The organism is Streptomyces sp. DSM 116795, assembly GCF_055792905.1.
In genome coordinates this window covers 171,924-228,829 of record NZ_CM147707.1, presented here as the reverse complement: position 1 = coordinate 228,829, position 56,906 = coordinate 171,924, and the positions used below count along the sequence as shown (strand labels likewise).

General features: G+C 71.1%; 46 protein-coding genes (2 of these 46 cut by a window edge). 22 read left to right on the top strand and 24 right to left on the bottom strand.

What is annotated here, in order from left to right; genetic code table 11:
- Positions 1-551, bottom strand: partial view of a class I SAM-dependent methyltransferase gene (locus ACSMXX_RS00900; protein WP_473182092.1) — the 5' portion only. 61 nt of this gene lie to the left of the window's left edge; the window shows 551 of its 612 coding nt (coding positions 1-551); it begins with the start codon at positions 549-551; its stop codon lies beyond the left edge, outside the window.
- Positions 552-596: 45 nt separating this feature from the next.
- The gene (locus tag ACSMXX_RS00895) at positions 597-1,025 is read right to left on the bottom strand and encodes a PPOX class F420-dependent oxidoreductase (protein ID WP_473182091.1); all 429 of its coding nucleotides are present in this window, start codon (positions 1,023-1,025) and stop codon (positions 597-599) included.
- Between the two features lie 128 nt (positions 1,026-1,153).
- On the opposite strand from ACSMXX_RS00895, the gene ACSMXX_RS00890 reads away from it, so the two are divergent.
- Positions 1,154-1,546, top strand: a complete 393-nt coding sequence (locus tag ACSMXX_RS00890; protein WP_473182090.1) for a roadblock/LC7 domain-containing protein — start codon at positions 1,154-1,156, stop codon at positions 1,544-1,546.
- 265 nt (positions 1,547-1,811) lie between these two features.
- Positions 1,812-2,921 carry a DUF6397 family protein gene (locus ACSMXX_RS00885; RefSeq protein WP_473182089.1) on the top strand — a complete coding sequence of 370 codons (1,110 nt, stop codon included), beginning with the start codon at positions 1,812-1,814 and terminating at the stop codon, positions 2,919-2,921.
- On the opposite strand, the gene tesB is transcribed toward ACSMXX_RS00885, so the two are convergent.
- Positions 2,902-3,768 (bottom strand): acyl-CoA thioesterase II, encoded by an 867-nt coding sequence (tesB, locus tag ACSMXX_RS00880; protein WP_473182088.1) that lies wholly within the window; start codon positions 3,766-3,768, stop codon positions 2,902-2,904. The genes ACSMXX_RS00885 and tesB overlap by 20 nt on opposite strands.
- Before the next feature lie 79 nt (positions 3,769-3,847).
- On the bottom strand, positions 3,848-6,376 hold the full coding sequence (locus tag ACSMXX_RS00875) for a DEAD/DEAH box helicase (RefSeq protein ID WP_473182087.1): 2,529 nt from the start codon (positions 6,374-6,376) through the stop codon (positions 3,848-3,850).
- Between the two features lie 179 nt (positions 6,377-6,555).
- On the opposite strand from ACSMXX_RS00875, the gene ACSMXX_RS00870 reads away from it, so the two are divergent.
- Positions 6,556-7,350: a metal-dependent hydrolase gene (locus ACSMXX_RS00870; protein ID WP_473182086.1), complete on the top strand. Its 795-nt coding sequence runs from the start codon at positions 6,556-6,558 to the stop codon at positions 7,348-7,350.
- Between the two features lie 82 nt (positions 7,351-7,432).
- Here the strand turns inward: ACSMXX_RS00870 and ACSMXX_RS00865 are convergent, their stop codons facing one another.
- Together ACSMXX_RS00865 and ACSMXX_RS00860 are read right to left on the bottom strand one after the other, a co-directional pair.
- Positions 7,433-9,247, bottom strand: a complete 1,815-nt coding sequence (locus ACSMXX_RS00865) for an ABC transporter ATP-binding protein (protein ID WP_473182085.1) — start codon at positions 9,245-9,247, stop codon at positions 7,433-7,435.
- Positions 9,244-11,223 (bottom strand): ABC transporter transmembrane domain-containing protein, encoded by a 1,980-nt coding sequence (locus tag ACSMXX_RS00860; RefSeq protein ID WP_473182084.1) that lies wholly within the window; start codon positions 11,221-11,223, stop codon positions 9,244-9,246. The genes ACSMXX_RS00865 and ACSMXX_RS00860 overlap by 4 nt, the downstream gene beginning before the upstream one ends.
- Positions 11,224-11,485: 262 nt before the next feature.
- On the opposite strand from ACSMXX_RS00860, the gene ACSMXX_RS00855 reads away from it, so the two are divergent.
- Together ACSMXX_RS00855 and ACSMXX_RS00850 are read left to right on the top strand one after the other, a co-directional pair.
- On the top strand, positions 11,486-12,307 hold the full coding sequence (locus ACSMXX_RS00855; protein WP_473182083.1) for a L,D-transpeptidase family protein: 822 nt from the start codon (positions 11,486-11,488) through the stop codon (positions 12,305-12,307).
- A 280-nt stretch (positions 12,308-12,587) separates the two neighbouring features.
- On the top strand, positions 12,588-13,955 hold the full coding sequence (locus ACSMXX_RS00850; protein ID WP_473182082.1) for an alpha-amylase: 1,368 nt from the start codon (positions 12,588-12,590) through the stop codon (positions 13,953-13,955).
- Positions 13,956-13,998: 43 nt separating this feature from the next.
- Here ACSMXX_RS00850 and ACSMXX_RS00845 read toward each other — a convergent pair whose 3' ends face one another.
- Positions 13,999-16,962 carry an FAD-binding and (Fe-S)-binding domain-containing protein gene (locus ACSMXX_RS00845; RefSeq protein WP_473182081.1) on the bottom strand — a complete coding sequence of 988 codons (2,964 nt, stop codon included), beginning with the start codon at positions 16,960-16,962 and terminating at the stop codon, positions 13,999-14,001.
- Between the two features lie 283 nt (positions 16,963-17,245).
- Between ACSMXX_RS00845 and ACSMXX_RS00840 the strand changes: the two genes are divergently transcribed.
- Complete coding sequence (locus tag ACSMXX_RS00840) at positions 17,246-19,195, top strand: ABC transporter ATP-binding protein (RefSeq protein ID WP_473182080.1); 1,950 nt, start codon at positions 17,246-17,248, stop codon at positions 19,193-19,195.
- Between the two features lie 65 nt (positions 19,196-19,260).
- Here the strand turns inward: ACSMXX_RS00840 and ACSMXX_RS00835 are convergent, their stop codons facing one another.
- Entirely contained in the window at positions 19,261-21,417 is a 2,157-nt protein-coding gene (locus ACSMXX_RS00835) for a bifunctional polysaccharide deacetylase/glycosyltransferase family 2 protein (protein WP_473182079.1), read from the bottom strand.
- Complete coding sequence (locus ACSMXX_RS00830) at positions 21,414-21,878, bottom strand: hypothetical protein (RefSeq protein WP_473182078.1); 465 nt, start codon at positions 21,876-21,878, stop codon at positions 21,414-21,416. Before ACSMXX_RS00830 ends, ACSMXX_RS00835 begins: the two co-directional genes overlap by 4 nt.
- 148 nt (positions 21,879-22,026) lie before the next feature.
- Between ACSMXX_RS00830 and ACSMXX_RS00825 the strand changes: the two genes are divergently transcribed.
- Positions 22,027-23,010, top strand: a complete 984-nt coding sequence (locus ACSMXX_RS00825) for a chitinase (protein WP_473182077.1) — start codon at positions 22,027-22,029, stop codon at positions 23,008-23,010.
- 74 nt (positions 23,011-23,084) lie between these two features.
- On the top strand, positions 23,085-24,392 hold the full coding sequence (locus tag ACSMXX_RS00820) for an MFS transporter (RefSeq protein WP_473182076.1): 1,308 nt from the start codon (positions 23,085-23,087) through the stop codon (positions 24,390-24,392).
- Between the two features lie 354 nt (positions 24,393-24,746).
- Here the strand turns inward: ACSMXX_RS00820 and ACSMXX_RS00815 are convergent, their stop codons facing one another.
- Positions 24,747-26,039, bottom strand: a complete 1,293-nt coding sequence (locus ACSMXX_RS00815; protein WP_473182075.1) for an exo-beta-N-acetylmuramidase NamZ family protein — start codon at positions 26,037-26,039, stop codon at positions 24,747-24,749.
- A gap of 159 nt (positions 26,040-26,198) precedes the next feature.
- On the opposite strand from ACSMXX_RS00815, the gene ACSMXX_RS00810 reads away from it, so the two are divergent.
- Positions 26,199-26,729 carry an O-acetyl-ADP-ribose deacetylase gene (locus ACSMXX_RS00810; RefSeq protein ID WP_473182074.1) on the top strand — a complete coding sequence of 177 codons (531 nt, stop codon included), beginning with the start codon at positions 26,199-26,201 and terminating at the stop codon, positions 26,727-26,729.
- A 30-nt stretch (positions 26,730-26,759) separates the two neighbouring features.
- Here ACSMXX_RS00810 and ACSMXX_RS00805 read toward each other — a convergent pair whose 3' ends face one another.
- The 9 genes from ACSMXX_RS00805 to ACSMXX_RS00765 form a co-directional block, all read right to left on the bottom strand.
- Positions 26,760-27,863 (bottom strand): questin oxidase family protein, encoded by a 1,104-nt coding sequence (locus ACSMXX_RS00805; protein WP_473182073.1) that lies wholly within the window; start codon positions 27,861-27,863, stop codon positions 26,760-26,762.
- Between the two features lie 169 nt (positions 27,864-28,032).
- Positions 28,033-28,428 (bottom strand): VOC family protein, encoded by a 396-nt coding sequence (locus tag ACSMXX_RS00800; protein ID WP_473182072.1) that lies wholly within the window; start codon positions 28,426-28,428, stop codon positions 28,033-28,035.
- Between the two features lie 107 nt (positions 28,429-28,535).
- The gene (locus ACSMXX_RS00795) at positions 28,536-29,183 is read right to left on the bottom strand and encodes a LutC/YkgG family protein (RefSeq protein ID WP_473182071.1); all 648 of its coding nucleotides are present in this window, start codon (positions 29,181-29,183) and stop codon (positions 28,536-28,538) included.
- Positions 29,180-30,715: a lactate utilization protein B gene (locus tag ACSMXX_RS00790; RefSeq protein ID WP_473182070.1), complete on the bottom strand. Its 1,536-nt coding sequence runs from the start codon at positions 30,713-30,715 to the stop codon at positions 29,180-29,182. The genes ACSMXX_RS00795 and ACSMXX_RS00790 overlap by 4 nt, the downstream gene beginning before the upstream one ends.
- Positions 30,712-31,428 carry a (Fe-S)-binding protein gene (locus ACSMXX_RS00785; RefSeq protein ID WP_473182069.1) on the bottom strand — a complete coding sequence of 239 codons (717 nt, stop codon included), beginning with the start codon at positions 31,426-31,428 and terminating at the stop codon, positions 30,712-30,714. The genes ACSMXX_RS00790 and ACSMXX_RS00785 overlap by 4 nt, the downstream gene beginning before the upstream one ends.
- Before the next feature lie 50 nt (positions 31,429-31,478).
- The gene (locus ACSMXX_RS00780) at positions 31,479-32,894 is read right to left on the bottom strand and encodes a rhamnulokinase (RefSeq protein ID WP_473184581.1); all 1,416 of its coding nucleotides are present in this window, start codon (positions 32,892-32,894) and stop codon (positions 31,479-31,481) included.
- Positions 32,895-33,062: 168 nt separating this feature from the next.
- Entirely contained in the window at positions 33,063-35,108 is a 2,046-nt protein-coding gene (locus ACSMXX_RS00775; RefSeq protein WP_473182068.1) for a bifunctional aldolase/short-chain dehydrogenase, read from the bottom strand.
- Between the two features lie 6 nt (positions 35,109-35,114).
- Entirely contained in the window at positions 35,115-36,287 is a 1,173-nt protein-coding gene (gene rhaI, locus ACSMXX_RS00770) for an L-rhamnose isomerase (RefSeq protein WP_473182067.1), read from the bottom strand.
- Positions 36,288-36,427: 140 nt separating this feature from the next.
- Positions 36,428-39,700 (bottom strand): alpha-L-rhamnosidase, encoded by a 3,273-nt coding sequence (locus tag ACSMXX_RS00765; RefSeq protein WP_473182066.1) that lies wholly within the window; start codon positions 39,698-39,700, stop codon positions 36,428-36,430.
- A 354-nt stretch (positions 39,701-40,054) separates the two neighbouring features.
- Between ACSMXX_RS00765 and ACSMXX_RS00760 the strand changes: the two genes are divergently transcribed.
- From ACSMXX_RS00760 to ACSMXX_RS00735, 6 genes are all read left to right on the top strand, one after another.
- Positions 40,055-41,584, top strand: coding sequence for a sugar ABC transporter ATP-binding protein (locus tag ACSMXX_RS00760; protein ID WP_473182065.1), 1,530 nt, complete (start codon positions 40,055-40,057; stop codon positions 41,582-41,584).
- Positions 41,581-42,642 carry an ABC transporter permease gene (locus ACSMXX_RS00755; protein WP_473182064.1) on the top strand — a complete coding sequence of 354 codons (1,062 nt, stop codon included), beginning with the start codon at positions 41,581-41,583 and terminating at the stop codon, positions 42,640-42,642. Before ACSMXX_RS00760 ends, ACSMXX_RS00755 begins: the two co-directional genes overlap by 4 nt.
- A gap of 206 nt (positions 42,643-42,848) precedes the next feature.
- Complete coding sequence (locus ACSMXX_RS00750; RefSeq protein ID WP_473184580.1) at positions 42,849-43,766, top strand: ABC transporter permease; 918 nt, start codon at positions 42,849-42,851, stop codon at positions 43,764-43,766.
- A gap of 62 nt (positions 43,767-43,828) precedes the next feature.
- Positions 43,829-44,914: a rhamnose ABC transporter substrate-binding protein gene (rhaS, locus tag ACSMXX_RS00745; protein WP_473182063.1), complete on the top strand. Its 1,086-nt coding sequence runs from the start codon at positions 43,829-43,831 to the stop codon at positions 44,912-44,914.
- Between the two features lie 48 nt (positions 44,915-44,962).
- The gene (locus ACSMXX_RS00740) at positions 44,963-45,292 is read left to right on the top strand and encodes an L-rhamnose mutarotase (protein WP_473182062.1); all 330 of its coding nucleotides are present in this window, start codon (positions 44,963-44,965) and stop codon (positions 45,290-45,292) included.
- 139 nt (positions 45,293-45,431) lie between these two features.
- Complete coding sequence (locus ACSMXX_RS00735) at positions 45,432-46,448, top strand: LacI family DNA-binding transcriptional regulator (protein WP_473184579.1); 1,017 nt, start codon at positions 45,432-45,434, stop codon at positions 46,446-46,448.
- A gap of 340 nt (positions 46,449-46,788) precedes the next feature.
- Here ACSMXX_RS00735 and ACSMXX_RS00730 read toward each other — a convergent pair whose 3' ends face one another.
- Positions 46,789-48,000, bottom strand: coding sequence for an NAD(P)-binding domain-containing protein (locus ACSMXX_RS00730; protein WP_473182061.1), 1,212 nt, complete (start codon positions 47,998-48,000; stop codon positions 46,789-46,791).
- A gap of 62 nt (positions 48,001-48,062) precedes the next feature.
- Between ACSMXX_RS00730 and ACSMXX_RS00725 the strand changes: the two genes are divergently transcribed.
- Positions 48,063-48,485: a YjbQ family protein gene (locus tag ACSMXX_RS00725; protein WP_473182060.1), complete on the top strand. Its 423-nt coding sequence runs from the start codon at positions 48,063-48,065 to the stop codon at positions 48,483-48,485.
- A gap of 31 nt (positions 48,486-48,516) precedes the next feature.
- On the opposite strand, the gene ACSMXX_RS00720 is transcribed toward ACSMXX_RS00725, so the two are convergent.
- From ACSMXX_RS00720 to ACSMXX_RS00705, 4 genes are all read right to left on the bottom strand, one after another.
- The gene (locus ACSMXX_RS00720) at positions 48,517-48,990 is read right to left on the bottom strand and encodes a hypothetical protein (RefSeq protein WP_473182059.1); all 474 of its coding nucleotides are present in this window, start codon (positions 48,988-48,990) and stop codon (positions 48,517-48,519) included.
- 155 nt (positions 48,991-49,145) lie between these two features.
- The gene (locus ACSMXX_RS00715) at positions 49,146-50,117 is read right to left on the bottom strand and encodes a WXG100 family type VII secretion target (protein ID WP_473182058.1); all 972 of its coding nucleotides are present in this window, start codon (positions 50,115-50,117) and stop codon (positions 49,146-49,148) included.
- A complete protein-coding gene (locus ACSMXX_RS00710) occupies positions 50,117-50,425 on the bottom strand; it encodes a type VII secretion target (RefSeq protein WP_473182057.1) in 309 nt (102 codons plus the stop codon). The genes ACSMXX_RS00715 and ACSMXX_RS00710 overlap by 1 nt, the downstream gene beginning before the upstream one ends.
- A 178-nt stretch (positions 50,426-50,603) precedes the next feature.
- The gene (locus ACSMXX_RS00705; protein ID WP_473182056.1) at positions 50,604-51,371 is read right to left on the bottom strand and encodes an IclR family transcriptional regulator; all 768 of its coding nucleotides are present in this window, start codon (positions 51,369-51,371) and stop codon (positions 50,604-50,606) included.
- A 197-nt stretch (positions 51,372-51,568) separates the two neighbouring features.
- Here ACSMXX_RS00705 and ACSMXX_RS00700 point away from each other — a divergent pair, with 197 nt between their 5' ends.
- The 6 genes from ACSMXX_RS00700 to ACSMXX_RS00675 form a co-directional block, all read left to right on the top strand.
- Positions 51,569-52,534: an HpcH/HpaI aldolase/citrate lyase family protein gene (locus ACSMXX_RS00700; RefSeq protein ID WP_473182055.1), complete on the top strand. Its 966-nt coding sequence runs from the start codon at positions 51,569-51,571 to the stop codon at positions 52,532-52,534.
- Positions 52,531-53,721, top strand: a complete 1,191-nt coding sequence (locus ACSMXX_RS00695; protein ID WP_473182054.1) for a CaiB/BaiF CoA transferase family protein — start codon at positions 52,531-52,533, stop codon at positions 53,719-53,721. The genes ACSMXX_RS00700 and ACSMXX_RS00695 overlap by 4 nt, the downstream gene beginning before the upstream one ends.
- Positions 53,718-54,230 carry a MaoC family dehydratase gene (locus tag ACSMXX_RS00690; protein ID WP_473182053.1) on the top strand — a complete coding sequence of 171 codons (513 nt, stop codon included), beginning with the start codon at positions 53,718-53,720 and terminating at the stop codon, positions 54,228-54,230. Before ACSMXX_RS00695 ends, ACSMXX_RS00690 begins: the two co-directional genes overlap by 4 nt.
- The gene (locus tag ACSMXX_RS00685) at positions 54,227-55,375 is read left to right on the top strand and encodes an acyl-CoA dehydrogenase family protein (RefSeq protein WP_473182052.1); all 1,149 of its coding nucleotides are present in this window, start codon (positions 54,227-54,229) and stop codon (positions 55,373-55,375) included. Before ACSMXX_RS00690 ends, ACSMXX_RS00685 begins: the two co-directional genes overlap by 4 nt.
- Before the next feature lie 119 nt (positions 55,376-55,494).
- Positions 55,495-56,502 carry an LLM class flavin-dependent oxidoreductase gene (locus ACSMXX_RS00680; protein WP_473182051.1) on the top strand — a complete coding sequence of 336 codons (1,008 nt, stop codon included), beginning with the start codon at positions 55,495-55,497 and terminating at the stop codon, positions 56,500-56,502.
- Positions 56,499-56,906: the start of a TRAP transporter substrate-binding protein gene (locus ACSMXX_RS00675; protein WP_473182050.1), read on the top strand. It continues 624 nt past the right edge of the window; 408 of the gene's 1,032 nt are visible here — the first part of the coding sequence; its start codon is at positions 56,499-56,501; its stop codon lies beyond the right edge, outside the window. Before ACSMXX_RS00680 ends, ACSMXX_RS00675 begins: the two co-directional genes overlap by 4 nt.

The window sequence follows — 56,906 nt, the reverse complement described above, 5'->3', positions numbered from 1 at the left end:
TGCCAGCCCGAACCGGCGAGCAGCGTACGGAGGTTGGGCTCGGCGCGGACGTCGTCCGCAGTCAGGGTGCGGCCCTGCCGCGCGGCGAGCACCGCGCGGCCGACGGGATGGAAGAGGGCGAGAGTGCCGCCCGGACGCACGACACGGGCCAGCTCGCGCAGGCCCGAATCCGGCCCGGCCAGATGGGAGATGAGACCGGCGGCGAACACCGCGTCGAGGCAGGCGTCGCGCAGCGGAAGCCGGCGGACGTCGGCGAGCAGCAGCCTCGCACAGGAATCCCGCCCCGCGCGCACGGCTTCGGAGATCATCTCCGGGGTGACGTCCGCACCGAGCACGGTGCCGCTGCGGCCTGCGGCGGCACGGAGCGGCGGCAGGGCCCGCCCCGTACCGCAGCCCGCGTCGAGCACCGAATCGCCCTCATGGAGGCCGAGTTCGCCGACCGCTGACTCGTAGGCGGGGCCGTCGTCCGGGAAGCGTGCGTCCCAGCGGGCCGCGCGGACGGAGAAGAACTCACGTACGCGGGCGGTCTCCTCACTCGACTCGTGCGGCATGGGCCTCATGATGACAGACGGCGGAGCTGGGATGAGGTGCGCCGGTCAGTCCGCGAGGCCCGAGAGCGCCACGACCTTTCCGATGCGTACCCGTACGAGCAACTCGCCCGGCACCGCGTTGCGTGCGCCGAACTCCGCCCCTGCCTCATCGCCCATGTAACGGGCGCCGATGCGGGTGGCCCAGTGCAGCATTTCGTCCATGTCGCGGCTCAACTCGGCGCGGCCGTCCAGGACCACGAAAGAGAACGGCGGCCGTTCGTCGTCCACACAGAGGGAGACGCGGCCGTCGCGGGCGAGATTGCGCCCCTTGACCGTGTCCTCACCTGTGTTGAAGAGCAGATCGTCACCGTCGAGCACGAACCACACGGGGGCGACGTGGGGCCGTCCGTCCGCGCGGACCGTGGAGAGTTTGCCCGTACGTGTGCCCTCGGAGATGAAGCCGCGCCACTCGTCTTCCGTCATCTTCACAGCCATGAGTCCATACTGCGCCATGCGTACACGGTTCGTGGCGCTGAGTGCGGCACGTGAGCGTGTGGTTGCTCGCCGCGTTGTGGTGGGTAAGGGTGGCACGGCAGCAGCTGAGGAGAAGGGGGAACGCCGCGATGGCGCTGAACACAGGGCTCGACTGGCTGCTCGATGACCTGACGGAGCGGATCTCGTCCGTACGGCACGCGATGGTGCTCTCGACCGACGGCCTGGTCACCGCGAACAGTCAGACCCTGGAGAAGGCCGACGCCGAGCATCTCGCCGCAGTGGCGTCCGGTCTGCAGTCCCTGGCGAAGGGGTCGGGGATGCAGTTCGGTTCGGGACGGGTGCGGCAGACGATGATCGAGTTCGAGGAGGGATTGCTCTTCGTGACCTCCGCGGGCGAGGGAAGCTGCCTGTGCGTGCTGACAGGCGACGACACCGACGTCGGCGCCGTCGCCTACGAGATGACTCTGCTGGTGAACCGCGTCGGCGAGCATCTCGGACTGGCGGCGCGCAACGGCACCTAGCGCGGACACGTCCTGGTGCAGGACGGTACGCGGCACGGGTCCCGCCGGACTGGACCGGACCGGCGGATTCGCCGACGCCCGGCCCGTCGGCCGAGTTATCCACAGGGCCGGGCGGGATGCCGCTCCGTGGTCTACCGTCGTCACTGTGAGTAGCCGGATGGCTGCTTTTGAACGGGACCGGGTCTGGACCGCGTCAGAACCGGCTCTGGACCGGATCAGGGCGGGATCACGCCTCAGACGACGACCGTACGACGGGGGAGAGACCATGCGTGACGATGTCGCGATGAGCACGGCGGCGAGGGAACTGGGCCTGGGTCGCGGGGCGATGGAGCTGGCCGTGCAGCTGGGAGAGGTGCGCACCGTGCGCGCGGTGCGCGCGGTGCATGCCGGGGCGGTGCATGCCGCTGGAGCGGCTCACGCCGTCCGCGCGGCGGCTGCCTGGGGGCGGACGCCCCGCAGGGTGGCCCGGGCGGAACTGGCCCGGCTGCGGGCCGCCGAGGACTTCCCGGACGGGCTGCGGGAGCGGCTGCGCGTGGTGGACGGGGGCGGCGGCGCGCGGCTGCTCGGAGTCACCACGGCGCGGTTCGCGCGCCTGGCGCGGGGCGGCTGCTTCAGTCCGGTGCGCTTCTATGTGAACCGCTACGGAACCGTGGTGTGGCTGTATCCGGAGACGGAACTGCGTGCCTTCGCCGAGAGCCGGCCCGAGCTGCTTGCCGGAAGACTGCCGCGCGGACTGCGCATGCTGCTGGCGGAGGGGGTGGACCTGCGAGCCGGGCACTGGCGCGGCCGCCGGGTCGGCACGCTGTGCCGGGAGGCGGACGGGCCATGGGAAGCGGCCGCGGCGCGGGCGGCGCTGCTCAGCGAGGAGGCCCTGGAGGAAGCCGTCCCCGATGCGGGTGAACGGGCCCGACTGAGCGCCCTCAGGCCTGAGTTGGCGCCGTTCCGGGCAAGGTCGGCCGCCGTACGGGAGGTGGTGGAAGCCCTGTGCAAGGCGGCCGGTGAGGACGAGGTCTTCTGGCAACGGCTCATGCTCGCCGCCGACTTGGAGAGCGCACGCGCGTCCGGCGAGTCCGCGGCGACATCGGTGGCCGCCGGTCCCGCGCGTCCGTCCGCTCCGGCCGGCGGCGCAGTCGTGACAGGGGAGCCGTACGGCGGCCGGGGTGCCGCGAAGGCACAGGCCTCATCGCCGGTGCGGCACCCCGCCGGGCGGGGGTCGCCGTGCCCGGGCGCCGGCGCGGGCCGCGCGAGGACGCGTGCCGTCGAGCGGAGGGCCCGGGCACTGACGGGGCTGCACGCAAGGCGGCAGCGCCCCGTCCCGTCGCGCCCCGACGTATTGCGTGCACGGAGGCGAGGGCTCAGCCGCCCAGCTTTCTGAACAGACCCTCCTGCATCACCGAGACGATCAACTGGCCGTCGCGGTCGAAGATCTGGCCGCGTGCCAGTCCGCGGCCGCCGGTCGCGATGGGTGACTCCTGCTGGTACAGGAACCACTCGTCCGCGCGGAACGGCCGGTGGAACCACATCGCGTGATCCAGGGAGGCCATGTCGAAGCCCCGCGGACCCCACAGCGGTTCGACGGGGATACGTACGGCGTCGAGGAGCGTCATGTCGCTGGCGTAGGTGAGGGCGCAGGTGTGCACGAGCGGGTCGTCGCTGAGCGAGCCGCTTGCCCGCATCCACACTCCGCTGCGCGGCTCCGCGTCGCGCAGTGACCCGGAGTCCCAGCGCAGCCGCTCCACATAGCGGATGTCGAAGGCCATGCGGCGTTCCATGCGCTCCAGGGACTCGGGGAGTTCGCCGAGGTGGTCGCGGATCTCGTCGGCCAGTCTCGGAAGGCTCTCCGGGTCCGGCACGTCGGGCATCGGGACCTGGTGGTCGATGCCGGGCTCCGGCTGATGGAAGGAGGCGGTGAGGTTGAAGATGGTCCGGCCCTGCTGCACGGCCACGACGCGCCGGGTGGTGAACGAGCGGCCGTCCCGCACCCGTTCGACCTGGTACACGATGGGCACCCCGGGGACGCCCGGCCGCAGGAAGTACGCGTGCAGGGAGTGCACCGGCCGGTGGCCGTCCGTGGTGCGCCCCGCGGCGACGAGGGCCTGCCCGGCGACCTGGCCGCCGAACACGCGCTGGAGGTTCTCCTGCGGGCTGCGCCCGCGGAAGATGTCGATCTCGATCCGTTCCAGGTCGAGAAGCCCGGCGAGCTGTTCGGCGGGGCTGGTCATGGTGCGTGCTCCTCTTTCGCGTGCCGGTGACCGGCTCTCGCGTGCCGGTGGCCGGGTTTCACATGCCGCGGACCGGGGCTCAGAGCCGGCCCACGTCGGTCACCTCGATCACGGCGCGGCCCTCCTCGTCGGAGGCTGTCAGATCGACCTCGGCGGAGATGCCCCAGTCGTGGTCGCCCACGGGGTCGGCGAAGGTCTGCCGGACGCGCCACAGTGCGTCCTCGGGCACCTCTTCGATCCGCAGCAGTCCCGGGCCGCGGGCGTCGGGACCGGTGCCCAGGTCGTCGTACTCCTCCCAGTAGCCGTCCATGGCCCTCGCCCAGGCGTCCTCGTCCCAGCCGGACTCGGCGTCCAGCTCGCCCAGTTCACCGGTCTTGTCCAGCGCGGCGAGCTCCACCCGGCGGAACATGGCGTTGCGCACCAGTACGCGGAAGGCGCGGGAGTTGGCGGTGACGGGCCTGACGTGGTCGGCGCGCTCCTGCGCCTCCTCGGCGCTCTCTTCCTCGGGGTTGGCAAGCTGCTCCCACTCGTCCAGCAGGCTGGAGTCGACCTGCCGGACCATCTCGCCGAGCCACTCGATGATGTCCTGGAAGTCCTCGGACTTCTTCTCGTCGGGGACGGTGTGCTCCAGGGCCTTGTAGGCACTGGCGAGGTAGCGCAGCACGATGCCCTCGGTGCGGGCCAGTTCGTAGAAGGAGACGAACTCCGCGAAGGTCATGGCCCGTTCGTACATGTCACGGATGACCGACTTCGGGGAGAGAGGGTGGTCGCCGACCCACGGGTGGGACTTGCGGTAGAGGCCGTAGGCGTGGAAGAGCAGTTCGTCGAGCGGCTGAGGATGGCTGACGTCCATCAGCCGTTCCATACGCTCCTCGTACTCGATTCCGTCGGCCTTCATCTGTGCGACGGCCTCGCCCTTGGCCTTGTTGGTCTGGGCCGCCAGGATCTGGCGGGGGTCGTCGAGCGTGGACTCCACGACGGAGACCATGTCCAGGGCGTAGGACGGGGATTCGGGGTCGAGCAGTTCGAAGGCCGCCAGGGCGAAGGTGGACAGCGGCTGGTTGAGCGCGAAGTCGTGCTGCAGGTCGACGGTGAGCCGCACGGTGCGGCCCTGTGCATCGGGCTCGTCCAGCCGCTCGACGACCCCTCCGTCCAGCAGCGAGCGGTAGATGGCGATCGCTCGGCGGATGTGCCGCAGCTGCGAGCGGCGGTCCTCGTGGTTGTCCTCCAGCAGCTTGCGCATCTGGGCGAAGGCGTCGCCGGGACGTGCGATCACCGACAGCAGCATCGCGTGGGTGACGCGGAAGCGGGAGTTGAGCGGCTCGGGGTCGGAGGCGATCAGCTTCTCGAAAGTCTGCTGCCCCCAGTTGACGAAGCCCTCGGGGGCCTTCTTGCGTACGACCTTCCGGCGTTTCTTGGGATCGTCCCCGGCCTTGGCGAGGGCCTTCTCGTTCTCGATGACGTGCTCGGGGGCCTGGGCGACGACGAAGCCCGAGGTGTCGAAGCCGGCCCGCCCCGCGCGGCCGGCGATCTGGTGGAACTCCCGGGCGCGCAGCGTACGGACACGGGTGCCGTCGTACTTGCTGAGCGCGGTGAACAGCACTGTCCGGATGGGGACGTTGACGCCGACACCGAGCGTGTCGGTGCCGCAGATGACTTTCAGCAGACCCGCCTGCGCGAGCCGTTCCACGAGTCTGCGGTACTTGGGCAGCATGCCTGCGTGGTGCACGCCGACGCCGTGCCGCACGTAGCGCGAGAGATTGCGGCCGAAGCGGGTGGTGAAGCGGAAATTGCCGATGATCTTGGCGATCTCGTCCTTCTCCGCGCGGGTGCACATGTTGATGCTCATCAGCGCCTGAGCCCGCTCCACCGCCTGCGCCTGCGTGAAGTGGACGATGTAGACGGGCGATTGACGGGTCTCCAGAAGTTCCGTGACCGTCTCTGTGAGCCCGGTGGTGCGGTATTCGTACGACAGCGGCACGGGCCGGGTGGCGGAGCGTACGACCGCGGTGTCGCGGCCGGTGCGGCGCGCCAGGTCGTCCTCGAAGCGTGTGACGTCGCCGAGCGTCGCCGACATCAGTACGAACTGCGCCTGGGGGAGCTCCAGAAGCGGGATCTGCCAGGCCCAGCCGCGGTCCGGTTCGGCGTAGAAGTGGAATTCGTCCATCACCACCTGGCCGATGTCGGCCTGAGGGCCGTCCCGCAGCGCGATGGAGGCGAGCACCTCGGCCGTGCAGCAGATGACGGGGGCGTCGGCGTTGACGGACGCGTCACCGGTGAGCATGCCGACGTTCTCGGTGCCGAAGATCTTGCACAGGTCGAAGAACTTCTCCGAGACCAGCGCCTTGATCGGAGCGGTGTAGAAGGTGACCTCGTCCCGGGCGAGTGCGGCAAAGTGGGCACCCGCGGCGACCAGGCTCTTTCCGGAGCCGGTGGGCGTGGAGAGAATCACGTTCGCGCCGGAGACCACCTCGATCAGCGCTTCCTCCTGAGCGGGGTAGAGCGAGATGCCCCTCTCCTCCGCCCAGCCGGAGAAGGCCTCGTAGAGGGCGTCGGGGTCCGCGTCGCTCGGCATCTGATCGATAAGGGTGGCTGTCACGCACCCCATACTGCCTTCCTTGCTTCCGCTACCGGGAACCGGTGGCCGCCCCGTGATCATCTGCCGATACGCTGTCTCGCCGACGAGGTGTCAGCGGACCGGGCGATCACAGTGCGCACGGCGGCAGTTGGGACCGGGGCCGCCCGCGGGCGGCCCCGCCGCGAGCAGCCACAGGGGTGGGGACGGACATGATGGGACCGGCGCATTCGCTGTCGGGGGCGGCCGCATGGCTGGGAGTGGGAGCCGCGGCCGCGGCACTGGACCACCCCATGCCCTGGCCGGTGGTGCTGGCGGGTGCCCTGATCAGCTCGGGTGCTGCCCTGGCCCCGGACCTCGACCACAAGTCGGCCACGATCTCCCGCGCGTTCGGGCCCATATCCCGGGGGCTGTGCGGAGTGATCGACAAGCTCTCCGAGGCCGTCTACAACGCGACCCGCGGGAGCGGCGAGCGGCGCCGCTCCGGAGGGCACCGCACCCTCACACACACCTGGCCGTGGGCGCTCTTCCTCGGTGCGGGCTTCTCCGCGGCAGCGGTCTTCGGCGGCCGCTGGGCGGTGCTGGTGATCCTCTTCATCCACATGGTGCTCGCGGTGGAAGGGCTGCTGTGGCGTGCCGCCCGGGTCTCCAGCGACATCCTCGTGTGGCTGCTGGGCGCGACGAGCGCCTGGATCCTCGCCGACGTCCTCGACCAACCGGGCAACGGCGCGGGGTGGCTCTTCACAGGCCAGGGCCAGGAGTATCTGTGGCTCGGGCTGCCGATCGTGCTGGGTGCGCTGGTCCACAACCTCGGCGACGCGATCACCATCTCGGGCTGCCCGGTCCTGTGGCCCCTGCCGATAAACGGGAAGCGCTGGTATCCGCTGGGCACACCGCAGTTCATGCGCTTCCGCGCCGGGGCGTGGGTGGAGAACTGGCTGCTGATGCCCCTGTTCATGGTGCTCGGCGGTGTGGGAGGGCTCTTCGCGCTCGGCGTCATAGGCTGACCCGCGCGGGCAGGCCGGAGAGAGCCCTTCCGCGGGCCGACCCGGCACAGCCCTGCCCCCGGGCCGACCCGGCCGCGGCCGTTCAGCTGTGCCAGGAGCGCCACAGCGCCGCGTACGCGCCGTCCTCCGCCACCAGGGCGTCGTGACTGCCGAGTTCGCTGATCCGGCCGTCCTCCACGACGGCGATCACATCCGCGTCGTGAGCGGTGTGCAGCCGGTGTGCGATGGCGACGACGGTGCGCCCGTCGAGCACCCGCGCCAGTGAACGCTCCAGGTGCCGTGCGGCACGCGGATCCAGCAGCGACGTGGCCTCGTCCAGCACCAGCGTGTGCGGATCCGCCAGCACCAGCCGGGCCAGGGCGATCTGCTGGGCGTGAGCGGGGGCGACGGAGATCCCGCCGGAGCCGACCTCGCTGTCCAGACCGTCAGGCAGGGACCGCGCCCACTCGCCGGCGTCCACCGCGCCCAGCGCGGCCCACAGTTCGGCGTCGCTCGCGCCCGTACGGGCCAGCAGCAGGTTGTCGCGGAGCGATCCGACGAAGACGTGGTGTTCCTGGTTGACGAGTGCGACATGGCGGCGGACCCGCTCCGCGGGCATCCGTGACAACTCGGCCTCGCCCAGGGCGACATGGCCGGTGCCCGGCCCGTAGATGCCCGCCAGCAGCCGCCCCAGCGTGGACTTGCCCGCCCCCGAGGGGCCCACGAGCGCGACCCGGGTGTCCGGGGGCACTCGCATCGTCACGCCGTGCAGTACGTCGGTGCCGGCGCGGTAGCCGAACCGGACGTCCTCCGCGTGCAGTTCGCGGCCCTTGGGCGCGAGACTCGTGTCACCGGAGTCCGGCTCGATCTCCCGCACCCCCACGAGCCGGCCCAACGAGACCTCGGCGACCTGGAGTTCGTCGTACCAGCGCAGGATCAGCCCGACGGGTTCGAAGAGCATCTGCACAAGCAGCGCACCCGTCGTCAGCTGGCCCACGCCGATCCAGCCCCACAGCACGAAGACGCCGCCGAGGATCAGCACCCCAGCCACGAGCAGCAGGTTGGTGACGTTGACCACGGGGAAGAGGACGGTGCGCAGCCAGAGCGTGTAGCGCTCCCACGCCGTCCACTGCGCCACCCGCAGCTCGGACAGCGCGATGCGGCGCGCGCCCAGCCGGTGGGCCTCCACGGTGCGGCCCGCGTCGACCGTCTCGGCCAGCGCACCGGCGACGGCCGCGTATCCGGCGGCCTCCGAACGGTATGCGCCCGGTGCGCGGCGGTAGTACCAGCGGCAGCCGAACAGCAGCACGGGCAGTGCGACCAGAACCGCGAGCGCCAGCGGCGGCGCGGTGGCCGTGAGCGCCCCGAGCAGCATCGCCGTCCATACGACGCCGATGGACAGCTGCGGGACGGCCTCGCGCATCGCGTTGGCCAGGCGGTCGATGTCCGTGGTGATCCGGGAGAGCAGATCGCCCGTGCCGGCCCGCTCCAGCACCCCGGGCGGCAGGGCGACCGACCGCACCAGGAAGTCCTCACGCAGGTCCGCCAGCATCCGCTCACCGAGCATCGCCCCGCGCAGCCGCACTTCCCGCACGAAGAGGCTCTGGACGGCGAGCGCCAGCAGGAACAGGCCGACGACGCGGCCGAGTTGGAGGTCCTTGCTGCCGGAGGTGAGGTCCTCGACGATGCCGCCGAGCAGATACGGCCCGGCCATCGAGGCCAGTACCGCGACGGCGTTGACGGAGACGAGCGTGACGAACGCACGCCGGTGCCGCCGCAGCAGCTCGCGCACATAGCTGCGGACCGTGGCCGGCCCTCCGACCGGCAGTGTGGTGGCGTTCTCCGAGGCGGCCGGGTCGTAGTCGGGCGGTGCGACGCCGAAGGAGGCGCCGCGGGCGGAGGCCGTGGAAGCGGTCATGCGCGGTCGGCTCCTTCTGCCTGTGCGAGCCGCGGACGGCCGTCCGGTACGGGCGTGGCGGCAGGGGCGGGGGCAGCCCCGGCCCCGGAACCGGCCGCCGTCCCCTCGTCGGGGAGTCCGCCGGCTCCGTCCGGATCGCGTGTGACGACGGACCGGTATCCGGCGTGAGTGCGCAGCAGTTCGCGGTGGGTGCCCGCGGCGAGCACCTCCGCTCCTCGCACGAGGACGACGAGGTCCGCCTGGTCGAGCATCAGCGGGCTCGAGGAGAAGACGACGGTCGTGCGGTCCGCGCGCACCCGCCGCAGGGACCGTGCGATGCGTGCCTCGGTGTGGGCGTCCACGGCCGATGTCGGCTCGTCCAGCACCAGCACCTGCGGATCGGTGACCAGCGAACGTGCCAGCGCGAGCCGCTGCCGCTGGCCGCCCGAGAGGGACCGCCCCCGTTCGGTGACGGACGCTTCGAGCGGATCGCCGCCGGCCTCGGGGCTGCCCTGCGTGAGCGCGTCCAGGACGTCCGCGCACTGCGCGGCGTCCAGTGCGCGCTGTGCCGTCACCGCTCCGGAGCCGGGCACGTCGAGCAGCTCCCGCAGCGTGCCCGAGAGCAGCACCGGGTCCTTGTCCTGCACGAGTACGGCCGTGCGCGCCCTCGCGAGCGGCACACCGTCCAGCGGCACGCCCCCGAGGAGAACCGAGGCGGAGCCGTCGTGCTCCGGCGCATGCCCGCCCAGCCGGTCGGCCAGCCTGCCCGAGGCCTCCGGGTCGCCGCACACCACGGCCGTCAACTGTCCGGCGGAGGCGAGCAGTCCGGTGACGGGGTCGCAGAGGTCGCCGCCGAGGGCGTCGCCCGCTTCCGGCTCCGCCGCCGGCTGCGGGGCCGGTGCCCCGCACGCCGGCTCCGGGCCCGTGCCGGGGCCCGCGCCGGTGCTTCCGGAGTCGGCGCCCTTGTGGCCGGCCTCGCCCTCGCCCTCTCCGTCCCCGCTCGCCCTGCGCAGTGACAGCACGCGGGCGGCCCGCTGCGCGGACGGCCGGGAGAAGGAGTAGGCCATGGCGAACTCCTGGAAGAGCCGCAGCGGGAAGAGGAGGAAGGTCACGGCTCCGTAGACCGTGACCAGTTCACCCACGCCGATGCGCCCGTCCAGGGCGAGCCGGGTGCCGTGCCAGACGACGCCCGCCAGGAGCAGACCCGGCAGCGCGATCTGAATTGCCTCGATCAGCGCCCACATCCGTGCCGTGCGCACGGCCGCGCGGCGGACCTCCTGCGAGGCCCGCCGGTACCGCGTCAGGAACAGTTCCTCGCCGCCGATGCCGCGCAGGACGCGCAGCCCGGCGACGGTGTCCGCCGCCAGCTCCGTGGCCCGTCCCGCCTTCTCCCGCTGCAGATCTGCCCGGCGCGTGGCGCGCGGCAGCAGCGGCAGGACCGTCAGGGCGAGCACCAGCACCCCCACGGAGACCATTGCCCCCAGCTGCGGCTCGTAGAAGACGAGACCGGTGCAGACGCCGACGGTGACGAGGAGGGCCGCGCTGAAACGGGAGGCCGCCTCCACGCACCAGCCGATCTTCTCGATGTCGCCGGTCGAGACGGCGACCACCTCGCCCGCCGCGACCCGCTGGGTGAGTGTCGACCCCAGCGCGGCCGTCCTGCGGGCCAGCAGCTGCTGAACACGCGCCGCGACCGTGATCCAGTTGGTGACCGCCGTGCGGTGCAGCATCGTGTCGCCGACGGTCACCGTGACGGTGATGACGGCGAGCACCGCCCCCGCTTCCGCCAGGCCGCCTCCCGAACCGGACACCACCGCCTGCAGGGCCAGCCCGACGACGGCCGGAACGAAGGCCACCGAGGCCATGTGCAGCGTGCCCCAGCCGAGCGCCTTCGCCTGCCCCCGCAGCTGCCTGCGGCCCAGCCACAGCAGAAAGCGCGCACCCGACCGCACATCGGGGACGCCTGGGTCGGGAAACGGTAGATCGCGAATCTGCATGACGTCCCAGTGCGGTTCGGTACGAGTGGTGACCCGGTGTACACGGCGGTCCGGTGAGGGTGCGGCGGCCGTCCGGCAAGACTCGCCGTGCCGACGTTGTCACGCAACGGGTTTTCAGGCCGGTGACCCCTGCCCGGCTCAACTCCTGCAGCCCGTCCCGGTCAGCGGGCGGCAGGCCCCTGACCGGCCGTTCGCCTGGTCCACGGGCCGCCGTTCGCCCGGTCGGCCCTGCCCTCCGTCTCAGCAGTGGGAGCATGGGGCCATGCGCGGGACTCGGGCTTCTCAGGGGCACAACAGGCGGGCGGTGCAGGGCCGTACGGCGGCCGCACGGGCGGCGCGGACGGCCGCGGCAGGGGCGCTCGCGGCCGCCCTCGCCGTGACGGTGGCCGCCTGCGGCAGCGACGGCAGCGACGGCGACAGCCCCGGCGGCGGCCGTGACACCGCTGCCGCCGGGGACCCGGGTGCCAAGAAGCCCGGCACGGACGGAGCGCAGAAGACCGACCCCACGCGCATCCCGGGTGTGGGCGACGCGCTGCACAAGGAGATCCCAGGTAAGTCCCGCCAGGTCGTGGCCGTCTACGGCAGGGGAGAGGACTCGGCCGTCGCGACCGTACGGCTGTTCACCAAGAAGGGTGATGAGTGGACCCAGAAGCGCAGCTGGCCGGCGCACAACGGACGCAAGGGCTGGACGCGCGACCACCGCGAGGACGACAAGCGAAGTCCCGTGGGCGTCTTCACCCTCACCGACGCCGGCGGCGTACGTCCCGCGCCTGACGCGAAGCTGCCTTACACCGCGAGCGCCGACTTCACCCCGCCCTCGTACTGGCCGAAGAAGACGCGGCACGACTTCGACCACGTCATCGCCATCGACTACAACCGCGTCGAGGGCACCTCGCCTCTCGACCCGGCACGCCCCGAAGGGCAGTCGAAGGGCGGGAGCATCTGGCTGCACCTGGACCACGGGAGCGGCACGTCGGGCTGCGTGAGCATCTCACGCGCGGGCATGCAGTACCTGCTGCGGACGCTGGACCCGGACGAGTACCCGGCCGTGGTCATGGGGGACAGGGCGGCCCTGGCCCGGTAGAGCACGCCGGGTCGTCGCCGGTGCGTGCGGCGCCGGCCCGCCTCCTCAACTGTCGCTCCCCAAGCGGCATTCGGCCGGTCCGCCGGACGTGCCGTCGGACGCCGCGCGGCGAACCCCGCCTGGAAGCAAGAGTTTTCAGAAAACCGTTGGAAACAATTGCTCCACATATTGACGTGCACACGAGAGCGGCGTCAGGCTCCTTCCCAACCCCCCACGGCGGCCTGGCGCGTGGCTGCCTTCTTCGGCACGTCTGTGTCCGACGACGAAGGAGTCGCACACGATGAAGAAGCATCTGATCTGCGCTAGCACGGCCGCGGTCCTGGCAGCGGGCGGTGTCACCGCCGTCACGGCATGGCCGTCCCATGCGACACCGCCTGGTGAAAAGACGGTCACGGCAACGCTGTTCGAGAGGCCCTTCGCCGAAGTCGGCAAGGAGTGCACGGACACGCTCGGCCCCGCCGGATACGGATACGTCGAGGTGTCTCCGGCCAGTGAGCACATCAAGGGCGAGCAGTGGTGGACCTCGTACCAGCCCGTCAGCTACAAGATCGCCGGACGGCTCGGTGACGCCGACGCCTTCAAGAGCATGGTCGCCGCCTGTCACGAAGCGGGAGTGAAGGTGATCGCGGACGCGGTCGTCAACCACATGTCAGCCGGGTCCGGTACGGGCACGGGCGGCACCCAGTACAGCAAGTACGACTACCCCGGCACCTACGGCGACTCCGACTTCCACGCCTGCCGCAAGGACATCTCCGACTACAAGAACCGGGAGGACGTGCAGACTTGCGAACTCGTGAGCCTGTCCGACCTCGACACGGGCAGCGACAAGGTGCGCTCCACCATCGCCGGGTACCTCGACGGTCTCCGGGAGGCGGGCGTCGACGGGTTCCGCATCGACGGCGCGAAGCACATGTCCGCCGACGACCTGAAGGCCGTCAAGGGCAAGATGGCCGACCCGGGCTTCTGGGTCTCAGAGGTCATCCACGGTGACGGTGAGGCAGTCCAGCCGGAGGAGTACACGGGCCTCGGGGACGTCGACGAGTTCCGGTTCGGGAAGCATCTCAAGAGCGCCTTCCAGGGCGGCGACGCGGGCGCCCTGAAGAACATCGCCGACGGCAAGCTGGCGAGCGGTCAGACCCGTACGTTCGTCGACAACTGGGACACGGAGCGCAACGGTTCGACGCTCACCTACAAGGACGGCGACCTGCACAAGCTCGCCAACGCCTTCATGCTGGCCCACCCCTACGGTTCGCCGAACGTCTTCTCCGGCTACGAGTGGTCCGACAAGGACGCCGGGCCGCCCAGCGGCGGCGACGGCTGGACCGGCATGCACGCGAAGCAGGAGATCACCGGCATGGTCGGCTTCCGCAACGCCGTCGGGGACGCCGAGCTGACCGACTGGTGGTCGGAGGGCGGCGCGCTGTCCTTCGGGCGCGCGGGCAAGGGCTTCGTCGCTCTCAACGCGGGTGACGGCGAACTGAAGCGCACCTTCTCGACGTCGCTGCCGGCCGGCACGTACTGCAACGTCGCGAAGGCCGCACCGGACAAGTGCGACGGCAACACGGTCACCGTCGGCGACGACGGCAAGGCCGAGGCCACCGTCCCGGCGAAGGGCGTGGTGGCGCTGCACGCCGGCGCCAAGTCGTAGGCCACGCACCGCTTGACCGCCACAGCACGGAGCGCTGTGGCGGTCAGTCGGGCCGTGTCGCCCGCTCCAGGTCCAGCAGCACCGAGCGGTAGCCCCGGCCGCCCGTAGCGTGGTCCATGCCGACCTCGCACATCCGGTTCGCCGACAGGTACGCGTCGAAGTCCCGCGAGGTCACCTCGGCCGCCTCGCGTGCCGCCGCGGAAGCGGTCAACTCCTTGTGCAGCATGCCCCGGTCGCCGGCGAAGCCGCAGCAGCGCGCGTCCACCGGGACGACGACCTCCTCGGCGCACGCCTCGGCCACGGCACGCAACTGCTCGGTCGTGCCCAGGTGTTGCATGGAACAGGTCGGGTGGACCACCGCCGAGCCCGTGCGCCGCTCGATTTCCAGCCGCGGCAGCAGTTCCCCGGCCGCCCACGCGACCGAGTCGACGACCCTCAGCCGCTCGTGCAGCTTCCGGTTGGCGGGGCTGAGATACGGCACCACTTCCTCGCCGATGCCCAGCGTGCAGGAGGACGCGTCCACCACGAGCGGCAGCTCGCCCCCGTCCGTCCAGCGCCAGGCCGCCTCCACGATCCGGTTGGCCATCAGGGCGTTGCCCGCCTCGTACCCCTTGGAGTGCCAGATCGTCGCGCAGCAGGTGCCCACGACGTCGTCGGGAATCCACACCGGGCGCCCCGCCCGCGCCGAGACGATCACCATCGACTGCGGCAGCGACGGGCCCTCGTAGCCGTCCGGTTCGCCGAAGATGCGGTTCACGCACGCCGGGTAGTAGACGGCGGCAGCGCCGAGGCGGTCCGTGGCGGGCAGCCGCTTCGCCGCGGCAGCGGGGATCTGCGGCAGCCACTCGGGTACGAGATCGGGACGTACGGCCTTGCGTGCCGCGCCCGTCAGGGACTCCAGCAACTTCTCGCCCCGCCGCGGCATCACCTTGCGGCGCAGCCCGTCCGCGGCGGCGACCGCCAGCCGTGCCGACCTCTCCACGAGATGGAAGCGCCGGGCGGCACGCTCGGCGTTGCGCTCCTCGAGCGGCGAATGCCGGCGGTGGCGGAAGTCCTTCATCATCGCGCCCGTGTCGATGCCGACGGGGCACGCCAGCGCGCACGTCGAGTCCCCGGCGCAGGTGTCGACCGCGTCGTAGCCGTAGCTCTCCAGCAGGCTCTCGTTCACGGCGGACCCGGGGGGCTGGCGCAGCATCTCCCGGCGCAGCACGATGCGCTGGCGCGGTGTGGTCGTCAAGTCGCCGCTGGGGCAGGTGGGTTCGCAGAAGCCGCACTCGATGCACGGATCGGCCACGGCCTCGACCTTGGGAATGGACTTCAGCCCGCGCAGATGGGCCTTCGGATCGCGGTCCAGCAGCACGCGGGGCGCCAGCACGCCGTCCGGGTCGACGGTCTGCTTGATGCGCCACATCAGTTCGGTGGCCCGCTCGCCCCACTCCAGCTGTAGGAACGGCGCGATGTTGCGTCCCGTGGCGTGCTCGGCCTTCAGTGAGCCGTCGAACCGCTCGACCGTCAGCCGGCAGAAGTCGTCCATGAAGGCCGCGTAGCGCGCCACGTCCCCTTCCTCGGCGGCGTCGAACGCGAGCAGGAAGTGCAGATTGCCGTGTGCGGCGTGTCCGGCGACGGCCGCGTCGAAGCCGTGGCGTTCCTGCAGGGCGAGGAGCGCTTCGCATGCCTCGGCGAGACGGGACGGCGGCACCGCGAAGTCCTCGGTGATCAGGGTCGTACCGGACGGACGGGAACCGCCGACCGCCGACACGAACGCCTTGCGCGCCTTCCAGTAGAAGCCGATCGTCTTCGCGTCACGCGTGAAGGCGTTGGTCACCGACGGTACGGGCGCCACGAGTTCGAGCTCTGCCATCAGCGCCTCGGCCGCCTCCTCCCGCTCCCGCTGCGCCGTCTCGTCCGGTGCCCGGAACTCCACCAGCAGCGCCGCGGTCCCCTTCGGCAGCTCCGCCCAGTCGGCCGGTACGCCCGCCACGCTCACCGAGGCGCGGAGGGTGTTGCCGTCCATCAGCTCGACCGCCATCGCGCCCGCCTCGTTGAAGCGGGGCACCGCCGACGCGGCCGCGGAGAGCGAGGGGAAGAACAGCAGCCCCGTCGAAGTGTGCCGGTGCAGGGGAAGCGTTTCGAAGACGACCTCGGAGATGAAGCCGAGGGTCCCCTCGGACCCGACGGCGAGCCCGCGCAGGATGCTCACCGGGGTCGACCCGTCGAGGAAGGCGTCCAGACGGTAGCCGTTGGTGTTCTTCAGCTCGTACTTGGCGCGGATGCGGGCGGTGAGTTCCGCGTCGGCCTCGATCTCCGCCTTGAGCGCCATCAGCCCTTCGCACAGGGCCGGTTCGGCACGCGCCAGATGCTCCTCGGCCTCCGGATCGGCGGTGTCGACGACCGTGCCCGACGGCAGGACGAGCGTGAGAGAGGCGAGCGTGCGGTAGGAGTTGCGGGTCGTGCCCGCGGTCATCCCGGAGGCGTTGTTGGCGACCACGCCTCCGACGGTGCAGGCGATCGCGCTCGCCGGGTCCGGGCCGATCAGACGCCCGTACGGGGCGAGCGCGGCGTTCGTCCGCACCACCGTCGTGCCGGGCCGGATGCGGGCACGGAGGCCGTCCTCGCCGAGCACCTCGACCCCGGCCCAGTGCCGGCGTACGTCGACGAGAATGTCCTCGCCCTGCGCCTGGCCGTTCAGCGAAGTGCCCGCGGCGCGGAAGACGACCTGACGGCCGTGGTCGCGGGCGTAGGAGAGCACCTTCGAGACGTCACCGGAGTCCTCGGCGACCACGACGACCTGCGGTACGAAGCGGTACGGACTGGCGTCCGAGGCGTAGCGCACCAGGTCCGAGACCTTCCACAGCACCTTCTCCTCGCCCAGCAGCCGCACCAGGTCGCCGCGGAGCGGCTGCGGCGTACCGCCGGCCAGGCCCTCGGGGACCCGGTCGTGTGCGGGCACGTGACCGGCGCCCGGCTGGGGCCGCAGCGCGCCGTGTCCTGGGTCGAGCAGCGGCATGGTCTCTCCTGGGGACGCGGCGTACGGACGGATGTGCGGCCCATGCTAGGGGCAGCTCACGGGCGGGGTTCCGGCCGGATTCCGCGTTCGGAGGCTCCCCGTGCTGCGCGTAGTCTCGAATGACCGTTTGGCGAGCGGCGTCCGGTGTCCGGAGGCCAGGCGTCCGGGCCCCGGAAGCCCGTGGGGCTCCGGATCCCGGCACCGGCGCCGTACGCCGGTGCCGTACCCCGGCCCCGCACGCCCGCGCCGTACCGGCGCATGAACTCCGAGCCCGAGGAGCCCGTTGCACCCCGAGACCACCGAGTGGACCGCGCAGCCGAAGGACGACGACGCCGGGCACGAGCCCCGGCAGGTGAGGCGCATCCTGCGCATCTTCCGCCCCTACAGGGGACGCCTCGCCGTCGTCGGACTGCTCGTCGGTGCTTCCTCGCTGGTCTCCGTCGCCTCGCCCTTCCTGCTGCGCGAGATCCTCGACGTCGCCATTCCCGGCCGGCGCACCGGCCTGCTGACCGTCCTCGCGCTCGGGCTGATCGGCATCGCTGTGATGAGCAGCGTCTTCAACGTGCTGCAGACGTATCTGTCCACCACCGTCGGGCAGCGCGTCATGCACGACCTGCGCACCGACGTCTACGCCAAGCTCCAGCGGATGCCGCTGGCCTTCTTCACCCGGACCCGCACCGGCGAGGTCCAGTCCCGCATCGCCAACGACATCGGCGGAATGCAGGCCACCGTCACCTCCACCGCCACGTCGCTCGTCTCCAACCTCACCGGCGTCGTCGCCACCGTCGCCGCCATGCTCGCCCTGGACTGGCGGCTGACGACCGCCTCGCTGCTGCTCCTTCCGTTCTTCGTGTGGATCAGCCGCCGCGTGGGGCGGGAGCGCAAGCGCATCACCGCCCAGCGGCAGGCGCAGATGGCCGCCATGTCCGCCCTCGTCACCGAGTCGCTCTCCGTCAGCGGCATCCTGCTCGGCCGGACCATGGGCCGCGCCGAGGACCTCACCCGCAACTTCGCAGGCGAGTCCGAACGGCTCGTGGGCCTGGAGGTCCGCTCCCACATGGCCGGCCGCTGGCGGATGTCGGTCATCGGCATCGTCATGGGCGCCATCCCCGCGCTGCTGTACTGGACCGCCGGGATGCTCGTCCACTTCGGCGGGCCGGGCCTCTCCATCGGCACGCTCGTCGCTTTCGTCACCCTCCAGCAGGGGCTGCTGCGGCCCACGGTCTCCCTGCTGTCGACCGGCGTCGAGATGCAGACCTCGCTCGCCCTGTTCCAGCGCATCTTCGAGTACCTCGACCTGCCCGTCGACATCCAGGAACCCGCCGCGCCCGTCAGACTGGAGCACGTGCGTGGCGAAGTCCGCTTCGAGCAGGCCTGCTTCGCCTACGGCGGGGAGGGCGCCCCCGCGACTCTGGACGGCATCGACCTCGCCGTCCCCGAGGGCACCACCCTCGCCGTCGTCGGCGCCACCGGCTCGGGCAAGAGCACGCTCGGCCATCTCGTGCCGCGCCTGTACGACGTCACCGCGGGGCGCGTCACCCTCGACGGCGTCGACGTCCGCGACCTCGACTTCGACACCCTCTCGCGGGCCGTCGGGGTCGTCTCGCAGGAGACGTACCTCTTCCACGCCTCCGTCGCCGACAACCTGCGTTTCGCCAAGCCCGGCGCGACCCGCGAGGAGCTGATCGCCGCCGCAGCGGCGGCCCAGATCCACGACCACATCGCCGCGCTGCCCGACGGGTACGACACCCTCGTCGGGGAGCGCGGCCACCGCTTCTCCGGCGGCGAGAAGCAGCGCCTCGCCCTGGCCCGTACGATCCTGCGCGACCCGCCCGTCCTCATCCTGGACGAGGCGACGAGCGCTCTGGACACGCGCACCGAACGCGCGGTCCAGCAGGCCGTCGACGCCCTCTCCGCGGGCCGCACGACGATCACCATCGCCCACCGTCTCTCCACGGTCAGGGACGCCGGCCAGATCGTCGTGCTGGACGGGGGACGCATCGCCGAGCGCGGCACCCACGCCGAACTCCTCGCCGCGGACGGGCGGTACGCGGCGCTCGTGCGGCGGGACGCCCGCGTCACCGCCGCGCCGGGGCCGCCGGGCGGCGAGCGGGGGAGCGGCCCGTCCGTTCCGGCGGACGTGAGCGCGCCCGGTGCCGCGCCCGGTACCGCACCAGGTTCCACGCAGACCCCCGCACAGGACGGATCGCCGGCCGACGCACCCGTGCACTGAGCACCCACCCCAGGCGCATCCCTGTACGCACAGGGGCCTGGTACGCACCGGAGGGCCCGCCTGCGTCATCCCACCCCAGGCGCTCCGACCTCGCCGGTGCGCTTGAGCTTCTGCCAGCGCATGCGGCCACCGGTCGCGGCAGTGATGCACGAGTGGATCAGTACGAGGTACATCAGTTGCCGGTACACGATCTGCTGCAGCGGCAGCATCAGCAGGTAGCGGTACTTCTCTCCGTCCAGCCGGAAGGCGTAGGCGGTGGTCATCAGCTGGACGGCCAGGACGAGCCCCCAGGCGACGAGCGACTTCAACGGGTCGATGAAGACCGCCCCGTAGAGGGTGAAGAGGTCGATCAGCGGCGCGAGGAGCGGCGTGACGATCTGGAAGAGGACGACCAACGGCATCCCGACCCGGCCGAATCGCCCCGAGGGTCCCCGGTCCAGGACGGACCGGCGGTGTTTCCAGAGCGCCTGCATCGTGCCGTAGCTCCAGCGGTAGCGCTGCCGCCACAACTGCCGCATGGAGCCCGGCGCCTCGGTCCATGCAAGGGCGTGCCCGGCGTAGACGACCCGCCAGCCGCTGCGTTGCAAGGCAATGGTGACGTCCGTGTCCTCGGCGAGGGTCCCCTCACTCATGCCGCCCGTGTGCGCGAGCGCCTCGCGGCGGAAGGCGCCGACGGCGCCCGGGATGGTCGGCATGCAGCGCAGCAGGTCGTACATGCGGCGGTCGAGGTTGAAGCCCGTCACGTATTCGATGTGCTGCCAGGCCCCGATGAGGGTCCTGCGGTTGCCGACCTTGGCGTTGCCCGCGACCGCGCCGACGGAAGGATCACCGAAGGGCTGCACCAGTTCGTGGACCGTGTCCGGCTCGAAGACGGTGTCTCCGTCCATCATCACGACGATGCCCCAACGGGCCTGGGCGATCCCTCTGTTGAGAGCGGCGGCCTTGCCCGCGTTCTCCTGCCGCAGGACTCTGACGTTGCGCAGGCCGAGCGCCTCGACGATCTCCGGTGTGCCGTCCGTCGAACCGTCGTCGACGACGATGATCTCGACCGGATGTGTGCTCCGGGCGAGCGAGGTGACCGTGCCGACGATGCATTCCTTCTCGTTGTACGCCGGGACGATGACGCTCACAGGCTCCACCACCGCCGGGCCCCAGAGGAAGCCGCGGCTGTTGCGCTGCCGGTGGTGACGGCGGGCGAGGACGAGCATGAGCGCGGAGCGGGCCAGCACGGCGACGCCCACGACGGTGAGCCCGACGACGAGGGCCGGCATGGTGAACTCGGCGACGGCGGTAGCCGTGACGAGCGCCCTGCCCTGCCACAGCGAGGTTCCGGAAACCGGCTTGAGTGCGCTGGGCCGGCGCATCGCCTCGCTGACCGTGGTGAAGGTGTACCCGCGCGCCTTCATCTTCTCGATGTACGCGGGCAGTGCCGCCAGTGTCTGAGAACGGTCGCCGCCGGAGTCGTGGAAGAGGACGGACGTGCCCTTGGCGCCCTTGGGCGTGGCGTTCTCGACGATCCTCTCCACGCCGGGGTTCTGCCAGTCCTCGCTGTCGGTGTCCACGAAGGCGCTGGTGTAGCCGATGGCGCCGAGCCGCTTGTACACGGGCCAGCTGTAGTTGTCGACCGCGTCGGACGTGGAGGAGTAAGGGGCCCGGAAGAGCGAGGTGTTGACTCCCGCGGCGCCGGCAAGGGCGAGCTGTGTCTGGGCCATCTCCCGTTCGACGCGCTCCGCGCTCTGGTACGAGAGGTCGACATGGGTGAAGGTGTGGACGCCGATCTCGTTGCCGCCCTCGACGATGTCACGGACGGCGCCCGGATGGCGGGCGGTCATCGATCCCACGACGAAGAAGGTGCCCGGTACGTCGTACTTCTCCAGTATGGAGAGGATCTTCGGGGTCCACCGCGGATCGGGCCCGTCGTCGAAGGTGAGCGCGACGGTCTTGCGCGGAACGGCCCGGCTGCGCGCCTTGCCGTTGGGAAACGACAGCATGGACCCGCCGTTGAGCACCCGCTCGGGGACACGGTCGGAGGAGGCGTTCTCGCGCACCCGTTCGTCGTCTCCGAGTTCGGCGTGCAGATAGCCGTTGAACAGCATCACGCCGGCCAGCCCGAGCAGAGCGATGAGAGCAAGGACCACGCGTGGTCCGAAGACGGCGGGCCGGCGGGCGGCGGACAGCTGGCCGGGCTTGGCGTGCCTGGCACGGGTGGCGGTGGAGGTCATCTGCTCGAGGAGCCCTCAGCGGAAGAAGGGGCGGATTGTGCGGCTTTGCGCTTCTCGCGGTTCTCCCTGACCGTCTTTCTGAACTCCTTCCATGTACACGGCTTTTCGGGATGGTTCCTGCAGAACCTGGCGCACCTCTTCCGGCACGGCCTCTGCGAGGGCTGTGCGGAGGGTGAACTGGCCGGGCGCACTTTGGTGCTGCCCGAATCCTGCGTGTTGCCGACGCTGTCGAAGGGGGCCAGCTCCGAAGGGGCGAGCGACGGACCTCCCATGAAGGCCACTCCGAGCATGCCCCCGTACGCGAGGACCCCGGCTCCGAAGATGATCGCGGCTCGGCGCAGCAGGAGGGCCCGCCGGCCGGTGGAGTCCACGAAGACGATCCCGTCCGGGTCCTCGGCCTGATCCGTACTCCCGTGCCGGCTGCGGTCGTTGGCATGCGTGTCAGTGGGCGAGAGGCTCATGCGCGCACACCTTGGAGACCGTTCTTGTGAATTCTCTGTGAGCCCGTCAGACACCCCGGGGAAGTGCAATGGTTCTGCTGAACGGAGCGCTCTCGCCGGCCGCCTTGCTGCGGGAGCACTTCCGAAGGACGCGGCAGAGGAGACCGACGTGCGGCACTGGATGGTCCGGCTCGCGGTCGTACTCGCGATCGTCTGCGCGGGATGCTCGGCGGCGGGTCCGCCACCCGCCGGTGACGGCGCCGGCGGAAGCGGTTCCGCCGCCCCGTTCGCTCCTTACGTGAACGCCACCACGGCCGCCCGCACCGACACCGCGGGCAGCCCGTCTGCGTACTACGTGGCCTTCGCCGTCGCCTCGGGGCGGAACGAGTGCAGCCCCATGTGGGACGACGGGACCGCGATCGACGACGCGGCCGTGAAGAGGCGGGTCCGTGCGCTGCGGGAGACCGGGGAGGAGATCCGCGTGTCCTTCGGCGGCGCCACCGGCACCGAACTCGCGGTGGCCTGCGACAGTACCGCCGAACTCGCCGCTGCCTACGACCAGGTGCTCACGCAGGTCGGCGCGACGACGGCGGACCTGGACATCGAGGGGGACACGCTGGAGGACTCCGCTGCCGGGACGCGCCGGGCGAAGGCGGTCAGGTTGCTGCAGAGCCGGCGCGACGGACCGGCCGTTTCGTTCACCCTTCCCGTGATGCCCACGGGACTGACGCAGGAGGGCGAGGAGCTGCTCCGACGCGCGGCCCGTCTGGACGTGGAGATCTCTGCCGTGAATGTCATGGCGATGAGTTACAGCCCTTCCCACACCGGTGACATGGGCGACTATGCGATCGCGGCGGCCCGGGCCACGCATGACCAGCTCACGGAGCTGCTCGGGCTGTCCGACGCCGGCGCCTGGCGGGCGCTGCGTATGACGGTGATGATCGGCGTCAACGACATCGAGACCGAGACCTTCACGCTGGACGACGCGGCACAGCTGGCCGCGTTCGCCGCCGAACGGGACCTCGACGGGCTGTCCATGTGGTCCTCGGCACGCGACCGGGAGTGCGCGGGCGGCGCGAAGCGCGAGGTGGACGAGACCTGCAGCGGTGTCGTCCAGGCAAGGGGCGCCTTCGCTGCCGCGCTGTCGGGATGAGAGCGCGCCGGCGGGTTTCGTGAGCGTTCATTCACACGCGTGTGCGCACGTGAGATCTGGGGAGACGACGGGCCATGACGCAGCCCACCGATGCCCCGGGGCCTACGCAGTCCGCCCCTGAGACGCCGCAGATGCGCCCCGGCCGGCAGCTGCTGGCCGCCTCCGTAGGCAACGCCGTCGAGTGGTACGACTGGCTTGCCTACACATTCCTCGCCACCTTCATCGCCGCCGAGATCTTCCCCAAGAGCGCCGACAACTCCCTCGTCCCCCTGCTGTCGACGTTCGCCGTCTTCGCCGTCGGGTTCTTCATGCGTCCCATCGGCGGGCTGCTGCTCGGGGCGATCGCCGACCGCAGTGGACGCCGTGCCGCACTGACGGTCACGATTCTGCTGATGGGCGGCAGCAGCCTTCTGCTGGCGCTGACCCCCACCTACGCCGCCGCCGGGCTGCTCGGTCCCGTCGTGCTCGTCATCGCGAGGCTGCTTCAAGGGCTCTCCGTGGGCGGCGAGTTCGCCGCTGCCACCACCTTCCTCGTGGAGTCGGCCCCTCGGGGGCGGCGCGGGCTCTTCTCCAGCTTCCAGTACGTCTCCACCACCGTCGGGCAGCTCATCGCCTCCGGTGTCACCGCACTGCTTGTCGCCGGCATCGACGACGAAGCGATGCACCAATGGGGCTGGCGGGCCGCGTTCGTGCTCGGAGCGTTGCTCAGCCTCGTGGGCTTCTGGATCAGGCGCAGCTCGGAGGAGACCCGCAGCGCCGAACAGCAGGCCGCACCGCGCCCCGGCCTCTTCGAGGCGCTGCGCACGCACCCTCGTGAATCGCTGCTCATCTGCGGCATCACCACGGGTGCGACGATCGCCTACTACACCTGGACCTCGTACCTTCCGACGTACGCCCAGGTCAACGTCGGCTTCGACAAGGGCGATTCGCTGCTGATCGGCACCGTCTCGCTCGCGTTCTTCGCCCTGCTGCAGCCGCTCGGCGGCCTCCTGTCCGACCGCGTGGGGCGCAAGCCGCTGCTGCTCGTCTTCTCCATCGGCTTCGCCGTGCTGTGCGTGCCCCTGCTGAACTCCATAACGCAGTCGTTCACTTCGCTCCTGCTCGTGCAGTGCGCGGGCATGATCCTGCTCACCGGCTACACCTCGGTCGCCGCCGCGGTGAACGCCGAGGTCTTCCCCGCCCGCGTACGCGCGTCCGGCATCGGCTTCCCGTACTCCGCGACGGTGGCGCTGTTCGGCGGCACCGCCCCGTACATGGGCACGCTCTTCAAGGACCTCGGCCGGCCTGACGCCTTTCCCTGGTACGTGGCCGTGCTGTGCCTGATCTCCGCACTCGTGTACCTGAAGCTGCCGGAGGGCGCGAACAAGCCCCTGGAGCGGTAGCCGCACCGGACACCGCGGCTCCGGCCGCCGGCCGCGGAGTCCGCCGGTCCGCCACCGGGAGGACTCGAATTTGTGAATGTTTCTGCTGAACCATTGCCAATGCGGACAACTCGGCGCACTCTCGGCATCAGTCGTCATGAGTCAGAGGTGACTCAGAGGCTCCCGTTCGCTCCTGTGGGGGGTGGCGAGCGGGCCTGCCCCGTCTGTTCCCGCAAGGGAGCAGGCGGGGCCCCTTATCTTGCGTCCCGGATGTGACGGGCGCACCCTCGGTATCAGCCCTCAGGGCCAGAGCCCCCGCATCGCCCGTCACACCCCCAGTTTGTCCGGCGGAGCGGGGGCACTGCCGTGCCCTGGCTAGCCGCGGTAGAGGAAGTACTGCCTCCGGGTGCGGTCGAAGGCGCGGACCTCGTCCTCCCAGGCCGCGGTGATCTCGTCGGTGTCCTTGCCGGCGTCGAGCATCTTCCGCAGCCGCGTCGAACCGGAGAGCTTGTCGATCCAGTACGGGCGGGGGTCGTCGTCCTTGCGCCAGGCGAAGCCGTCGTAGCGCGCCGCCTCGGCCAGCATCGCCACCGCCGTCGGAATGGGACGGTAGCGGCGCGGGTCGGTGACGTGCATCTGGACGCCCGCGCAGGTCTTGCCCTCGTGCTTGCTGAATGTGGGCACGAAGTAGCCCTCACGGAAGCGGACGCCGGGCAGCTTGCGGGCGTTGAGCCTGTCGCTGTACCGGTAGTCGAGGTAGGGGGCGCCGATGAACTCGAAGGGCCGCGTGGTGCCCCGTCCCTCGGAGAGGTTCGTGCCTTCGAAGTAGCCCGTGCCCGAGTAGACGGTGGCGGTGTCGGGGAACGGCATGTTCGGCGACGGCGGCACCCACGGAAGCCCCGTCTCCTGCGCCGGTGCCGAGGGATCCCAGCCACGGACGCGTACGACCTCGAGATCGGCCTTGCCGCCCTTGCCCTCGCCGGGCAGGAGCTCGCCGTTGAAGTAGCCGGCAAGCTCACCGACCGTCATGCCGTGCTGCTGGATGATCGGCTTCAGACCCACACCGGACGTGAATTCCTCCGTCATCATCGGCCCGTCCGCCCGCCGGCCGACGGGATTCGGACGGTCCAGGACGACGAAGGCGGCTCCGGTGTCACGGGCGGCGACCATCGCCTGGTACATCGTCCAGATGTAGGTGTAGAAGCGCACACCCACGTCCTGGATGTCGAAGACGATGGTGTCCGCACCCGCCTTGCGGAAGAGCTTCGCCATCTTCGCGGCGTCCGCGCCGTACGCGTCGTAGACCGTCAGGCCTGTGCGCGGGTCCTCGAACTCCGGCTCGGACTCGCCCGCCTGCGCGCTGCCGCGGAAGCCGTGCTCGGGGCCGAAGACCCCGACGATGTTCAGCTCCTTCCGCGCGGCCATGGAATCCACGACATGACTGGTGTCCCGCAGCACGCCCGTCGGATTGCTGACCACTCCGACCTTGCGGCCGCGCAGCATCCTCCAGCCGGACGCCGCAGCGGCCTCGGCGCCCGTCGTGACGCGCCCGTGCGCGGGCCCGCCGGGAGGAGTGGCCGCGGACGCGCTGCCGGCGGTGAGCAGCGGGGCGCCGAGGGCGGCAGCCGAGCCGCCGAGGATCGAGCGGCGGGAGGGGGCGCTGGACATCGGCGGGCGTCCTTCCGGGAAGGGGCGGTCGGGGCAGCGAGTGGCGGTCGGGACACAGCTGGTGACGCAAGTTATCCCACGGTCATGGTGGCTGCCAGGGTGCGCGCACGCCGCCAGTGGTACGCACAATGGCAGCCGGACGGTGGGAGGATGACCCGTATGCCGAATCCGACGAACGCAGGCGTCACGATCGTCCGGGGCGACATCACCGACCAGGATGTGGACGCGGTGGTCAACGCCGCCAACTCCTCGCTGCTGGGTGGCGGGGGAGTCGACGGCGCCATCCACCGCAAGGGCGGAGGCGACATCCTCGCGGAGTGCCGTGAGCTGCGCTCCTCCCGCTATCCGGACGGCCTGCCGACCGGGCAGGCCGTCGCCACGACGGCGGGGCGGCTGCCGGCGCGACGGGTGATCCACACGGTCGGACCCGTCTGGACGAAGAGCGAGGACCGCTCGGAGCAACTGGCGTCCTGCTACCGCGAATCGCTGCGTGTCGCACGGGAGTCGGGCGCCCGCACGGTCGCCTTCCCGGCGATCTCCACCGGCGTGTACGGCTGGCCGGTCGACGACGGGGCGCGTATCGCCGTCGCCGCCGTGCGCGAGGAGGCGGACGACTTCGACGAAGTGCGATTCGTGCTCTTCGACGAACGCTCGTACGAGACCTTCGCGGCCGAGCTGTCCGGGCAGTGAAAGCGGTGCACCGCCGCCCCGGGAGCGCGGTCAGACTGCCGGGTCGATGAGCTCGACGGCGCGCAGCGCGGCCGCCAGGGCGGCCGGGCCGCCGTCGGCGTTCTCCCCGCGCGTCTCCCAGGCGGCGACATCCACAGCGGTGTCGGTGAGCTTGATGGTGTGCTCGTCGCCGTGGGCCGCCGCACGTTCGAAGACCTCGTCGGCGGTGAGACCGGCGGCCGCCTCGAACGCCGCGGGCGCGGCGGCGGCGGCGGGGGTGTAGGCGGCCGTGACGGCGGTGGCCGCCGACCAGGCAGCGTCGAGGCTCGGCAGCCACAGCCGCTCGGGCAGTGCGGGCAGCGTCCGCAGCACCGCGTTCGGCGCGGTCGCCGCGTGTACGAGCATCACGGGTGATCCGTGCGCGTGGGTCGCGTAGCGGTGCGTGGTCGCCCGTACCACGTCCTTCAGGCGCTTCTCGGTGTGCGCCGGGTCCGGCCCCTCGGTCGCGGGACGGGCGGGAAGGGCGCCGAGCTGGACCAGCCGTTCCCGGATGCCGCCGTTCTGGTCCGGGACGGCAGGCACGGCTGCGAGGCCGGCCGCCGCCGAATCCGCCGCCGGCAGCAGCGTGATCCCGGGCAGAACCGAATGGCGGGCCGCCCAGTAGCCGAGGGCGTGTGCGAGCTCCGCCACCCGGGGCGCGGCCGGGGAACTCCCGGGACCGGCGTCCTCCGGGCCGAGCAGCGTCCGCACTGCGTGCCCCACCCGGATCACGCCGTGCGTCGCCGCCGCGCTGATGCCCGGCAGCAGCCGGGGCCACCACTGCGCAAGCACCTCGCGCCAGGGACGTTCCCCGAGCGCCCGCGTGAAGTAGCCGATCCAGTCGGCCAGCCGCCGGGGATCGCCCAGAGCCTCACGCCACACCGCGTCCGTCACATGCGACGACGGCGAGGGCATCTCCTCCAGCTTGTCCCGGTAGCCGTCGATCCAGCGGTGCACCACGGGTGCCTGCCCGTGCCGTACCAGTGCCTCCACCGCCATGGGGGCGTGGTTGGTCGGCCAGCCGTCGCGTTCGGGGCCGCTGCTGTGCAGGCGCTCCAGCGCCTCGTCCAGCGTGCCGCTGCTGTCGGTTCCGTCGGTGACCATGTCCGGTTCCATGTCCGCCGACGCTAGAGCGGGTCCCGGCGGTGCGTAACGGGCTGCAGGCCTGGGCCGCTGGACCGTCCCGTGAACGCGACGCGCGGACTAGGCCCTCGCCGAGAGTCCTAGGCCCGTTCATCCGGATCAGCGGATCGTCCGGTCGTCACGTCCGGCGTCACGTCCGGGTTCATGGCGTGAACTGGGCCTGGACTCCCTGCCGTTCGGCAGCGCTGCGCAGCACGCAGAATTCGTTGCCCTCGGGGTCGGCGAGCACTGCCCAGCCGGTGCCGTCGTCGTTGCGGCGGTCGTCGGTCATCGACGCGCCCCGCCCCAGGAGCCGTTCGACTTCCCGGTCGCGCGATTCCTGCGCCGCCACGCACAGATGGAGGCGGTTCTTCACGGCCTTGGGCTCGGGGACCTTCAGGAACAGCAGCTCCCGGCCTTCCTCCAGGGGGATGCCCACCTCGTCGTCGCCGGGCTTGTCGTCCGGGTCGACGGGCACGCCGAGGACCTCGCTCCAGAAGTGGGCCAGCGTGTAGGGATCGGAGCAGTCGACCGAGATGTTCTGCAGTATTGACGTCACCCGCACAGTCTTCCGTGAGCCGGAATGCCGGACCACCGGATATCCGGCGCGCCAGATGCGCCAGGCGCGCCCGGTGGCCGGCGGCCGGTGGCCGGTCGTCGCGTCGGTCACGGTGCCGGTGAGGTGATGATCACCTCCAGGGTGCGCGGACCGTGCACCCCCTCGACGCGGTCGAGTTCGATGTCGCTGGTGGCCGACGGGCCCGAGATCCATGTCTGCGGACGGGCCGGGTCAAGCCGCCGCAGCGCCTGCGGCACGGAGTCCACGATCTGCTCCGGGGCGCGTACGACGCAGATGTGGTGGTCCGGCACGAGCGAGATGCGGCGCCGTCCCTGGGCCGCTCCCGCGTCCAGCACGATGGTCCCCGTCTCGGCGACCGCCACGGCGCAGCCCGTCACGACGCTGTCCATGGCGTCGAGTTCACGCGCGGACATCGACGGGTCGTCGGCGACGCGCTCAACCTCCGCGGGCAGCCAGTCGCCGGGGATGCCGGACGGTGCCACGACGCTGCGGGCGCCGCGTGCCCGCAGCAGTTCCGCGATCGTGGCGGGCAGCTCCGCCGCGCCGCAACGGTGCACCAGGGCGCGGTAGTCGGCGAGGTTCTCCGCGAGAAGGTCCAGCCGCTCCGCGTCGGTGCGCTCTGCGTGGGTGCTGAAGTAGTCGCGCGGGACGGGCGCCTCATGCGGGCCCTCGTCGCGCGGCACGTCGGCAAGTGCCCGGCGTACCCGGCCCAGTACGGTCTCCCGGCTGTTCATACGGGGCCTCCTTCCCGGCCGGTGCCGTCAGGGCCCGGGTCAGGTCCACCGTCCGGTCCGCCATCAGGTCCGCGGTTGCGCAGCCACCAGTCGCGGAAGGACTCGGGAGCCGGCCGTGGCAGGTCACGGCTGTCCGACCAGGCCTTGCCCGGGCCCGGCAGCGGAAGCCGCCGCGGGGTCAGCCGCCGGGTGCGGGAGGCCAGCCGCTGCCCGGCGCGCAGGGCGCGGGGATGGTCGAACGTCCAGCGGGCCGCCCGCATCACGGCACGCTCGGCGGCGTGCCCCTTCGCCGGCTTGATGGTGGTCCTCTGCCCCCGGACCGTGACCGTGCCTCCCTCGACGACCCGTTTGCGCAGATGCACCAGGACCTCCGGGATGTCGATCGCCACGGGGCACACCTCGTAGCAGGCCCCGCACAGCGACGACGCGTACGGCAGTGAGGCGTCCAGCTCGCTCTGCACACCGCGCAGTTGGGGGGTGAGGATGGCGCCGATCGGTCCCGGATAGGCGGATCCGTAGGCGTGGCCCCCGGCGCGCTCGTAGACGGGGCAGACGTTCAGGCAGGCCGAGCAGCGGATGCAGCGCAGCGCCTGCCGGCCGACGGTGTCCGCCAGCGCGTCGGTACGGCCGTTGTCGAGCAGCACGAGATGGAAGGCCGACGGGCCGTCCTCGTCGGTGGTGCCCGTCCATGTGGAGGTGTAGGGGTTCATGCGCTCCGCAGTGGAGGAGCGCGGCAGGGTCTGCAGGAAGACCTCCAGGTCCTGCCACGTCGGCACGATCTTCTCGATGCCCACGACCGAGATCAGCGTCTCGGGCAGCGTCAGGCACATACGGCCGTTGCCCTCGGACTCCACCACCACGAGGGTTCCCGTCTCGGCGACCATGAAGTTGGCGCCGGAGATGCCCACCCTGGCGTTCAGGAACTTCTCCCGCAGATGCAGCCGCGCGGCCTCGGCCAGCTCCGCCGGGTCGTCGCTGAGGTTCTTCGGCGCGGCCCGCCCCCAACTGCCCATCTTCTCGCGGAAGATGTCGCGGATCTCGTCGCGGTTGCGGTGGATTGCCGGGACCAGGATGTGGGAGGGCAGGTCGTCGCCGAGCTGCACGATGAGTTCCGCGAGATCGGTCTCGTACGCGGAGACGCCCGCCTTCGCGAGCGCGTCGTTGAGCCCGGTCTCCTGCGTGGCCATGGACTTGACCTTCACGACCTCGCTCTCGCCCGTCTCCCGGACCAGCTCCGTGACGATCCTGTTGGCCTCCTCGGCGTCGCACGCCCAGTGGACGTGCCCGCCCGCGGCGGACACCGCTGCCTCCAACTGCTCCAGATAATGGTCGAGATGGCGCAGGGTCCGGTCCTTCAGGGCCGCCCCCGCCGCGCGCAACTGCTCCCAGTCGCCGAGCTCTTCGACGGCATTGGCCCGCTTGGCCCGGATGGTGTGCGTCGCGTGCCTCAGATTGCCGCGCAGCCGCATGTCGCGCGTCGAGGCCGCGGCGGCCCGGGGGAAGGAGGGCATGCCCAGATACGTACCGCTCACAGTGGTGCCTCCTCGGTGCCGGCCAGGATCTCCGCGATGTGTACGGGACGGGTGGGGGAGCCGCGGCGGGTGAGGGTGCCGCCGATGTGCATGAGGCAGGAGTTGTCGACGGTGCAGACCGCCTCCGCGCCGGTCTCCTCGATGTGGCGGGCCTTGTCCGCGCCCATGGCGGCCGAGACGTCGGGGTTCTTCACGGCGAACGTGCCGCCGAAGCCGCAGCACTCCTCCGCGCCCTTCAGCTCCACCAGCCGCAACCCCTTCACGGCCTCCAGCAGCCGGCGTGGCCGGTCGCCGAGGCCGAGCATCCGCAGCCCGTGGCAGGTGGGGTGGTAGGTCACGGTGTGCGGGTAGTACGCGCCGACGTCCGTCACGCCGAGCACGTCGACGAGGAACTCCGTGAGCTCGTAAGTGCGCGCCACAGAGCCGCCGGTCGCCTCCGGGTCGATGCGCGGGTAGTTGTCCCGCACCATCGCCGCGCAGGATCCGGAGGGGACGACGATGTGGTCGTAGCCGCGGAAGACGTCCGCGTAGCGGCGCGCCAGCGGCGCGGCCTCGCTGCGGTAGCCGGTGTTGAACTGCGGCTGCCCGCAGCAGCTCTGGCCGCCGGGGAAGCCGACCTCGACGCCGAGCCGCTCCAGCAGGGCGACGACGGCCTGGCCGGTGCGGGGATAGAGCGTGTCGTTGATGCAGGTGATGAAGAGTGCGACCCGCACGGTCCCTCTTCCTCCTCGTCTCGTCTGCGGCCCGTCTCCGGGCCTCTGGTTCAGCTGCCGGCGCGGACTGCCGCGGCGGCACCCGCCCACTCCTGCGGACTGCCGTGATCAACGGAGGGTTCGTACGTCCGCAGCGGCAGCGTGTCATACAGGAGGCGCCTGACCAGCTCCAAGCCGGCACCGATCACTCCCTGTGCGCGGGCCTGCACGGCGACGTTGCCGAGGGCCGCGGCCTCGGCGGGGCCCGCGATCACGGGCAACCGGCAGGCGTCGGCGGTGAGTTGGCACAGCAGCTCGTTGTGCACACCGCCGCCGACGACGTGCACCACGTCGACCTCGGTGTCCGCGAGACGCTGGGCGTCCTCGACCGCCAGCCGGTGCGCGACCGCGAGGGAGTCGAGCACGCACCGGGTGGTCTCGGCGGGGCCGTCCGGGACGGGCCGTCCCGCACGCCGGCACGCTTCACCGATGCGCTGCGGCATGCGGCCGGGGGCGAGGAACTCCGGATCGCCCGCGTCCACGACGGACTTCAGGGGCGCGCAGGAGCCTGCTTCGCGCAGCAGCGGGCCGAACTCCTGCGGGCTGCCTGCCGATTCCCAGGAGCGCATGCACTCCTGCAGCAGCCACAGGCCCATGATGTTGCGCAGGTAGCGGACGGTCCCGTCGACGCCGAGTTCGTTGGTGAAGTTCGCCAGCCTGCTCTCCTCCGTCAGTACGGGCTCCGCCAGCTCCAGCCCGGCCAGCGACCAGGTGCCGGTGGCGATGTAGGCGAAGCGGCCGGCGACGGCTGGTACGGCGGCGACCGCGGAAGCGGTGTCGTGCGAGCCGACGGCCGTCACGGGGACCGGCCCGTCCAGTCCCGTCTCGTCGAGCACCTCCGGCAGGAGCTCCCCGGCCGCCTCCCCCGGGCGGCGCAGCGGCGGCAGCAGCGACAGGGGCACGCCGGCGGCCGCCGCGACCTTCTGCGACCACTCGCGTGTGCGCGGGTCGATGAGCTGCGTGGTGGAGGCGTTGGTCAGCTCGGTGCCGGGCACACCTGTCAGCCAGTACGAGATCAGATCCGGTATGAGCAACAGCTGCCGCGCCGCCGCCAGTTGTGCGGAATCACGGGCGGCCGTGAGCTGGTACACCGTGTTGAAGGGCAGGTACTGCAGGCCCGTGTGCGCGTACAGCTCCTGCGGCGGAAGAGCCTCCGTGAGGCGGTCGGCCATCCCCTCGGTGCGCGCGTCCCGGTAGTGGACGGGGTTGCCGAGCAGCGCGCCGTCGGCGTCCAGCAGCCCGTAGTCCACCGCCCAGGAGTCCACACCCACCGACGCGACCGGCCCCGCCCGGCGGAGCCCGTCGAGCACGCCCCGGTGCAGCGCGAGTATGTCCCAGTGCAGCGTTCCGCCCGTACGCACCGGCCTGTTGGGGAAGCGGTGCACCTCCCGCAGATCCACCGAGTCCGGCCCGAAGCCGCCGGTCATCACGCGTCCGCTGGACGCGCCGAGATCAACGGCGGCGAACCGGGCCCCGGCGCGACGCGACGGCGCCGGGTACGCGGCGGATACGGAAGCGGAATGCGACACGGCGGCGGGTCCTCGGGGTCGGGCCCTTTCGGCTCGGGCGGTGGACGGTGACGTACGGCGGTGCGCTCAGCGCAGGAAGGCGGCGGGCACGCCCGCGTCGACAGGTATGTGCAGCCCCGTGGTGTGGCTCAGATCGCCGCCCGTGAGGGCGAAGACGGCATTCGCGACATGCTCCGGCAGCACCTCCCGCTTCAGCAGCGTGCGCTGGGCGTAGAACTCGCCGAGCTTCTCCTCGGGCACGCCGTAGACCGCTGCGCGCTGCGCGCCCCAGCCGCCCGCGAAGATCCCCGAACCCCGTACGACACCGTCCGGGTTGACGCCGTTGACGCGGATGCCCAGCTCGCCCAGCTCGGCGGCGAGCAGCCGGACCTGGTGCGCCTGGTCCGCCTTGGCCGCGCCGTAGGCGATGTTGTCCGGGCCCGCGAACACGCCGTTCTTGGAGGAGATGTAGACGATGTCGCCGCCCATTTCCTGGGCGGCCATCACCCGGGCCGCCTCACGCGAGACGAGGAAGGAGCCGCGTGCCATGACGCCGTGCTGGGTATCCCAGTCCTGCGCGGTGGTCTCCCGCAGGGGCCGCGACAGGGAGATGCCCGCGTTGTTGACGACGAGGTCGACCCCGCCGAAGGCGAGCACCGCCGTACGGAAGGCCGCCGCGATCTCCTCCTCGGACGTGACGTCGACGGCGGCGGCCACCGCCTTGTCCGGACCGCCCAGTTCGAGCGCCACCTCCTCGGCGCTCGGCTCGTTCCGGTCGGCGACGACCACGCAAGCACCTTCCGCGGACAGCCGGTGCGCGATGGCCCGTCCGATGCCCGAGGCGGCGCCGGTCACCAGCGCGACGCGCGTCGCCAGCGGCCTGGGCGGAGGCATCCGGCGCAGCTTCGCCTCCTCCAGCTCCCAGTACTCGATGCGGAACTTCTCCGACTCGGGGATGGGGGAGTAGGCCGAGACCGCCTCGGCACCGTGCATCACGTTGATCGCGTTGAGGTAGAACTCGCCCGCCACTCGGGCCGTCTGCTTGTCCTTGCCGAAGGAGAACATCCCCACGCCCGGGATCAGCACGATCGCCGGGTCCGCCCCGCGCATCTCCGGCGAGCCGGGCCCCGCGTGGCGCTCGTAGTAGGCGCGGTACTCCGCGCGGTACTCCTCGTGCAGCTCCCGCAGCCTCGCCTCGGCCTCCGCCGGGGACGCGGAGGGCGGCAGGTCGAGGACGAGCGGACGGATCTTCGTACGGAGGAAGTGGTCCGGGCACGAGGTGCCCAGCGCCGCGAGGCGCGGATGCTCCTCGCGGGAGAGGAAGTCCAGCACCGCCCCGGAGTCGTCGAAGTGGCCCGTCCGCGGCGCGTCCGTCGAGGCGAGCCCGCGCAGCAGCGGGGCGAGCGCCGCCGCGCGCTCCCGCCGCGCCTGGTGCGGCAGCGGCTCGTACTCGGCGAGAACGCGTCCGAAGGGCTCCGGCCTGCCCTGTTCTGCGAGGAAGCCGGCCGCTGTGCGGATGATGTGCAGCGAGTTGCGTTCGCACTCGTCGCTCGAATCGCCCCATGCGGTGATGCCGTGGCCGCCCAGCACGCACCCGACGGCCTGCGGGTTGTCCTCCTTTACGGCGGCGATGTCCAGGCCCAGCTGGAAGCCGGGCCGCCGCCAGGGCACCCACACGACGCTGTCGCCGAAGCATTCACGGGTCAGCTTCTCCCCGTCGGCGGCGCAGGCCAGGGCGATCCCGGAGTCGGGGTGGAGATGGTCGACGTGCGGTGCGTCGAGAAGGCCGTGCATGGCCGTGTCGATGGAGGGTGCCGCCCCGCCCTTGCCGTGGAGGCAGTGGTCGAAGGCGTCGACCATCTCGTCCTCGCGGTCGACGCCCGGGTAGACGTCCTTCAGCGCGCGCAGCCGGTCGAGGCGCAGAGCGGCCAGGCCCTCGGCGGTGAGGGTGCCCAGGTCGCCGCCGGAACCCTTGACCCACAGCAGTTCGGTGTCCTGCCCGGTGACGGGGTCGGCCGCGAGGCCCTTGGCCGAGGTGTTGCCGCCGGCGTAGTTGGTGTTGCGCGGGTCCGCGCCGAGGCGGTGCGAGCGCGCCAGGAGCTCGCCGACCGTGTCGTGCTGCTGTGCCGTCATGCTGAACTACGCTCCCCAGCCTGCCTGTTGGCCGCCTTTGCGTTCTTCGGTGATCTGCTGCGCCCATCCGGAGCGGTGATATGCCGCGACGGGATCGGCGTCCCGGCCGCTCTCCTCGCGCACCTGGGCGAGGAGCGGCCGTACATCGGTGTTGTAGGCGTCCATCAGCACCGCGTTGGCGCCGAGCACGTCACCGGACCGCTGAGCGCCCTCCAGGGCGCCGCGGTCCACGAGCAGGGCCTTCGCCGTGGCCTCCTGCACGTTCATCACGGAGCGGATGATGGCGGGGATCTTCGGCTCGATGTTGTGGCACTGGTCCAGCATGAAGGCGATGCCGGCGGCGTCCTCCAGGCCTCCGCCGCGTATCACCTCGTACATGATGCGGAAGAGCTGGAACGGGTCGGCGGCACCGACCATCAGGTCGTCGTCGGCGTAGAAGCGGGAGTTGAAGTCGAAGCCGCCGAGCTTTCCCTCGCGCAGCAGGAGCGCGACGATGAACTCGATGTTCGTGCCCGGCGCGTGGTGGCCGGTGTCGACCACCACCTGTGCCTTCGGGCCGAGCTTCAGGCAGTGGGCGTAGGCGGTCCCCCAGTCGGGGACGTCGGTGGTGTAGAAGGCCGGTTCGAAGAACTTGTACTCCAGCAGCATCCGCTGCCCCTCGCCGAGCCGGTCCCGGACCGCCGTGAGCGCCTCGGCGAGCCGGTCCTGACGAGCCCGGATGTCGTCCTGGCCGGGGTAGTTGGTGCCGTCGGCGAACCACAGCTTCAGGTCGCGCGAGCCGGTCGCGTCCATGATGTCCACGCACTCCAGCAGGTGGCCCAGAGCCTTGCGGCGGACCGCGGCGTCAGGGTGGGTGACCGACCCGAGCTTGTAGTCGTCGTCCTGGAAGACGTTGGAGTTGACGGTGCCGAGGCGCAGTCCGCGCTCCTTCGCGTACGCGGCCAGCGCGCCGTAGTCCGCCACCTTGTCCCAGGGGATGTGCAGCGCCACGGTGGGCGCGACCCCGGTGTGCTCGTGGACGCGGGCGGCGTCGTCCAGCTTCTCCTCGGGGGTGCGCGGCACTCCCGGCTGCGCGAACACCTTGAAGCGCGTTCCGGAGTTCGCGTACGCCCACGAGGGAGTCTCGATCCGCTGTGCGGTGAGAGCGGCCCTGACGGCCGCCCGGTCCGGCTCTGACATGCGTCTCCTCCGTGCGGCACGGCGGGTGCGGGCCGGGGACCGCCACGCGCCCGCGATGCTGTGAAACGTTTCAGAAAAGCTACGTTCGGCAGGTGACCGCCGTCAATAGCCCCGCACTCCAGGGAGTGCGGGGCCGCGTCTCACCCATGGCGCGCGGTGCTGCCGGTCGAGCCGTCCGGGGCGCCGTCCGCCACGAACCGGTGGGTGCCCGAGCCCACTTCGAAGACCGCGCAGCCCTCCTCGGTGCGCAGCAGGCGTGCGCCCCCGGCCCGTACCGCCGAGACGTCCCGGGCCGGCACCCACACTTCGCCCGTCGTGTTGGGCGGCAGCGAGACGGTGAGCCGGAAGAGGTCTCCCGCCTCCAGGGTCCAGCGGGTGCTGACCGGGCCGTAGAGCGAGTCGAACCGGGCGTCCGCCCTGCGGACGCCGCCGCCGGGACGGGGCCGCACCAGCGTCCGGCGGAATCCGGGCTCGGCCGGTGCGATGCCCGCGAGATTCCGGTACATCCACTCGCCGACGCAGCCGTAGGCGTAGTGGTTGAAGGAGTTCATCCCCACGTCCTGGAAGCTGCCGTCGGGCTTGATGGAGTCCCACCGCTCCCACATCGTCGTGGAGCCCCTGCCGATCTGGTAGCCCCAGGACGGGAACGTCCGCCGGTGCAGCAAGCGGTGGGCGACATCTGTGTGCCCCGTCTCCGTCAGTGCCTGCAGCAGCCGCGGGGTGCCGAGAAAGCCCGTGGTCAAGTGCCAGTCGCGGGCCTCGATCAGCTCCACGAGACGGTCGGCGGCCGCACGCCGTGCGCCTGCCGTGGGCAGCAGATCCATCGACAGCGCCAGCACGTACGCGGTCTGGGTGTCGCCCTTGATGCGGCCGCCGTCGCCCGAGTAGGCGGCGTTGAACGCCTCCTTGATCCGCCGGTGCAGCTTCTCGTACGGGACGGCGTCCTCGCCGAGCAACCGGCCGGTGCGCGCCACCAGACCGGTGGCATGGGCGAAGTACGCGGTGCCGACGACGTCCTTGGGGGTCTCGTCGTCGACGTTGAGCCAGTCGCCGTAGCCCTCTGCCGGCCGCAGCAGGCCGTCGCTGTGCGCCTCCAGATAGGCGATCCATCTGCGCATCGCCGGCCAGTTCTCCCGGAGTACGCGCGAATCCCCGTACGCCTGGTGCAGCGCCCAGGGCACGGTCACACCGGCATCGCCCCATCCGGCGGCGCCCTTGCCGACCTGGCCGGTGAAGGGAGCGACGTCGGGGTAGGCGCCCTCCTCGTCCTGGCCGTCGCGCAGGTCCTGGAGCCACTTGGTGAGGAAGCGCGCCGACTCCATGGTGTAGGCGGCGGTGGGGGAGAAGACGTTGATGTCTCCTGACCAGCCGAGCCTCTCGTCGCGTGCCGGAGTGTCGGTCGGCACGGAGAGGAAGTTGCCGCGCTGGCCCCATGTGATGTTGCTGTGCAGCTTGTTGAGCAGCGGATCGTCGGTGGAGAAGTCCATCGTGAACGGCGCCGCGGTGTGCATCACCAGACCGGTGACGGCGTCGCGGGGCGGCCTTCCCGGGTAGCCGGTCACCTCGACGTAGCGGAATCCGTGGAAGGTGAACCGCGGCTCGAGGACCGTGCGTTCCCGCCCGTCGAGCGTGAAGGTGTCGACGGCGCGGGCCGTACGCAGATTCGCGACGTAGAGCGAACCGTCCTGGTCGAGGACTTCGCCGTGCCGCAGATGTATGCGCCGGCCGGCTTCGCCCCCGGTGACGGTCAGGCGGACGCAGCCGACCATGTTCTGGCCGAGGTCGAACAGGAGGACCCCCGGGCGGACTTCGCTCACTCCGTCCGGCTCGATCTCGCGCATCACCCGAGTCGGGGCGTCGGTCATGGCCACGACTGCGGGACCGGTTCCCCCTCGTGCGGGCGAGGTGGTGGTGACGGGCTGCCAGCCGGCGTCGTCGAATCCGGGCTCCCGCCAGCCGGGGGTCTCGGCCCGTGCGTCGTACTGCTCGCCCATCACAAGGTCGGCGGTCACCAGCGGCCCTCGCGCCGCCCGCCACTCGGCGTCGGTGCCGACGCGGGTGGTGCGGCCGTCCTCGTGGGCAACCTCCAACTGGGCCAGCAGGGCGGGGTGTTCGCCGTACTGGTGCTGTCCGAACCAGCCGACGTTCCCTGCGTACCAGCCCGGCGCGAGGGTGACGGCGAGGGCGTTGCTGCCGTGCCGGAGCTGCTCGGTGACGTCGTAGGTCCGGTACGCGACGCGCTTTCCGTAGTCCGTCCAGCCGGGGGTGAGCCTGTCCTCGCCCACGCGCGTGCCGTTCAGGTGCGCCTCGTACAGCCCGAGAGCGGTGATGTGGAGACGCGCGCTGCCGACGGGCGTGCCCGGCAGCCGGAAGGAGCGGCGCAGCTGGGCCGGCGACTGCTCCGGCAGCACCTCGCCCCATGGACCGTCGCCCCATTCGGCGGCCGTACGGGCCAGGGGCCAGGCGCTGTCGTCGTAGCCGGGGGAGTGCCAGTCGTGCGCGGGCTCGGTGTCCGTGGTCCGCCAGGTGCCGTCGGTCGTGAGGCGTAAGGTGCCTTCGCCGGTGGTGATCTCCAGCACCGCGAGCAGACCCGCGGGCCCCGCCTCGGAGTTGACGGCTTCCACCGCCAACGCGTTGGTACCGGGCCTCAGTTCGTGCGTGACGTCGAGCAGCGCCGGTCTGCTCCAGCTCTTCTGCACCGGCAGGGCGTCGCGGGAGCCGACTTCGGTGCCGTTCACGTACGCGGTGAAGCCGTCGTCGGCCGCGATGACGAGCCGCGCCGCCCGCACGGAACCGGAGACCTCGGTGGCGCCGCGGAACCAGCGGGTGCCGGCAGGCACCCGGGAGGCCGCGTTTCCCTCCGGGAACCAGATCCAGCCGGCGCCCTCCAGGCCGGGCGGCGCGACGAGGGAGGGCGGCGCCGTGATCCACTCCGAGCGCCACCGCCCTTCGTCCATCAGCCCGGTCTCCCACCAGGTGGGCGCGGACCAGGGGGACGGGCGGCCGTCCGCGTCCCAGACACGCACCGACCAGTGGTAGCGGGTGCCGGGGCGGAGTGCGGGCCCGTCGTAGGGCACGAGGACGGACTGCCGGGAGGTGCGCTTCCCGCTGTCCCACACGTCGGGGTCGGTCAGACGGCCGGGGCTGGTGGCGACGCGGACGCGATATGCGTGCTGAAGCCGGTCGGGCAGCCGGGAGCGGAGCGTCCAGCTCAGCCGCGGGTGCGGGGCGTCGAGGCCGAGCGGCCGATCCGCGTACTCCGTCGTCGTCCCGGTGACGTGGAGATCGCCGCCGTCCGCCGCGTCCGCGCCGCCGGAGTCCGCGGCGAGGGCCGGCCGGGAGAGCCCGTCGATCGCCGTAGCCGACAGGCCGGAAACGGTCGCGGTCGTGAGCAGATGACGTCTGCTGATCATGTGCACCTCCCGTGGCGGCGCCGCTGAGGCGGCTGCCGAAGCCGAGGGCAAAACGTTTCAATGAAGACGCGCAAGGAACGTAGAGGTGGCTGCCCTTGGCCGTCAATAGCGCCGAGAACGAGGCCATTTGCCTGGAGCACCGGCCCTTGACGCGCTTGGCGTCGAGGGCTAGCTTCCCCGAAAACTGATTGAAACATTTCATTTCCTGGGTCGCCGTCCGTCCCACTCACACCCGGGGTGGCCCGCGCACCGTGACGACGCCCCGGTCGCACGCCGCCGAGGCAGGCCGACGGCTCTCAACACGGCTCTCGGCACGGCTTGCAGTGCAGCCCGCAGCACAGGAGGAGCAGGACCATGACCCAGCCAGAACCGGCAGCGGTCCCGGTGCCGGTGCTCGCCCTGGAGGGGGTGAGCAAGTCCTTCGGCAACGTGCGCGCCCTGCGCGGCGTCGGCCTCGCGCTGCGCGCGGGGGAGGCGCACGCCCTCGCCGGAGAGAACGGCGCGGGCAAGTCCACACTCATCAAGATCCTCGCCGGTGTGTACCCGCCCGACGCCGGCACCGTACGGCTCGACGGCCACGACGCGGTCTTCGCGGGCCCCGCGGACGCACGCGACGCGGGCATCGCCGTGATCTACCAGGAGCCCACGCTCTTCGCGGACCTGTCCATCGCGGAGAACATCTTCATGGGCCGTCAGCCCCGCCGCGCCTTCGGCCGCATCGACCACGACGCCGTACGCGAGGCGACCGCCGCCCTCATGCGCCGCCTCGGCGTCGACCTCGACTCCGACCGCCCCGCACGCGGCCTGTCCATCGCCGACCAGCAGATCGTCGAGATCGCCAAGGCCCTCTCCTTCGACGCCCGCGTGCTGATCATGGACGAGCCGACCGCGGCGCTCACCGGCACCGAGACGGCACGGCTCTTCTCCGTCGTCGAGGCCCTCCGTGCGGAGGGTGCCGCGGTGCTGTTCATCTCCCACCGGCTGGAGGAGATCTTCCGGCTGTGCAGCCGTGTCACGACGCTGCGCGACGGCCGGCTCGTGGCGAGCGAACTCCTCGCAGGGCTCAGCGAGGACGACCTCGTACGCCGCATGGTCGGCCGGGATCTGGAGGAGCTGTACCCCAAGCAGGACACGACGCCCGGCAAGGGGGCGCTGACGGTGCGCGGGCTCACCCGCGAAGGCGTCTTCCACGACGTCTCCTTCGAGGTCCGGCGCGGCGAGATCGTCGCCCTCGCCGGCCTGGTCGGAGCGGGACGCAGCGAAGTCGTGCAGGCCGTCTTCGGAGTCGACCGCGCCGACGCGGGCGAGGTCGAGGTCGACGGCGTGCCGTTGAAGCCCGGTTCGCCGACTGCCGCCATGGACGCGGGAGTCGCCCTCGTACCCGAGGACCGGCGGCAGCGCGGACTGGTGATGGAGATGTCCATCGAGCGGAACATCGCACTGACCGGACTGGGCGGCCTCGGCACCGCCGGGATGGTGCGGCGTTCCCTGGAACGCAGCCGCGCCGCCGACTGGTCGGCGCGGCTTCGGCTGAAATACAACCGCCTGACCGACCCCGCCGGCGTGCTCTCCGGCGGCAACCAGCAGAAGGCCGTGCTCGCCAAGTGGCTCGCCACCGAACCCGGCGTCCTCATCGTCGACGAACCCACCCGCGGCATCGACGTCGGCACGAAGGCCGAGGTGCACCGGCTGCTGACGTCGCTCGCCGAAGAGGGCATCGCCGTGCTGATGGTCTCCTCCGACCTGCCCGAAGTCCTCGGCATGGCCGACCGGGTGCTGGTGATGCACGAGGGGCGGCTCGTGGCCGGGATACCCCGCTCGGAGGCCACCGAGGAGTCGGTCATGGCCGCCGCCACCGGGCGTACCGCCAAGGAGGCCACGTGAGCGGAACTCTGGAGAAGAGGCCGGGGCAGCCGCCCGCGGACGCCCCCGGTACGAAGACGGGGCCGCACCGCTCGGCCCGCTCCCTGACCGACATGGTCTTCCGCATACGGGAGTTGAGCATCGGCGGCGCCCTCGTGCTGCTGATCCTCGGTACCTGGCTCGCCAACCCCGGCTTCCTCGACGACCAGGGCGTGCAGGACCTGTTGCTCAACTCCGCGATCCTCGTGCTGCTCGCAACCGGGCAGTCCGTCGTCGTGCTCACCCGGAACATCGACCTGTCGGTCGGATCAGTCGTCGGCCTGACCGCCTTCGCCTGCGGCAGCTTCGTCTCCGGCACCCAGCACAGCGCGCTGACCGTGGTGATGCTGGGCACCGGACTCGGGGTGCTGTGCGGCATGGTGAGCGGACTGCTCGTCAGCTTCGGCAAGGTGCCCGCGCTGGTGGTGACGCTGGGGATGCTCTACGTGATCCAGGGCACCGGCCATGTCTGGGCACACGGCCGGCAGATCAACGCCGTCAACGTGCCCGCCGGAGTGCTCGAGCTGGGCAGCGGCAGCCTGCTGGGCGTCCCGTATCTGCCGGTGATCTCCGCGGTTGTGCTGGCGGCCACCGCGTACTACCTGCGCAACTGCCGCGGCGGGCGTGAGCTGTACGCCATCGGCTCCAGCCCCGAGGCGGCGCGCCTGGCCGGAATCCCCATCCGCCGGCGGGTGCTCGCCGCGTACGCCTTCTCCGGTGCGGTCGCCGGCTTCGCGGGTGCGCTGTGGCTGGCGAGGTTCGGCACAGTCGTCGCGGACGCCGCCAACGGCTGGGAGCTGACCGTCGTCAGCGCCGTCGTGGTCGGTGGCGTCGCCATCACCGGCGGCGTCGGCACCGTCTGGGGCGCGGCGCTCGGCGCTCTGCTGCTGACGACGATCGGCAGCGCCCTCGTCGTCCTCAAGGTCAACCCCTTCTGGGAGCAGGCCATCACGGGTGCGCTGCTGCTCGCGGCCATCAGCACGGACCGCGTCGTACGCAGCCGTACCACGGAGGCGCTGAGGAAGAGGAGCAGGAATTGAACGCGCCGACGCCCCGGACGGGAGCGGCAGACGAGACGAAGGACGCCGGAACCGGGACCGGCACCGGAGCCGGGACCGGCACCGGAGCCGGGACCGGAGCCGGAGCCGCGGGCGGCGCGGCCGCTGGTGCGGCGGCGCGTGGCGGGGCGGGCGCCGGCAGGTTCCTGCGCTGGGACACCGCCGTCGGCATCCTGCTGGTCGCCGTCATGCTCGCCGGAGCCGGCACCACCGACGGCTTCGCCGACATCACGAACCTCTCCGCCGCCCTCAACGACACCGCGGAGATCGCGCTCATCGCGCTGCCGATGACCTTGCTGGTCGTCGCCGGCCAGGTCGATCTGTCCGTCGCCTCGATGCTCGGCCTCTCCAGCGCTCTCGCGGGCGCCCTGTGGGACGCGGGCTGGGCGTTCGAGATGATCGTGCCGCTGTGTCTCGTCGTGGGCGTGCTGGGCGGACTGGTCAACGGCTGGCTCGTCACCCGCGTCGGGCTTCCCGCGCTGGCCGTCACCATCGGCACCCTCACCCTCTACCGGGGGCTCGCCTCGGTCGTGCTCGGCAACAAGGCCGTCTCCGACTTCCCGGAGGCGTACGCGCAGTGGGCGTCCTACACCGAACCGGTGCCCGGCACCTTCGTTCCCTACCCCATCGCCGTCTTCATCGTCCTCGCCGTCCTCGCGGCGGTCGTGCTGCACTGCACCGCCGCGGGCCGGGCCCTGTTCGCCATCGGGGCGCAGGAGGACGCGGCCCGCTTCGCCGGCATCCGGGTCAGGCGGATCAAGCTCGTCCTCTTCGCCGTCACCGGATTCATGGCGTCCTTCGCCGGGATCGTCTACACCCTGCGCTACGGCAGCGCCCGAGCCGACAACGGACTCGGGCTGGAGCTCGTCGTCATTGCGTCCGTGCTGCTCGGCGGCGTGGACTTCAACGGCGGCAAGGGCACCTTGGGCGGTGCCGTGGCCGGAGTGCTGCTGATCGGCGTCCTCAACAACGTGCTCACGCTCAACGACGTCTCCAACGAGATCCAGGTCATCGTCACCGGCGTACTGCTGGTGGCGTCCGTGCTCACGCCGCGGGTGACCGCCTTCGTCACCGAACGCAGACACCGCCGCGCCGCCGCCTCCTGACGTCGTTCAACTCCCCACCCGTACCCGTCACTTGCCGTGCTCGTCACGTGAAAGGCCCCGCCATGCGACCCACGACACGCCCCCGCCCCCGCCTCCTCGCCGCCTCGGCGGCCGTCTGCGCGCTCTCCCTCGCCCTCGCCGGCTGCTCCGGCACCACCAAGAGCGACGCGAAGGACGACGCCAAGGACAAGGCACAGGGCGCGAAGGCCGACCCCGACGCTCCGCTGAAGAAGGGCCTGAAGCTCGCCTTCCTGCCCAAGCAGATCAACAACCCCTACGAGAAGATCGTCGACGAGGCGGGCATCGCCGCCGCCGAGGAGTACGACGGCAAGGCCAAGGAGGTCGGCCCCTCCGACGCGAAGGCCTCCTCCCAGGTCAGCTACATCAACACCCTCGTACAGCAGCGGCAGGACGCCATCCTCATCGCGGCCAACGACCCCAACGCGGTGTGCGGGCCGCTGAAGCAGGCGATGAAGCAGGACATCAAGGTCGTCTCCTACGACTCGGACACCGCCAAGGACTGCCGGCAGGTCTTCATCAACCAGGCCAGTTCCGAGGAGGTCGGCCGTTCCCTGATCCGGCGCACCGCCGAACAGACCGGCCACAAGGGCCAGATCGCGATCCTCTCCGCCACCCAGAACGCGACGAACCAGAACGCCTGGATCGAATTCATGAAGAAGGAACTGAGGAAGCCCGAGTACAAGGACATGAAGCTGGTCAAGACCGCCTACGGCGACGACGACGACCAGAAGTCCTTCCAGGAGACCCAGGGACTGCTCAAGGCCTACCCGAAGCTCAAGGCCGTCATCTCGCCGACCACCGTCGGCATCGCCGCCGCCGCCCGCTACATCAGCGACTCCTCCTACAAGGGGAGGGTGGTCCTCAACGGCCTCGGAACGCCCAATCAGATGCGCAAGTACATCAAGGACGGCACCGTCGAGGAGTTCTCCCTCTGGGACCCGAAGAAGCTCGGCTACCTCGGTTCGTACGCCGCCGCCTCGCTCGCCTCCGGCCGGATCACGGGCAAGGCGGGCGAGAAGTTCAAGGCCGGGAAGCTCGGCGAGCGCACCGTCGGCAAGGACGGCGAGGTCATCCTCGGCCCGCCCACCGTCTTCGACGAGAAGAACATCGACGAGTACGACTTCTGACGAGTACGGCTTCTGACGAGTACCACTTCCAGGGAGGGGGACGGACCCGTGGAGCGTGTCTGCTTCCTGCTGAAGGTCCGCGCCGGCCTGGTGGCCGAGTACCGCGAGCGGCACGCGGCCGTGTGGCCGGAGATGCTCGAGGCCCTGTCCGCCTGCGGCTGGCACAACTACTCGCTCTTCCTGCGCGAGGACGGACTGCTTGTGGGCTACCTCGAGACCGAGGACTTCGAAGCGGCACGCGCCGCGATGGCCGGGACGGAGGTCAACGACCGCTGGCAGCGGGAGATGGCCCCGTACTTCGAGCCGCCCGGCTCCCTGGGGGCGGTGCGGGCCGACGAGGCGATGGCGCCGCTCACCGAGGTCTTCCACCTCGACTAGTGCCGTGAGGGGCAGAGCTTGCCGGGAGGGGCGCTGCGGACACGCCCTGGGGCGTGTCCGGGATCTCCGCGAGCGCGCGCTCGGTGCTCGGCGGTCCGCGCCGCCGGGAAGCTGCGTAGCATGAGCGCTCGTGGCAGGAATGGTGGGCATCAAGGACGTGGCGCGTGCGGCCGGGGTCTCGGTCGGCACGGTCTCCAACGTCATCAACCGTCCTCAGACGGTCTCTTCGGCCACCCGCGACAAGGTGCGCTCGGCGATACGGCAACTCGGCTATGTGCGCAGCGAGTCGGCGCGCCAACTGCGCGCGGGGCGCAGCCGGATCATCGCGTTGCTGGTGCTGGACATGGCGAACCCGTTCTTCGTGGACGTGGCGAGCGGTGCGGAGCGAGCGGCGCGGGAGGCCGGCCTGGGGGTGATGCTGTGCAACAGCGCACAGAGCCCGTCGGAGGAGGCGGAGTATCTGTCGCTCTTCGCGGAGCAGCGAGTGCGCGGCGTGCTCGTCACCCCGGCCGACACCACCGGCCGCAACCTGTCCCGCTTCCAGCGCCACGGCATCCCGTACGTCTCCGTCGACCGGGTGCTGCCCAGCGCCGAGGGCTGTTCCGTCTCCGTCGACGACGTGCGCGGCGGTGAGCTCGCGGCGCGCCATCTGCTGCAGAACGGCCACGAGAGCATCGTGTACGTGAGCGGTCCCATGCATCTCACCCAGTGCCAGGACCGGTACACGGGTGTTGTGGGCGCGCTGCGTGACGCCGGTCTGCGCGAAGAGGACGCGCTGCGTCAGGTGGAGTCGGCGCGGCTGGACGTGGCGGCGGGGAGGGATGCGGGAGCGCGGCTGCTGGGGATGTCTCCGCGTCCGACGGGTGTTTTCTGCGCGAACGATCTGCTGGCGCTGGGGGTGCTGCAGGCGTTGTACGGGGCGGGCGTCGAGGTGCCGGGGGAGGTGGCGCTGGTGGGGTACGACGACATCGAGTTCGCGGCCGCAGCCGCGGTGCCGCTGACGTCGGTGCGGCAACCCGCGTTCCGCATGGGGCGTGCGGCCGCGGATCTGCTGATCGAGGAGACGGGGGAGGAGGCGGCCGGACATGAGCATCAGCGGATCGTGCTCCAGCCCGAGCTCGTCGTCCGCCGCTCCAGCACGCCCGTACGGGCCTGAGCACGCCGCGGCAGACGGCAACGGCGGCAGGCGGCAAGGCCGCACATGCCCGGACGGCAGGCGGCACCGGCGGACGCGGAGGCACACCGGGAGCGCACGAGACGGCGCCGCCCCTCCGTGCGATACGGAGGGACGGCGCCGCGGGGGACATACGTCAGACGAGCCAGCCGACATAGTGGGCGAGACAGGCCAGCGCGTTGGTGATGACGTTCATGCGGTGCTTACTCCTCGGTGTTCCTGAATGGGACAACTCACCGGCTCTCGTGGGACGTTGAGCCGGAGACGCCTGCGCGGACCGTGGCCCGCCGCTTGCGCACCGTAAGGATTGCCCAACCCGCAGTCACCGGGGTGCGGAATCCGCCGCGGCCAGTCGTTCGGGTGAACGCCCGTTTCCGCGTTCGTACGCCGGACGGTGCTCGCCGACTTCCGTGGCAGGACCGGGAGTTGAGCCACCGCGGAGGAACCGGTCGATGCCGCGTGCCGCGGCGCGGCCCGCGCGGTTCGCACCCACCGTGCTCGCCGACGGTCCGTAACCGACCAGCTGGACGCGGGGTTCGCCCACCACCCGCGTGCCGTCCATGCGGATGCCGCCGCCCGGCCCGCGCAGACCCAGCGGCGCCAAGTGGCCGATGGCGGGCCGGAATCCGGTCGCCCACAGCAGCGTGTCCGCCTCCATGCGGCGTCCGTCGCTCCACTCGACGCCCTCGGGCACGATCCGCTCGAACATCGGCTGCCGCACCAGCACTCCGCGCTCGCGTGCCTTTCGCATCTCCTCCGTCAGCGGCAGCCCCGTCACGGAGACGACGCTGCGCGGGGGCAGCCCCTGCCGTACTCGATCGTCGACGAGGGCGACCGCCTGGCGGCCCAGTTCCTCGGCGAACGGCCCGTCGCGGAAGGCCGGTTCGCGGCGTGTCACCCACGCCGTCTCGGCCGCCACCTCGGAAATCTCCAGCAGATGCTGCACCCCGGACGTACCGCCCCCGATGACGACGACACGCTTGCCGGCGAAGGCTTCGGAGTGCGGCCCCGGATACGTGGCCGTGTGCAACTGCCGTCCGCGGAAGGTCTCCTGGCCCGGATAGCGGGGCCAGAACGGACGGTCCCAGGTGCCCGTCGCGCTGATGACGGCCCGCGCACGCCACACGCCCGCCGACGTCTCCACCCGCAGCCGCCCGGTCCGTCCCCGGCCCTCGGCACCGACTCCGGCTGGGTCCCCGTCCTCCTCTTCCTCGCGGACCGCCCGTACGTGGACGGGGCGGCGCACCGCCAGAGCGAAGGTCCGCTCGTACTCCGCGAAGTACTCACCGATCACGTCCGAGGAGCGGCGCCGGGGGTCGGCCCCGCTCAGCTCCATGCCTGGCAGGGAATGCATCCCGTGCACCTTGCCGTACGTCAGGGTGGGCCAGCGGAACTGCCAGGCGCCTCCCGGGCGCTCCGCGTGGTCGAGGACCACGAAGTCCACGCCGGGCTCGTAGCCGAGGCGCCGCAGATGGAAGGCGCTCGACAGGCCGGCCTGCCCGGCCCCGATCACCACCACCGGGACATCGTCCATGTCCCCTGCAACAGCCCCGCGCCCCCGGAACTTCCCGCGCCCGGACCATGGAGGATGGAGGCATGACTGACGCACTGCAGACCGACGTCCTGCACATCGCCACAGGGTCCGGCGAGACCGTCACCGACCTCACCCGCGAGTGCGAGTCCTTCCTCGGCGGCGCGGCCCAGGGCAGGGACGGACTGCTGAACATCTTCGTCCCGCACGCCACCGCGGGCGTCGCCGTGCTGGAGACGGGCGCGGGCAGCGACGACGATCTCCTCGCCGCCCTGCGCGACCTCCTCCCGGCCGACGACCGCTGGCGGCACCGGCACGGCAGCCCCGGCCACGGGCGGGACCACGTGCTACCAGCCCTCGTGGCGCCGCACGCCACTCTCCCCGTCATCGCCGGCAGGCTCGAACTGGGCACCTGGCAGTCCGTCTGCCTCGTCGACACCAACGGCGACAACCCGCACCGGAAGGTCAGGCTGAGCTTCCTCGGCTGAGCGGTACGGCCTTGCGGCAGCTCGAGGGCACTCAGCGTCCGGAACCGCCCGGCGCGGGCGCGAACTGTCCCAGGAGCTCTTGCTGTGCTGCTCCGTGCATCCGGAAGCTGCCCCAGGAGCCGTCGGCGAAATGCAGACGGGAGTTCGCGATGTACGGCGAATCGTCCGCCCACTTCAGCCGTTCCGCGCCGCGAACCTGTTCCCGCGGCAACGACCAGCCGGCTTCGGAGCCGAGGTCACCGACGTAGACGAGATGCACCCCCGAGCGACCGACGACGAGATACGTCCAAGTCGGAGCGTCACAGGCGGCGAGGAGTCCGCCCGCCTGGCTCCGCCAACCACCGCGCAACGGCCTGCGCTTGCGGCGGAGGGTGATCGAATCGGCGACCAGATCGTAGAGCGTCTGCGGCACATCACCCAGCCAGATGAACACCAGCGCCACGGCCCCCCACCAGGGCGCCCGCTGCTTGCGCGCCGCCCCGGCCACCGTCGGCCGGGGTCTCATCCTCCTCGGCACTCTCCGAGCGTCCGTGCTCGACGACACCAGCCCGACGGCCACGGGGGTGTCCGCATGCCCCAGGGCCGCCGCCACCTGCCCACGGATTTCCGGTGATACCTGCCCGGTCCTGCTGCTCATCGCTTCCCCTGCATCAGCGCCACTCATCCGAAGTCCTTGGTCACCCTCTCCTTTGGCGAGAGCCCGTCGTTCCTCCGGTCCTCGAATCTACGGGAGTCATCTTGCGGAGGTGCTTCCTTGGGCGCGACACCGGGTGCACCTTCAGGGCCGTAGGTCTCGTACGCCCGGCCCAGCGGCTCACCGACCTGGTTGCCGACGACCGGCGCGACGATCCCCGCCTTGACTGCACGCTTGGCTGAGTGCATCTCGCCGGCCATCTTGAGATCCTCCATCTTCCCGCCGGGCAGCTTGGCCTGCGGGTTGTCAGGATCCTTGACCCTGCCCAGGTAACGCTTGGCCGCGTTCTTGTGGCTGAACGGGTCCTTCTTGTCGCTCAGGGACTTCATCAGCTTCCTGAGTTTCTGCGCCTTCTTCAGGGCCTGCATCCGCTTCGCCAGGTCGGCGAGGGTGTCGGCCAGCTTCGCGGTGATCTTCACGGCCTTCATGGCCTTGTGCGCGATCCCCGCCGCCGTGATCAGCGGCCCGATCACGGCAGCCGCACCGGCCGTGATCACGGAGAGGATTGCCGTGGTTGCTGCCGCTGCCAGCACGGCCTGAACGATCTCCACGAGCAGGTCGATCATCAGCTGCTCGGCCTCGGCACATGCCTCGGCTGCGGACTCCAGCAGCTCGGCGATCTGGTCCATGTCCGCGGCCTCGCCCTTGAGGGCGTCCTCGAAGGCGGACGTCTCCTTGTGGAAGGCGTCCGCCGCCTCCCCGGACCAGGCGCCGTCGAGACGCTTCCGTTCGAACTTGAGGTCGTCGACGACACCGCGCAGATCCCGTGCCGCCTCCCGGTACTTGCCGGCGACCTCGCGGAGACGTTCGTTGTCGCCGGACACCTTCTCCAGGTCGTCCTCGAGGCCGAACTGTTTGATGATCCCGCGAACGGCCTCGTCGAGGGTGTCGGCGAACGGCCCGGAGATGCTGATCCCGAGCTTGGAGAGGATGTCCATCACCGGCCCCCGAATTCCACGTTGACGTCGTTCTCGGTGCGGTCGTAGGCCTTCGCCGTGTCCTTCACCGCGTCCACGATGCCTTCCAGGGCGCCGGCCGCGTCCTGGAGGTCCTCCAACGAGTCGGTGCGCTGCTTCTCGTAGTCCCTTGCCAGCTCGTCGGACTCAGGAAGTTTTCCGAACGCCCCGGGCGACAGCGTCACTTGGTCGATCTTGTTACGGATCTTCCGTATCCGTTCGACTTCCTTGTCGACGTTCGTCGCATAGCGCCGCAGGGCCTGCGGCTCCACGTCGAATTCTGCAGACAACGTTGCTCCCCCATAGTCCCGGATCATGGTCCTCCGCCACGGTAGTGGCGTCATCTGACGCAGTGGAGTGACTTCTGTGCCGGAGATGTGCCGTAACAGTGCCTGCTCATTCACTCGTTGAGCAGTGCGGTGCACGGTACGGCAGGCCATGTCGGCGAGTACATCCGGAGGCCCGCCCTCAGCCGGGCGGCAGGTCGGCGCTGACGCGCCGGGCCGCCGCTGCCGCCAGCGGCCCGAGCTCGCGGGCCCGCTCCGCGTCGTAGCGCTGAACGGGCACGGAGATCGCTATCGCGCCGACCGGCCGCCCGTGGGGGTCCACGAGCGCTGCTCCGACCGCGCCGACCCCCGGGCGCCACGCGCAGTCGTTGGTCGCGTATCCCACCTCACGCACCGTACGAAGGTCCTCGAAGACCGCTCGCCGGTCGGCGGGCGTCGTCCCGGAGAAGCGCTCCAGCTCGCCGCCGAGCAGCCGCTCGACTTCCTCGTCCGGCAGCCGGGCCAGGATCGCCCGTCCGCTGCAGCTTGCGTGCAGCGGTACACGTGCGCCCAAGTGCACCCACGTACGCACCGGTTCGTCGCTGTCCATCCGGTCCACGACGACCAGCTCACGGTCCGTGCCGTAGCTGGAGAGGTGGATGGTCTCGTGGGTCTCGTCGCGCAGCTCCCGCATCGTGGGCAGAGCGGCATCGCGGAGGCCGAGTCCGACCGAGGCGTGGATGCCGACGGACAGCGCGCGGCCGGTCAGCACCCACCGCGTCGTATCGGAGCGGGAGGTGGTCAGCCATTCCGCTTCGCGCAGGGTCACCAGACAGCGGTGGACGGAGGTCTTCGGGATCCCCGTGGCTCTGGTGATCGCGGAGACGCCGACGGGCTGCAGCTCAGCAACTGTCTCCAGAACACGCAGAGTTGTGATGACCGCGCGCATGCCGCTGCCGGCGGTTGGCATCAGTGATCGTCCCCCCTTGGCCGAGTGCCGTTCCGGATGGGTGCCTGCACAACCCTTGACAGTACGTGAGCGCGCTCACCAGGGTAAGGGCGATCGTACCGCCAGATGGTACGTGTTCCGGCTCACGGAACACGTACGCGGAACACGGCATCGGACGGCCCGAACTGGGACAGCCGGAACACGGACAGGGAGTGCTCATGGACGTCGGACGGACGCTGCTGTTCGTCCCCGGCGACCGCCCGGACCGGATCAGGAAGGCCCTGGCGAGCGGCGCCGACTCCGTCGCCGTCGACTTCGAGGACGCGGTCGGCGAGGGGGCGAAGGACGCCGCGCGCACCCTGACCGCCGAGGCGCTCACCGGCCTTGCCCCACGGGAGCCCGGCCAGACAGGGCCGCCCGGCGGTGCCGGGTGTCCGGGCATCCACATCCGCGTCAACTCGCTGGAGTCCGCCGAGGCCGAAGCGGACCTCGCGGCGGTCTCGTCCCTTATCGGCAAGGTCCGTCTGGACGGGCTGATCGTCCCCAAGGCACGCTCCGCGGTGCAGCTCACCGCGCTCGACGAGATGCTCACCGCCGCCGAAGCCGCCGCGGGCGCCCCGCACCGGACGCTGACCGTGCTGCCGGTGGTGGAGAGCGCCGCGGGCGTGCTGGAAGCGGCCGCCGTCGCCGCGGCCGGGCCCCGGGTGCGCACGCTGGTCTTCGGCACGCTCGACCTCGCCGCCGAACTCGGCGTACGTCCCACCGCCGAGGGCCGCGAACTGCTGCACGCCCGCTCCCAGGTGGTGCTCGCGGCCCGCGCGGCCCGGCTGCGGGGCCCGCTGGACGGACCGTACGCGGCGCTGGACGACGAGGACGGACTCCGGCGCTCCAGCCGTGCCGCGCGCGAACTCGGCTTCACCGGCCGTGTCGTGCTGCACCCCCGTCAAGTGGCCCCGGTCCGCGAGGCGTTCGCTCCGACGGAGAGTGAACTCGGCCGTGCCCGCGAGGTGCTGGCCGCCTTCGACGAGGCCCACCGGCGCGGCCTAGGAGCGGTGCGGCTGAGCGACGGGACGTTCATCGACCGTCCGGTCGTGACCCGCGCCCGGGCCCTGCTCCGCGAGGCGGGCACGGACGGGGCGGGCACGGACGTGGCGGGCACTCACGGGGCGGAGGCCGCCCGATGACGCCGCCTTCCGCAGCCGCCGGTGCGGCACGCGCGCTCCTCCCGTTGGACGGCGTCACCGTCGTCGCCGTCGAACAGGCCGTCGCCGCCCCCTTCGCGACGCGTCACCTCGCGGACCTCGGGGCCCGCGTGATCAAGGTCGAGCGGCCGGACGGCGGCGACTTCGCACGTGGCTACGACAACGTGGTGCACGGCGAGTCCAGCGCGTTCCTCTGGCTCAACCGCGGCAAGGAGTCGGTGCAACTCGACCTCAAGGACCCGGCTGCCGTCGAGGATCTGCACCTGCTGCTGGAGCGGGCCGACGCCGTCGTCGCCAACCTCGCTCCCGCCGCGCTCGGGCGTCTCGGCCTCGACGCCGCGGCCCTGCGGGACCGCCACCCCGGCCTCATCGTCTGCCTCATATCCGGATACGCGCCCGACGGGCCCCTCGCCGAGAAGAAGGCCTACGACGCCCTCATTCAGGCCGAGACCGGCGTGATGTCGCTGACGGGCACCCCCGCGGCGCCCGCCAAGGTGGGCGTCTCCATCGCCGACATAGCCGCCGGCAGCTACGCCTTCAGCGGGGTTCTCGCCGCGCTCCGCCACCGCGACATGACAGGTGAGGTGCTGCCCGTCCAGGTCTCGCTCTTCGACGCGCTCACCGAGTGGATGGCGCACCCGCTGTACTACACCCGGCACTCGGGCAGCGCCCCCGTCCCGATGGGGACCTCGCACCCCGCGATCGCGCCGTACGGAGCGTTCACCGCGGCGGACGGCACATCGCTGCTGATCGCCGTGCAGAACGAACGTGAATGGGCGCGGCTGTGCACCGACGTGCTGGACGCGCCGCCGCTCGCGGCCGACGACCGATTCCTCTCCAATCCCGGCCGTGTCGCCAACCGTGCCGCTCTCGACGCCGAGTTGACGCGGCATTTCGCCGCGCACACCGCCGCGACGCTGACTGAGCGGCTGGACGCGGCCGGAATCGCATGGGGACGGATGACGGCCCTCACCGACCTGCCGTCGCATCCCGAACTGGCCCGGGACGGGCGCTGGATGGACACCGGCACCCCGGGCGGGCCCGTCCGCACCCTGCGGCCGCCCGGCACCCCCGGCGGACGGTCCGCCGGGGGCGGGGCGCTTCCTGCCCTCGGTTCGCACACCGTCTCCGTACTCGCCGAACTCCACGCTGACGAGGGAGAGTCATGACGACCCACACCGGCTGGCAGGGCCGCTTCTATGAGGACTTCGTCGTCGGCGACGTCTTCGAGCACCCGCTGGGCCGCACCGTGACGACGACCGACAACATCTGGTTCACGCTGCTCACGCAGAACACCGCGCCGCTCCACTTCGACCACGAGTACGCGCGGCGCACCGAGTTCGGCAAGCCACTGGTCAACTCCGCCTTCACGCTCGCACTCGTCGCCGGCCAGAGCGTCACCGACGTGTCCCAGAACGTCTTCGCCAACCTCGGCTGGGAGGAGATCACCCTTCCCTGCCCGGTCTTCGAGGGCGACACCATCCACTCGCGGTCGAGCGTGCTGCGGGCGAGGGAGTCCGCCTCGCGTCCGGGCCTGGGCGTCGTCACGGTCCGTACCACCGGCTACAAGCAGACCGACGAGGCCGTCATCGAGTTCACCCGGACGCTGCTGGTCTACAAGCGCGGCCACGGACCGCGGCACGAGAGCGGCCACGAGCGGGACGAGGAGGGGAAGTGACGAGCGAACTCCGCCGCGACCTGCGCCAGTTGATCGACCGCATCTGCGCGGACCACCCGGACTCCTACTGGCAGGAGGTCGACGCCGCACGCCGCTACCCCGAGGAGTTCGTCGACGCCCTGACAGGAACGGGCTGTCTCGGTGCCCTGGTGCCGGAGGAGTTCGGCGGGCTGGGCCTCGGTCTCGGCGACGCCTCGGTCATCCTCGAGGGCATCAACGCCAACGGCGGCAACGCCGGCCCCGTACACGCCCAGCTCTACACCATGGGCTCCCTGCTGCGGCACGGCAGCGAAGAGCAGAAGAGGCGCTATCTGCCCGCGATCGCCTCCGGCGAGCTGCGGCTGCAGGCGTTCGGGGTCACCGAACCGACCGCCGGCACCGACACCACCAGCATCCGCACCACCGCCGAACGCACCGGCGACGGCTACGTCGTCAACGGCCAGAAGGTCTTCATCTCGCGTGTGCAGCACTCCGACTTGATGCTGCTGCTGGCCCGTACGACACCGCTGGACCAGGTGGCGAAGAAGTCCGAGGGGATGTCGCTGTTCCTGATCGACCTGCGTGAGGCCGAAGGCGTCGACCTGCGCCCCATCCGCACCATGGTCAATCACGAGACGAACGAGGTCTTCTTCGACGACGTCCACGTGCCGGCCTCCAGCCTCATCGGCGAGGAGGGCCGCGGATTCCGCTACGTGCTCGACGGCATGAACGCCGAACGCATCCTCATCGCCTCCGAATGCGTCGGCGACGGCCGCTGGTTCGTGGAACGCGCCTCGCGCTACGCCAGTGAACGCGTGATCTTCGGCCGTCCCATCGGGCAGAACCAGGGCGTCCAGTTCCCCATCGCGCGTGCACACGTGAACGTCGAGGCCGCAGACCTCATGCGGTGGCGGGCCTGTGACCTCTTCGACGCGGGCGAACCCTGCGGCGCCGAGGCCAACATGGCCAAGCTGCTCGCCGCCGACGCCTCGTGGGAGGCGGGCAACGCCGCGCTGCAGACCCACGGCGGCTACGGCTTCGCCGCCGAATACGACATCGAGCGTAAGTTCCGCGAGACGCGGCTCTACCAGGTCGCTCCGGTCTCGACGAACCTCATCCTCGCCCACATCGGCCAGCACGTACTGAAGATGCCGCGCTCGTTCTGAGCCGGCCCCGCTCCGCGCCCCGCGGAACCCCCGTCCGACGAGAGAACCCGAGACCCCGCAGACCCGCAGAGCCGCGGACCACGCGGACCCCGCGTCACCCGAAGGAGGCTTCAGCGCACATGACTTCGGCTCCCGGTTACGGACTGGTGCTGTGCAGCCAGTTCACCTCCGACGACGACGTGGTGGCGCGCTTCGCCGAACAGGTGGAGCAGGTGCGCTTCGCCCGCGACGCCGGTTTCGACTCGGTATGGGCGACGCAGCACTACCTCGCCGACCCCTTCCAGTATCTGCACCCCCTCGCAGTGCTCTCCCGCATCGTCCCCGAGACCGGCGACATGCGGATCGGCACGGCGATCACGCTCATGGCGCTGCAGAACCCGGTGGACCTCGCCGAGGAGCTGGCCACGCTGGACATCATCAGCGGCGGCCGCCTCACCGTCGGCGCCGGACTGGGCTACCGCGACACGGAGTTCGACGCCTTCGGCGTGCCCCGGCACGCGCGGCTGCGCCGCTTCCTCGACAACCTCGACCTCGTACGCCGGCTGTGGACCGAGGACGAGGTGACCTTCACCGGGGACGCGGTCAAGCTCGACGCCGTACGCCCGGTGCTGCGCCCGGTGCAGCGCCCCCACCCGCCGGTCTGGCTCGCCGGCCACACGGACGGTGCGCTGCGCCGCGCCGCACGGCTGGGCATGCCGTGGATCGCCGCGGCGGCTCACGTCGACCGGGACTATCTGCACCGGCAGGTGGCCTTCTACCGCGCCGCCTGCCAGGAGCACGGGCGCAGTGAGCCCCGCATCCAGGTCCTCCAGGAGATCTACGCGGGCGAGAGCGACGAGTCGGCCGTCGAGGACGTACGCGCCGCGATGACCGTGAAGTACGCCGCCTACCGCGCCTGGGGCCAGGACCGGGTGCTGCCGCCGTCGCAGAGCTTCGACGCGGAGTTCGACAAGCTCCGGCAGGGCCGGTTCATCCTCGGCAGCGCCGCCTCGTGCCGGGCGCAGCTCGCCGATCTCATCGACCACGTGGCACCGGAGAACATCCTGCTCCGCCCGCAATGGCCCGGGATGCCGCAGGAAAAGGTCATGGCCAGCTTGAAACGCCTTAGGGACGAGGTACTCCCATGAACACGAGAGCGATCGGACGGCGGAGCTTCCTCTCCGCCGCGGGCCTGGGCCTGGCCGCGGCCGGTGCGGCCGCGTGCGCCCCGGCGAACGCGAAGAGCGGGCAGAAGCGGACGGTGGCCACCTATCTGCCGTCCTCCTACGGCGATCTGTACCCGGGTATCGAGATGTTCAACGAAGCCGTGACCGAACGCAGCGGCGGACGGCTTCCGTTGGACCTGTACGACTCGGGCTCCCTCCTGGGCGCCGAACAGCTCCTGCCGGGGCTGCTCTCCGGCGTCGCCGACGTGATCTTCCAGACCAGCTCCTACGTCTCGTCGACGTATCCGGTGCTCGGGGCCATGGAACTGCCCTTCGTCACCGAGGACTACGGGAAGCTGCGCCGCGCCATCGAGCCAGGGCAGCCG

Excerpts from the sequence above, each read along its gene's own strand:
- ACSMXX_RS00895 (WP_473182091.1), bottom strand. The coding sequence starts at position 1,025 with ATGGCTGTGAAGATGACGGAAGACGAGTGGCGCGGCTTCATCTCCGAG.
- ACSMXX_RS00890 (WP_473182090.1), top strand. The coding sequence starts at position 1,154 with ATGGCGCTGAACACAGGGCTCGACTGGCTGCTCGATGACCTGACGGAG.
- ACSMXX_RS00885 (WP_473182089.1), top strand. The coding sequence starts at position 1,812 with ATGCGTGACGATGTCGCGATGAGCACGGCGGCGAGGGAACTGGGCCTG.
- tesB (WP_473182088.1), bottom strand. The coding sequence starts at position 3,768 with ATGACCAGCCCCGCCGAACAGCTCGCCGGGCTTCTCGACCTGGAACGG.
- ACSMXX_RS00875 (WP_473182087.1), bottom strand. The coding sequence starts at position 6,376 with ATGGGGTGCGTGACAGCCACCCTTATCGATCAGATGCCGAGCGACGCG.
- ACSMXX_RS00870 (WP_473182086.1), top strand. The coding sequence starts at position 6,556 with ATGATGGGACCGGCGCATTCGCTGTCGGGGGCGGCCGCATGGCTGGGA.
- ACSMXX_RS00865 (WP_473182085.1), bottom strand. The coding sequence starts at position 9,247 with ATGACCGCTTCCACGGCCTCCGCCCGCGGCGCCTCCTTCGGCGTCGCA.
- ACSMXX_RS00860 (WP_473182084.1), bottom strand. The coding sequence starts at position 11,223 with ATGCAGATTCGCGATCTACCGTTTCCCGACCCAGGCGTCCCCGATGTG.
- ACSMXX_RS00855 (WP_473182083.1), top strand. The coding sequence starts at position 11,486 with ATGCGCGGGACTCGGGCTTCTCAGGGGCACAACAGGCGGGCGGTGCAG.
- ACSMXX_RS00850 (WP_473182082.1), top strand. The coding sequence starts at position 12,588 with ATGAAGAAGCATCTGATCTGCGCTAGCACGGCCGCGGTCCTGGCAGCG.
- ACSMXX_RS00845 (WP_473182081.1), bottom strand. The coding sequence starts at position 16,962 with ATGCCGCTGCTCGACCCAGGACACGGCGCGCTGCGGCCCCAGCCGGGC.
- ACSMXX_RS00835 (WP_473182079.1), bottom strand. The coding sequence starts at position 21,417 with ATGACCTCCACCGCCACCCGTGCCAGGCACGCCAAGCCCGGCCAGCTG.
- ACSMXX_RS00830 (WP_473182078.1), bottom strand. The coding sequence starts at position 21,878 with ATGAGCCTCTCGCCCACTGACACGCATGCCAACGACCGCAGCCGGCAC.
- ACSMXX_RS00820 (WP_473182076.1), top strand. The coding sequence starts at position 23,085 with ATGACGCAGCCCACCGATGCCCCGGGGCCTACGCAGTCCGCCCCTGAG.
- ACSMXX_RS00815 (WP_473182075.1), bottom strand. The coding sequence starts at position 26,039 with ATGTCCAGCGCCCCCTCCCGCCGCTCGATCCTCGGCGGCTCGGCTGCC.
- ACSMXX_RS00810 (WP_473182074.1), top strand. The coding sequence starts at position 26,199 with ATGCCGAATCCGACGAACGCAGGCGTCACGATCGTCCGGGGCGACATC.
- ACSMXX_RS00805 (WP_473182073.1), bottom strand. The coding sequence starts at position 27,863 with ATGGAACCGGACATGGTCACCGACGGAACCGACAGCAGCGGCACGCTG.
- ACSMXX_RS00795 (WP_473182071.1), bottom strand. The coding sequence starts at position 29,183 with ATGAACAGCCGGGAGACCGTACTGGGCCGGGTACGCCGGGCACTTGCC.
- ACSMXX_RS00780 (WP_473184581.1), bottom strand. The coding sequence starts at position 32,894 with ATGACCGGCGGCTTCGGGCCGGACTCGGTGGATCTGCGGGAGGTGCAC.
- ACSMXX_RS00775 (WP_473182068.1), bottom strand. The coding sequence starts at position 35,108 with ATGACGGCACAGCAGCACGACACGGTCGGCGAGCTCCTGGCGCGCTCG.
- rhaI (WP_473182067.1), bottom strand. The coding sequence starts at position 36,287 with ATGTCAGAGCCGGACCGGGCGGCCGTCAGGGCCGCTCTCACCGCACAG.
- ACSMXX_RS00765 (WP_473182066.1), bottom strand. The coding sequence starts at position 39,700 with ATGATCAGCAGACGTCATCTGCTCACGACCGCGACCGTTTCCGGCCTG.
- ACSMXX_RS00760 (WP_473182065.1), top strand. The coding sequence starts at position 40,055 with ATGACCCAGCCAGAACCGGCAGCGGTCCCGGTGCCGGTGCTCGCCCTG.
- ACSMXX_RS00750 (WP_473184580.1), top strand. The coding sequence starts at position 42,849 with ATGCTCGCCGGAGCCGGCACCACCGACGGCTTCGCCGACATCACGAAC.
- rhaS (WP_473182063.1), top strand. The coding sequence starts at position 43,829 with ATGCGACCCACGACACGCCCCCGCCCCCGCCTCCTCGCCGCCTCGGCG.
- ACSMXX_RS00735 (WP_473184579.1), top strand. The coding sequence starts at position 45,432 with ATGGTGGGCATCAAGGACGTGGCGCGTGCGGCCGGGGTCTCGGTCGGC.
- ACSMXX_RS00730 (WP_473182061.1), bottom strand. The coding sequence starts at position 48,000 with ATGGACGATGTCCCGGTGGTGGTGATCGGGGCCGGGCAGGCCGGCCTG.
- ACSMXX_RS00725 (WP_473182060.1), top strand. The coding sequence starts at position 48,063 with ATGACTGACGCACTGCAGACCGACGTCCTGCACATCGCCACAGGGTCC.
- ACSMXX_RS00720 (WP_473182059.1), bottom strand. The coding sequence starts at position 48,990 with ATGAGACCCCGGCCGACGGTGGCCGGGGCGGCGCGCAAGCAGCGGGCG.
- ACSMXX_RS00715 (WP_473182058.1), bottom strand. The coding sequence starts at position 50,117 with ATGGACATCCTCTCCAAGCTCGGGATCAGCATCTCCGGGCCGTTCGCC.
- ACSMXX_RS00705 (WP_473182056.1), bottom strand. The coding sequence starts at position 51,371 with ATGCCAACCGCCGGCAGCGGCATGCGCGCGGTCATCACAACTCTGCGT.
- ACSMXX_RS00700 (WP_473182055.1), top strand. The coding sequence starts at position 51,569 with ATGGACGTCGGACGGACGCTGCTGTTCGTCCCCGGCGACCGCCCGGAC.
- ACSMXX_RS00695 (WP_473182054.1), top strand. The coding sequence starts at position 52,531 with ATGACGCCGCCTTCCGCAGCCGCCGGTGCGGCACGCGCGCTCCTCCCG.
- ACSMXX_RS00690 (WP_473182053.1), top strand. The coding sequence starts at position 53,718 with ATGACGACCCACACCGGCTGGCAGGGCCGCTTCTATGAGGACTTCGTC.
- ACSMXX_RS00680 (WP_473182051.1), top strand. The coding sequence starts at position 55,495 with ATGACTTCGGCTCCCGGTTACGGACTGGTGCTGTGCAGCCAGTTCACC.